This is a genomic window from Simiaoa sp. (genome assembly GCF_051972595.1).
Taxonomy (GTDB): domain Bacteria; phylum Bacillota; class Clostridia; order Lachnospirales; family Lachnospiraceae; genus Acetatifactor; species Acetatifactor hominis.
Map to the genome: position 1 here is coordinate 1 of NZ_JBOKRY010000017.1, position 57671 is coordinate 57671.

Annotated in this window: 49 protein-coding genes and 1 pseudogene (1 of these 50 running past the window's edge); 3 read left to right on the plus strand and 47 right to left on the minus strand. The window is 48.2% G+C overall.

What is annotated here, in order from left to right; genetic code table 11:
* Positions 1 to 619 precede the first annotated feature (619 nt).
* The 7 genes from ACTRDR_RS07840 to ACTRDR_RS07870 all read right to left on the minus strand — a co-directional run bounded on the left by ACTRDR_RS07840 (position 620) and on the right by ACTRDR_RS07870 (position 9702).
* A complete protein-coding gene (locus tag ACTRDR_RS07840) occupies positions 620 to 1282 on the minus strand; it encodes an InlB B-repeat-containing protein (protein ID WP_440526804.1) in 663 nt (220 codons plus the stop codon).
* Positions 1283 to 1432: 150 nt separating this feature from the next.
* Positions 1433 to 2536, minus strand: a complete 1104-nt coding sequence (locus ACTRDR_RS07845; protein WP_176865712.1) for an ABC transporter permease subunit — start codon at positions 2534 to 2536, stop codon at positions 1433 to 1435.
* Positions 2537 to 2548: 12 nt separating this feature from the next.
* Positions 2549 to 4048: a sugar ABC transporter ATP-binding protein gene (locus tag ACTRDR_RS07850; protein ID WP_440526807.1), complete on the minus strand. Its 1500-nt coding sequence runs from the start codon at positions 4046 to 4048 to the stop codon at positions 2549 to 2551.
* 75 nt (positions 4049 to 4123) lie between these two features.
* Positions 4124 to 5218, minus strand: coding sequence for a substrate-binding domain-containing protein (locus ACTRDR_RS07855; RefSeq protein WP_176865716.1), 1095 nt, complete (start codon positions 5216 to 5218; stop codon positions 4124 to 4126).
* Positions 5219 to 5437: 219 nt separating this feature from the next.
* The gene (locus tag ACTRDR_RS07860) at positions 5438 to 6424 is read right to left on the minus strand and encodes a substrate-binding domain-containing protein (protein WP_440526809.1); all 987 of its coding nucleotides are present in this window, start codon (positions 6422 to 6424) and stop codon (positions 5438 to 5440) included.
* Positions 6421 to 8139 carry a cache domain-containing sensor histidine kinase gene (locus ACTRDR_RS07865; protein WP_440526811.1) on the minus strand — a complete coding sequence of 573 codons (1719 nt, stop codon included), beginning with the start codon at positions 8137 to 8139 and terminating at the stop codon, positions 6421 to 6423. The genes ACTRDR_RS07860 and ACTRDR_RS07865 overlap by 4 nt, the downstream gene beginning before the upstream one ends.
* A 3-nt stretch (positions 8140 to 8142) precedes the next feature.
* Entirely contained in the window at positions 8143 to 9702 is a 1560-nt protein-coding gene (locus ACTRDR_RS07870; protein WP_440526812.1) for a response regulator, read from the minus strand.
* A gap of 27 nt (positions 9703 to 9729) precedes the next feature.
* On the opposite strand from ACTRDR_RS07870, the pseudogene ACTRDR_RS07875 reads away from it, so the two are divergent.
* Positions 9730 to 9955 (plus strand): annotated as a pseudogene (locus ACTRDR_RS07875) (hypothetical protein).
* Positions 9956 to 9981: 26 nt separating this feature from the next.
* Here the strand turns inward: ACTRDR_RS07875 and ACTRDR_RS07880 are convergent.
* From ACTRDR_RS07880 to spoIIIAA, 29 genes are all read right to left on the minus strand, one after another.
* Positions 9982 to 12117, minus strand: coding sequence for an ATP-dependent helicase (locus ACTRDR_RS07880; protein WP_440526814.1), 2136 nt, complete (start codon positions 12115 to 12117; stop codon positions 9982 to 9984).
* A 94-nt stretch (positions 12118 to 12211) separates the two neighbouring features.
* A complete protein-coding gene (gene spoIVB, locus ACTRDR_RS07885; protein WP_440526816.1) occupies positions 12212 to 13564 on the minus strand; it encodes a SpoIVB peptidase in 1353 nt (450 codons plus the stop codon).
* Between the two features lie 111 nt (positions 13565 to 13675).
* Positions 13676 to 14419, minus strand: coding sequence for a DeoR/GlpR family DNA-binding transcription regulator (locus ACTRDR_RS07890; protein WP_440526818.1), 744 nt, complete (start codon positions 14417 to 14419; stop codon positions 13676 to 13678).
* Positions 14413 to 16065, minus strand: a complete 1653-nt coding sequence (gene ptsP, locus ACTRDR_RS07895; protein ID WP_440526819.1) for a phosphoenolpyruvate--protein phosphotransferase — start codon at positions 16063 to 16065, stop codon at positions 14413 to 14415. The genes ACTRDR_RS07890 and ptsP overlap by 7 nt, the downstream gene beginning before the upstream one ends.
* Before the next feature lie 38 nt (positions 16066 to 16103).
* Positions 16104 to 16361, minus strand: a complete 258-nt coding sequence (locus ACTRDR_RS07900) for an HPr family phosphocarrier protein (protein ID WP_176866052.1) — start codon at positions 16359 to 16361, stop codon at positions 16104 to 16106.
* 38 nt (positions 16362 to 16399) lie between these two features.
* Positions 16400 to 18313 carry a PTS fructose transporter subunit IIABC gene (locus ACTRDR_RS07905; protein ID WP_440526821.1) on the minus strand — a complete coding sequence of 638 codons (1914 nt, stop codon included), beginning with the start codon at positions 18311 to 18313 and terminating at the stop codon, positions 16400 to 16402.
* Between the two features lie 90 nt (positions 18314 to 18403).
* Positions 18404 to 19312: a 1-phosphofructokinase gene (gene pfkB / locus ACTRDR_RS07910; RefSeq protein ID WP_440526822.1), complete on the minus strand. Its 909-nt coding sequence runs from the start codon at positions 19310 to 19312 to the stop codon at positions 18404 to 18406.
* A gap of 184 nt (positions 19313 to 19496) precedes the next feature.
* Positions 19497 to 21185, minus strand: a complete 1689-nt coding sequence (recN, locus tag ACTRDR_RS07915) for a DNA repair protein RecN (protein ID WP_440526823.1) — start codon at positions 21183 to 21185, stop codon at positions 19497 to 19499.
* 14 nt (positions 21186 to 21199) lie between these two features.
* The gene (argR, locus tag ACTRDR_RS07920; protein ID WP_176866060.1) at positions 21200 to 21652 is read right to left on the minus strand and encodes an arginine repressor; all 453 of its coding nucleotides are present in this window, start codon (positions 21650 to 21652) and stop codon (positions 21200 to 21202) included.
* A 31-nt stretch (positions 21653 to 21683) separates the two neighbouring features.
* Entirely contained in the window at positions 21684 to 22553 is an 870-nt protein-coding gene (locus ACTRDR_RS07925; RefSeq protein ID WP_440526825.1) for an NAD(+)/NADH kinase, read from the minus strand.
* A 20-nt stretch (positions 22554 to 22573) separates the two neighbouring features.
* Positions 22574 to 23455 carry a TlyA family RNA methyltransferase gene (locus ACTRDR_RS07930; protein WP_440526826.1) on the minus strand — a complete coding sequence of 294 codons (882 nt, stop codon included), beginning with the start codon at positions 23453 to 23455 and terminating at the stop codon, positions 22574 to 22576.
* Positions 23456 to 23479: 24 nt separating this feature from the next.
* A complete protein-coding gene (gene dxs, locus ACTRDR_RS07935; protein WP_440526828.1) occupies positions 23480 to 25333 on the minus strand; it encodes a 1-deoxy-D-xylulose-5-phosphate synthase in 1854 nt (617 codons plus the stop codon).
* Positions 25334 to 25347: 14 nt separating this feature from the next.
* Positions 25348 to 26271, minus strand: a complete 924-nt coding sequence (locus tag ACTRDR_RS07940) for a polyprenyl synthetase family protein (protein WP_440526829.1) — start codon at positions 26269 to 26271, stop codon at positions 25348 to 25350.
* A gap of 34 nt (positions 26272 to 26305) precedes the next feature.
* Positions 26306 to 26545, minus strand: coding sequence for an exodeoxyribonuclease VII small subunit (xseB, locus tag ACTRDR_RS07945; protein ID WP_440526830.1), 240 nt, complete (start codon positions 26543 to 26545; stop codon positions 26306 to 26308).
* 36 nt (positions 26546 to 26581) lie between these two features.
* The gene (xseA, locus tag ACTRDR_RS07950) at positions 26582 to 27796 is read right to left on the minus strand and encodes an exodeoxyribonuclease VII large subunit (protein WP_440526858.1); all 1215 of its coding nucleotides are present in this window, start codon (positions 27794 to 27796) and stop codon (positions 26582 to 26584) included.
* 1 nt (position 27797) lies between these two features.
* Complete coding sequence (nusB, locus tag ACTRDR_RS07955; protein WP_176866072.1) at positions 27798 to 28208, minus strand: transcription antitermination factor NusB; 411 nt, start codon at positions 28206 to 28208, stop codon at positions 27798 to 27800.
* A 21-nt stretch (positions 28209 to 28229) separates the two neighbouring features.
* A complete protein-coding gene (locus tag ACTRDR_RS07960) occupies positions 28230 to 28616 on the minus strand; it encodes an Asp23/Gls24 family envelope stress response protein (protein ID WP_440526831.1) in 387 nt (128 codons plus the stop codon).
* Between the two features lie 50 nt (positions 28617 to 28666).
* Entirely contained in the window at positions 28667 to 29908 is a 1242-nt protein-coding gene (locus ACTRDR_RS07965; RefSeq protein ID WP_440526832.1) for a transglutaminase domain-containing protein, read from the minus strand.
* A gap of 50 nt (positions 29909 to 29958) precedes the next feature.
* Entirely contained in the window at positions 29959 to 31557 is a 1599-nt protein-coding gene (locus ACTRDR_RS07970; protein ID WP_176866077.1) for a peptide chain release factor 3, read from the minus strand.
* A 60-nt stretch (positions 31558 to 31617) separates the two neighbouring features.
* Positions 31618 to 32784: a phosphopentomutase gene (locus ACTRDR_RS07975; RefSeq protein ID WP_440526833.1), complete on the minus strand. Its 1167-nt coding sequence runs from the start codon at positions 32782 to 32784 to the stop codon at positions 31618 to 31620.
* 57 nt (positions 32785 to 32841) lie between these two features.
* Positions 32842 to 33021 (minus strand): hypothetical protein, encoded by a 180-nt coding sequence (locus ACTRDR_RS07980; RefSeq protein WP_440526834.1) that lies wholly within the window; start codon positions 33019 to 33021, stop codon positions 32842 to 32844.
* A gap of 32 nt (positions 33022 to 33053) precedes the next feature.
* A complete protein-coding gene (locus ACTRDR_RS07985) occupies positions 33054 to 33701 on the minus strand; it encodes a SpoIIIAH-like family protein (RefSeq protein WP_176866083.1) in 648 nt (215 codons plus the stop codon).
* A 90-nt stretch (positions 33702 to 33791) separates the two neighbouring features.
* A complete protein-coding gene (locus ACTRDR_RS07990) occupies positions 33792 to 34463 on the minus strand; it encodes a stage III sporulation protein AG (protein ID WP_440526835.1) in 672 nt (223 codons plus the stop codon).
* A gap of 80 nt (positions 34464 to 34543) precedes the next feature.
* Positions 34544 to 34954, minus strand: a complete 411-nt coding sequence (locus ACTRDR_RS07995; RefSeq protein WP_440526837.1) for a stage III sporulation protein AF — start codon at positions 34952 to 34954, stop codon at positions 34544 to 34546.
* A gap of 4 nt (positions 34955 to 34958) precedes the next feature.
* A complete protein-coding gene (locus tag ACTRDR_RS08000) occupies positions 34959 to 36008 on the minus strand; it encodes a stage III sporulation protein AE (RefSeq protein ID WP_440526838.1) in 1050 nt (349 codons plus the stop codon).
* A gap of 14 nt (positions 36009 to 36022) precedes the next feature.
* Positions 36023 to 36409, minus strand: coding sequence for a SpoIIIAC/SpoIIIAD family protein (locus ACTRDR_RS08005; protein ID WP_176866090.1), 387 nt, complete (start codon positions 36407 to 36409; stop codon positions 36023 to 36025).
* 8 nt (positions 36410 to 36417) lie between these two features.
* Positions 36418 to 36612, minus strand: a complete 195-nt coding sequence (spoIIIAC, locus tag ACTRDR_RS08010) for a stage III sporulation protein AC (protein ID WP_176866092.1) — start codon at positions 36610 to 36612, stop codon at positions 36418 to 36420.
* 45 nt (positions 36613 to 36657) lie between these two features.
* On the minus strand, positions 36658 to 37173 hold the full coding sequence (locus ACTRDR_RS08015) for a stage III sporulation protein AB (RefSeq protein ID WP_176866094.1): 516 nt from the start codon (positions 37171 to 37173) through the stop codon (positions 36658 to 36660).
* Positions 37149 to 38060, minus strand: a complete 912-nt coding sequence (gene spoIIIAA / locus ACTRDR_RS08020) for a stage III sporulation protein AA (RefSeq protein WP_440526840.1) — start codon at positions 38058 to 38060, stop codon at positions 37149 to 37151. Before spoIIIAA ends, ACTRDR_RS08015 begins: the two co-directional genes overlap by 25 nt.
* Before the next feature lie 207 nt (positions 38061 to 38267).
* Here spoIIIAA and trkA point away from each other — a divergent pair, with 207 nt between their 5' ends.
* Positions 38268 to 39626: a Trk system potassium transporter TrkA gene (gene trkA, locus ACTRDR_RS08025; RefSeq protein ID WP_118551236.1), complete on the plus strand. Its 1359-nt coding sequence runs from the start codon at positions 38268 to 38270 to the stop codon at positions 39624 to 39626.
* Between the two features lie 5 nt (positions 39627 to 39631).
* The gene (locus tag ACTRDR_RS08030; RefSeq protein WP_176866099.1) at positions 39632 to 41077 is read left to right on the plus strand and encodes a TrkH family potassium uptake protein; all 1446 of its coding nucleotides are present in this window, start codon (positions 39632 to 39634) and stop codon (positions 41075 to 41077) included.
* A gap of 54 nt (positions 41078 to 41131) precedes the next feature.
* Here the strand turns inward: ACTRDR_RS08030 and ACTRDR_RS08035 are convergent, their stop codons facing one another.
* The 11 genes from ACTRDR_RS08035 to ACTRDR_RS08085 form a co-directional block, all read right to left on the minus strand.
* Positions 41132 to 41944 carry an AraC family transcriptional regulator gene (locus tag ACTRDR_RS08035; protein WP_440526841.1) on the minus strand — a complete coding sequence of 271 codons (813 nt, stop codon included), beginning with the start codon at positions 41942 to 41944 and terminating at the stop codon, positions 41132 to 41134.
* 2 nt (positions 41945 to 41946) lie between these two features.
* Positions 41947 to 44097, minus strand: coding sequence for a glycoside hydrolase family 3 C-terminal domain-containing protein (locus ACTRDR_RS08040; protein WP_440526843.1), 2151 nt, complete (start codon positions 44095 to 44097; stop codon positions 41947 to 41949).
* A 114-nt stretch (positions 44098 to 44211) separates the two neighbouring features.
* Positions 44212 to 45360, minus strand: a complete 1149-nt coding sequence (locus tag ACTRDR_RS08045) for a glycosyl hydrolase family 8 (protein WP_440526844.1) — start codon at positions 45358 to 45360, stop codon at positions 44212 to 44214.
* A gap of 18 nt (positions 45361 to 45378) precedes the next feature.
* Positions 45379 to 46275, minus strand: coding sequence for a carbohydrate ABC transporter permease (locus ACTRDR_RS08050; RefSeq protein ID WP_118547005.1), 897 nt, complete (start codon positions 46273 to 46275; stop codon positions 45379 to 45381).
* A gap of 23 nt (positions 46276 to 46298) precedes the next feature.
* Positions 46299 to 47255 carry an ABC transporter permease gene (locus ACTRDR_RS08055; protein ID WP_440526846.1) on the minus strand — a complete coding sequence of 319 codons (957 nt, stop codon included), beginning with the start codon at positions 47253 to 47255 and terminating at the stop codon, positions 46299 to 46301.
* A 75-nt stretch (positions 47256 to 47330) separates the two neighbouring features.
* Positions 47331 to 49037, minus strand: a complete 1707-nt coding sequence (locus ACTRDR_RS08060) for a sugar ABC transporter substrate-binding protein (protein WP_440526848.1) — start codon at positions 49035 to 49037, stop codon at positions 47331 to 47333.
* A 127-nt stretch (positions 49038 to 49164) separates the two neighbouring features.
* Entirely contained in the window at positions 49165 to 50760 is a 1596-nt protein-coding gene (locus ACTRDR_RS08065) for a response regulator transcription factor (protein ID WP_440526849.1), read from the minus strand.
* Positions 50735 to 52528: a sensor histidine kinase gene (locus ACTRDR_RS08070; RefSeq protein ID WP_440526850.1), complete on the minus strand. Its 1794-nt coding sequence runs from the start codon at positions 52526 to 52528 to the stop codon at positions 50735 to 50737. Before ACTRDR_RS08070 ends, ACTRDR_RS08065 begins: the two co-directional genes overlap by 26 nt.
* Before the next feature lie 95 nt (positions 52529 to 52623).
* Positions 52624 to 54186, minus strand: coding sequence for a glycoside hydrolase family 43 protein (locus ACTRDR_RS08075; protein ID WP_440526851.1), 1563 nt, complete (start codon positions 54184 to 54186; stop codon positions 52624 to 52626).
* A 20-nt stretch (positions 54187 to 54206) separates the two neighbouring features.
* Positions 54207 to 55943, minus strand: a complete 1737-nt coding sequence (locus tag ACTRDR_RS08080) for an SGNH/GDSL hydrolase family protein (protein WP_440526852.1) — start codon at positions 55941 to 55943, stop codon at positions 54207 to 54209.
* A 92-nt stretch (positions 55944 to 56035) separates the two neighbouring features.
* On the minus strand, positions 56036 to 57671 hold the 3' portion of the coding sequence (locus ACTRDR_RS08085; protein ID WP_440526854.1) for an alpha/beta hydrolase-fold protein. It continues 284 nt past the right edge of the window; 1636 of the gene's 1920 nt are visible here — the last part of the coding sequence; its start codon lies beyond the right edge, outside the window; it ends in the stop codon at positions 56036 to 56038.

The following is a 57671-nucleotide window of genomic DNA, read 5'->3' on the forward strand; positions in this document are numbered from 1 at the left end:
TTTCGAGAAAATATCACCACCTCCCGACAAACATCTTCGGAAGGACATTCCATCCACCGTGGGCGTTCTGTTTACTGATTCCACTAAAATTCATCGAATAACAGGAAATAGTGGAATTATTGTTTTGGGAGTAAATAATTTCCTCCATAATTGCAGAAAAGATCTAAAACAGAGGAATTGCTTCTTTTATAGAACTTTTTTCTATTCATTTTCCACCATTTTCATTAGTTTAAGGCCGTTTTAGAGGAAACCAGTAGCCTGCAGTTGGGGTAAGGACAAGCAGACTCTAAGCAGCCGTCGGTACCATAGCGTCCCAAGGGACGCATTGCGAGGGTATTGTCCTCGCTTATGTACCGCTACGGTCTGCGTCCGTAAGCGAATCGTGCTAAAGCACGCGCGGGTCTGCGGTTCTTAGCCCCAATGCGGGCTGCTGAGATTCGTCACATCCGCAATGAGCCACGCTATTCATAAGATTGTCAGCAAAAAACGCTGCCAATCTTATTTCATATCGCGGCGTTCGCCGCATCACGGCATAAGTAAAGACAGCGATTTGTGCGCAAGCGCCCATCGCTGTCTTCACTATGCCTATGCGCGGCTCATTGCTCGCGTAACTCTCAAGTCAATTCCATATTGCGGTCAATACATGTTCTCCGGTCATCTGGACAACAGTGTCTGCGGTGATGATCTGACCACTGTACTCCCAGCCGGCGAAGGTACTGCCCTCTTTTACCGGAGTGGGAAGTTCGCCGTAATTTTCTCCGAAGGTCACCTGTTTGGATTCTGTAGCGGAGCCGTCGACATCTGTGCCACCATCATAGTCGAATTTCACGGTAATCTGTGCAGGAACCCAGTGCGCTGTCAGAGTCATATCGCCGGTGACTTTCTCAGACTGAAAATACCACAGCACCGTCTCTCCTTCTTTTTCCGTATACCAGCCGTCAAAGGTATAACCCGGCTTATAGGGGTTTTCGGGCTCGGTAAGGAATTCCCCGTAGCGGACCTTCTGGGCTGCCACTTCACTTCCTCCATCCGTATCGTAGATAATATTGAATCCGCCACGCACAGCAAAGAAAATGATCATTCCCACGATCACCACGATCAGGGCACCGATCAGTCCGTCCAGAATACGGATCGGGACATCCTTACTTCCATAAATACCGCGGCCGAACCATTTCCCCTTCTGGCGGACCGGCTCCTGCGTCTGGCCCGTCATTTCTGACGATGTGGTGACTTCTGCTGCCTTTTCTTCTGTATTCTCTGTTGTCACTTGTTCCTGATTCATAGTTTTTCCTTTTTCTAATCTGTCATAAGCAATTTCTATAATGTTACGGGGTTAGACCTTTTGACCCTGGTCTCTTTCTCTGTCAATATACAGAAAACATCCTTTACCTGCAAGCAGTCACGGATGTTTTCTATGGGGGGTCTTATGTCATTACTTTCTTACCAGGTACTTTCTCATATCGATCGCACAGGCAACCAGAATGATGAGACCCTTGATCACATACTGCATGTTCATGTTGATGGACAGGAAGTTCAGTGCTACGAAGATGATTCTTAAGAGGAATACACCAAGTACGACACCGCTGATCTTACCGGTACCACCTACAAAGGAGACACCGCCGATAACGCAGGCTGCAATAGCATCACACTCGTAGTTCAGTCCGGTATTTGCTGTATTGGAACCGATACGGGAGGACTCGATGAAACCGGTCAGACCGTACATGGCACCTGCCAGTGTGTGTACTAAAATGGTGGTTCTCATTACGTTAACACCGGATACTTTTGCTGCCTCAGGATTGGAACCTACTGCGAACATGTTCTTACCGAAGGTGGTCTTGTTCCAGACGAACCACATGATGATAACGATCAAGGCTGCCAGCCATACATAGTTGGGAATGGCAATTCTCGCACCGCCGGCATTGAAGGAGATCACGCTTCCTTTTACCACATCGTTGAAGTGCTGGTCGAGACCGGACAGAGGCTGTCCGTTATTGCCGTTGATCATGATGTACATTAACAGTAAACCGTATACGATCAACTGCGTAGCCAGAGTTACGATGAAAGGATGCAGCTGGAACTTCGCTACGAAGAAACCATTGACCCATCCTACGATACCACCCACCAGTAATACGATCAGGATCACCAGAGGGATCGGGAGTACCGGAAGGTTCGGGAACATCTTGGTAGCATAAGACACGGACTGCATCAGGGATGCCGTGATACATGCGGTCAGTCCTACCACACGTCCTGCGGACAGGTCGGTACCGGTCAATACGATACATCCTGCGATACCACAGGCAATGGGAAGGTTCGCTGCGGACAGGCTGATAATGTTGACAATGGAAGCCGCCGACAGGAAATTGGAGTTCTGGATGTAAGTGTAAATGATTGCTACGATCAGCAGGATGTATAAGGCATTGTTAAGGAAAAATTCTTTCCAGTAGGTCTTCTTGTCTCTGCTGTCCAGCTTCTTGTAGTCTGCAAAATTTTGCTTTACGCCGTTAATTTTATTCTGAATTGCTTTGCCGGGATTCATACGCATATCCTCCTATACATATTTTGCAGCAAGAGACATGATCTCTTCCTGTGTCGTATTTTTGGCATCTACTTCTCCTGCCAGCTTACCGCCGCTCATGACAAGAATTCTGTCACATACACCCAGCAGTTCCGGCATCTCCGAAGATACCATCAGGACAACTTTGCCCTTGTTCGCCAGATCGATGATCAGCTGGTAGATCTCGTATTTTGCACCTACATCGATACCTCTGGTAGGCTCATCCAGCATCAGCACCTCCGGCTCTGTGAGAAGCCATCTGCCGAGGATAACCTTCTGCTGGTTACCACCGGACAGTGACCGGATCTTCGTCTTCTGGGAAGGTGTCTTGATATGCATGGCATCGATAGCCCATGCGGTGTCCTTCTCCATGGATTTATCACTCAGATAAAATCCTGCTTTTTTATGTTTCTTCAGGCTGGAGATCACCGTGTTCTCCCGGATATTCAGGATTCCGAAGATACCGGTGGCACGACGCTCCTCCGTCAGAAGTGCAAAACCGTTTTTAATAGATTCTCTGGCATTGCGGTTTCTGACCTCTTTGCCATCTAATTTGATCACACCATCTTTTCTGGTGGCTACGCCGAAGATATTCTCTAACGTCTCTGTTCTGCCGCTGCCATCCAGTCCTGCCAGTCCCACGATCTCGCCCTTTCTTGCCTGGAAGGATACATCCTCTAATAAGGAGTATCTCGCGCTTAAGTGTTCTACCTCCAGTGCTACTTCCCCGGGCTTATTGGTCTTCGGGGGGAACTGGTTGGTCAGTTCACGACCTACCATGAGTTTGATGATCTTGTCTGTGGTCAGATCTTTGGCAGGTTCCGTTGCGATCCAGGTACCGTCACGCATGACAGTTACCTCATCTGCAATCTTCAGAATCTCTGCCATCTTATGAGAAATATAAATAATACCGCATCCTCTGTCTCGAAGCATATTGATGATCTTGAACAGATGCTCCACTTCTTCTTCCGTCAGGGATGAAGTAGGTTCGTCGAATACAATGATTTTGCTGTTGTAAGATACCGCTTTGGCGATCTCAACCATCTGCCTTTGTGATACCGGCATCGTACTCATGATTCTCTTGGGATCTACGGCAATCCCCAGTTCTTCAAAAATGTTGTTGGTGTCTTCCAGCATTTTATGCTCGTTGACCATGATACCTGCTGTCATGGGATAACGGCCCAGCCAGATATTATCCATGACGTTTCTCTTCAGTGCCTGGTTCAGTTCCTGATGAACCATGGCCACTCCGTTGTTCAGTGCTTCTCTGGAATTTTTGAAATTAACTTCCTTGCCTTCCAGTTCGATTTTGCCTGCATCCTTACTGTAAATGCCGAACAGACACTTCATTAAGGTGGATTTACCGGCGCCGTTCTCTCCCATGAGCGCGTGTACCGTTCCTTTTTTTACGGTAAGGGATACATGATCCAGTGCCTTTACGCCGGGGAATTCCTTGCATATGTCTGTCATCTGAAGCAATACTTCCTGTCCCATACGCATCCTCCTATACATAAAGAGCGGCCGCTGCCCGATGCAGCAGCCGCTTCTTTTATTTACTTGTTATTCAGATCATTCTCCGGTGTAAGTAGCGTAAGGGATGTAGATCTTGTTGCTAACCTTCTCAGAGATGTTGAAGCTGTCGGTATCTGCCATCAGTTCCTTACCACCCTGGATGTTCTTAGCCAGGTAAGCAATACCGTTTGCCATACCTTCTGCATCCTGCTTGATGGTACCGGTCATCTTGCCATCTGCGATCAGCTGCTTAGCTGCGTCAGTTGCATCAACACCGAATACAGGAATGGTTGTGCATTTGCCATCGCCTAAGTTGTAGCCCTTGTCGTTCAGAGCGGAGATAACGCCTTCAGCCATACCGTCGTTGTTGCAGATAACCAGCTCGATCATGTTACCAGCGGACTCATTGTACTGAGACAGGTTGGTGGTCATGTAGTTGTTAGCTGCGGTTGCGGACCAGTTACCGTCCTGGTCAACCTGATACTTATCGGTATTGGATGCATCGAAGTACTCCAGAGCGGGCTTGCCTGCTGCGGTGATCACTGCATCTGCATCTTCTACGCCGTACTGGGTACGATAGATTGCTTCTACGTTACCTAACTGACCCATGAACATTGCGTAGCTGATCTTGCCGTCGCCGTTTAAGTCGATAGTGTCAAAGTTATCTACTACATACTGACCTACCAGCTTACCCTGCATATGACCTGCTTCGGGAGCATCGGTTCCAACGAATGCACACTTGTCATAGCTGCCTAATACCTTACCTTCATCCTCATCGGACTCAACCGCACGGTTGAAGAAGATAACAGGGATTCCAGCTGCGCTTGCCTTGTCAACGATAGCCTGGGAAGCGTCTACGGAACCGGATGTTACGATGTTGACGATCAGAAGGTTGGTACCCTGTGCGATAGCGGTATCGATCTGCTCGTTCTGGGTGGTCTGGTTACTGTTGCCGTCGTAGTTCTGGAACTTGATGCCTGCTTCGGTAAGAGCGCTGTCTAATGCGGTACGTACGCTGGAGATGTATGTATCACTGTAAGTGTAATAGAATACTCCTACATTCAACTCTCCCTTTCCTCCGCCGCTCTTTCCGCACGCTACGAGGCTGAGCATCATAATGCCGACCAACAGCAGTGACATGAACTTTTTCATATGAAATACCTCCTTGTTTTGATGAAAATGTATGTGTTTCATCTCTTGATGAGGTAATTATATGGCATCTTGTACAAAAAAGATATGCAAAATCTTACGAATGGGGTTAGAAATTATACTATTCTGTACACATTTTGTTCATGTTTTGTACACTTTTTTACACTTTGCATGACATTACCGTATATTTTTGTACCTAAAATATCCCTTTTACAATATTTTCTAATATCCTTCTTCTTCAAAAGAGAACAATATCTTCTGACTCTCCCGTTCATACATGTTCTCTCTGGTCACGATGGTGGTGGCTGTATCTATCACACTGGAGCCGCCCGTCTGACCACCTAACAGATTCGCTGCCGTCTCCACTCCCAGATATCCCATAGCATAGGGATTCTGCACGATCAGTGCATCCACTTCCCCTGTCTCTAACATGCCCACGGAGACCACGTTGGAATCAAATGCCACTACCTGTGTCCGTTCTCCCCTGTCCAGATCCCGGATCGCCCAGCCCACGCCGAGACTTGTCCATTCATTAAAGGTCACCACCACGTTGATCCTTTGATCCGTCAGAAGCATCTCCTTTGCTCCCGCCCTGGCATCCTCCGTGGTAGACAGCACATTGATGGTGGTAATCTCCTTAACTCTGGGGTCCTGCTCCACCGTCTGACGAAATCCCAGCTCCCGCTGCTGTCCGTTAGCGGAATTGACATCGTAATTCACGATGCCGATATACAATTCGTCCTCCTCCACAGCCAACGCGGCTTCCGCTGCTTTCACACCCGCCTGCAAATTGTTCGTTCCGATACGGCAGCTTACCATGCTGCTGTTAACATCACTGTCTATGACGACGATCTTAATTCCTCTCTGGGCAGCCTGATCGATGATCTCCGCATTGGCATTGTAATCCACGGCAGAAAAAATGATCACATCCACCCCGTCCTCCATAGCCTGACGGACCATCTCATTCTGGGTCTCATAGTCCTCTTCCGATGCCGGACCGTCAAACGTAACATTCAGATTGTATTCCGTAGCTGCCGCCCGGGCACCTGCAAAAACGCTTTTCCAAAAAGCGCTCTCCGTGGACTTCACGATCATAGCCACCTGGGTCTTCCCGGTCTCTGTGTCTTTCCCGCAGCCGCCCATACTCATGAGCAATAAAATTCCCATAAGAAGCAGGGTCAGTATTTTTTTTATTTTTCGTTTTCTCATACTTTCTCCCATCCTGCCGCTGCTTTCTCTTCCACCTTCGGCATCCGTATGATCACAGTGGTGCCTTCATCCAGTTCACTTTCTATGGTCAGACCGTATTCTTTTCCGAAATAGATCTTGATCCTGTCGTTGACATTTTTGATACCGATGCCGGAATTGTCTCCCGGCTCCTTGTGAAGAATCGACCGGCACTGTTCCTCGGACATGCCGACACCGTTATCCTCTACCCTAAAGATCACGTCATCGTTCTCGCTGTATATCCGGATCAGAATATGCCCTTCATCCACCATACGGTCCAGCCCGTGATAGATGGCATTTTCAATAATGGGCTGTAACGTGATCTTATTACAATAATATTGCAGGCAGTCCTCCTCCACCAAAAACTCATAGGAGAACTGATTCTTATAACGAAAGTTCTGGATCTTCAGATAACTTCTGGCATGCTCCACTTCTTTTTCAATGGTGATCAGTTCGTGTCCCTTACTGATGCTGATGCGGAACAGCTTTGCCAGAGCATTGACCATCTCCACGGCATCCTGGCATCGTTCTTCCTCGCAGAGCCACCCGATGGCATCCAGCGTATTATATAAGAAATGAGGATTAATCTGTGCCTGCAATGCCTTCAATTCCGTTTTTCGTAAGGAGATCTCTTCCTGACGCACCTGATTCATCAATTTTTGAATCTTTCTTACCATATGTTCATAGGACTGGGACAGCGCCTCGATCTCCGAGGTGCCTTCCACCGGCTGATAGACATACCCCGCTGCATCTCTCTCGAACTCTTCCATCGCCCGGATCAGACGCTGTGCCGGATTGGTCACCAGTCTGGAGACCAGGAAGCTTATCACCATGGTAGCGAACAGAATGATGGCTAACATCACACAGATATTTCCCACAAGCTCCATCTCTTTGGCTGTCACCAGTTCACTGATGTAGCTGACACCCACCACCTTCCAGTCACAATTATCGAGTGTCCGGACGCTGCAGATCAGCTCCTTTGTCTCAAAAGAACCGTTGTGGCTCAGATCCAGACCGTCCGTGGCTTCCGTCTTCAGCCCGGAGTACAACAGCTGCTGTTGAGGATGATAGATGATCTCTCCTTTACTGTCCGCGATAAAACAGTACCCGTGCTGGCCGATTCCTACATTGTCCACATAATCCGATATTTTAGAGAAACGGATATCGATGACCACCCGAAGTTTCTCTCCGTCTGCTCCCGGGATCTCCTGCAGTACCGATACCACCCATGGATAATAATTCTGTAACAGAGATTCCACATGGGGATCCGACAGATAGAGCACCCCCTGCTCATAGGAATCCAGTGGAATATATGACAGATCCTTCAGATAATGTTCTTTTAAAGTATGCTCTCCCGTATGGGAATCCACAAGTCTCCCCTGTTCATCATAGATATAGACAGCCACCAGATCCGACCGGACATTGCACAACGTCTCCAGCGTCTGATCCGTATTTCCTTCGTTTCCTGTCATCCTCTGTTCGATCAGGCTCATGATCTCCTGCATATCCCCGATGTAATTGGAGATGGCGTTGGATGCCTGAGTCACTGCCTGCTCACTGCTTGTCTGTGCCGCCTGCTTCATGCTTTCAACATAAAGAGAAAAAAAGTAAAAAGTCGACCATAGCAAAAACAATGTGACCAGACCTACCACCAGTATTGTGATGATAAAAGAAAGGGATATCTTTCGTTTCTTCATATCTTATTCTTTCTCCTGTCGCATAGCATTGGGCGATACTCCACAATATTTCTTAAAACAGTAACTGAAATAATGCTGGTCGCTGTAACCACAGCGCTCCGCGATCTCACGCATCTTCATGGAGCTGCCAAGTACCAGTTCTCTCGCCGTCTCAATTCTCTTTTTTGTCAGCAGATCCACAAAACTTGCTCCGGTCTCCTTTTTGATCAGGGCGCTGAGGTAATTAGGACTCACATGAATACTGCTGCTGACACCCACCAGTGACAGAGACGGATCCCCATACTCCTTGTCGATGATCTGCATGGCCTTCTCACACAGAATCTGGCTGCTCTTTTTCTTGCCTGCATTGACCAGTTCCCAGACTTCCAGACACAACGCAGTGAAGCGGTCTCTGGATTCCCGTACCGGGCCTTCCAGCATGGCAAACCGTTGGAACAGTGCGCTGTCATCCGTTACTGTATAAGCGATACGGATCAGTGCCGAAGACATTTGGAAGATCAGGAATTTGCATTTTAAGGCAGCATCCTGTCCGGTCTCCAGTCTGTCGAAAACATCTTTCAGATACTGTTCCAGTTCTTCTCTGGAGCCGCCCCGGATCAGACTTTCCATCTGTGTCACACACTCCGCTGACAGTTCCATATCCATGGTGTTGTCCCGTTCTTCATCCGCAATATAATGAATATTGCTCTCTCCGGGCTTACAATACCCCAGTGCACTCATGGCACCTCTGTATGCCTCATGACATTCCCCAAGATGCTCCCTGACACGGCTGACACCGATATGGCAATGCATCCCCAGAATACGTTCCGTACTTTGTGTCATCTCTCCTACCGCAATATGCAGATACCGTTCGAAGGAAGCCGGGGTTGCTGCCAGCACCGCAATGATCCTGCCGTCCATCGCAAAACTGTAATGCTTCATATATTTCTGCAGGATCATATCCACCGAATGTACCAGTTTGAGACTGGTCCGGTTCTGTCCTTCCTGATCTTCTACCTTAATTGCAAGCACTGCATAATGAAAGTCATTATTACGATCTTTCAAAAATCCGTTTCGGATCGCCAGCTCCGTCAGATGTTCTTCCCGTTCGGCGCTGTCAAAATTCACATAGTCATCCAGAAGAAGCGGCATAAAAAACTGCTGTAACCCGGGGTCATCGTATTTTCTCGCATCGAATTCCGCAAAGATCCCATCGATCTTTTGCTTGATCTTCTTCAATTCTTCCGTCAGATCCGTCATAGTGATGGGTTTTAACATATAGCTGATGATATTGTACTGGATCGCCTGCTGGGCATAGGAAAATTCATCGAAGCCGCTCAAGAAAGCAATCTGCGTCGTCGGCCGCACCTCTCTCACCTGTCTGGCGAGTTCAATTCCGGATACGAAGGGCATCCGGATATCCGTCAGTAACAGATCCGGTTCTTCCCGTTCTACCAGTTCCAGTGCTTCAATACCGTTTTCCGCTTCTCCCACGACCCGAAAGCCGATGCTTTCCCAGTCGATTTTCCGTATGATAGCTCTGCGTAATTCTTCTTCATCGTCTGCGACTACAATTGTATACATAACTCTTCCTCTCTGATATGTATGATTATGATGTCGGGGGCAAAAGCCCCCGACTCTGATGCCTACGAATTGTTCCGTGCTACGCACTCTCACGTCTCCGCTCCGCTTCGGTCCGTGCTAAACATGTGCCACTGGCACATAGCACCCTACCCTCTATTCGCATATCGTGGGATTATCATCCCACTTTTATGCTCATATCGGGGCGGGTCCTAAGGTCTTTCACCCACTTATGAGCAAGCTCATGTGGGTTTAGACCTTTTGACCCTGGCATCATGATTATTATTTTAACGTAAGTATCTTCCCCGCAAACGCAATGGGAAGGGATATTTTTCTGGTGCTGTCTTCGCCCTCAAACAGGATTTCGGCAATGCTGCCGTCTCCGGATACAGATACGATCCTGCCGGTTCCGTATTTCTGATGCAGAATCTTTCGTCCGGGTCCGCAGGCACAGATACAGGCTTCCACCTCTTTAGGAGACAGCTTCTGCATCTTTTTGTCCGATGTTTTTAGCAACGAGCCTCTGGTTCCGACAGCCGTACCGGTCCTTCTTACAGCATTTAGCGACGTCGTTTTCTCAAACACTTCTCTGGAGAAAGCCGAGGTCAGATTCGGACCAAAGGTAAACACATACAGCTGTTCCTTCGCTCTCGTCATCCCCACATAATAAAGCCTTCTCTCTTCCTCATAGGCATTTGCCTCCGGAGAATCCGGTGCACAGCCCCTTGGTGGAATCTGGGAAGGGATCACTCCCGCCAACATATCTGCCAGATACACTCTGTCGTATTCCAGCCCCTTGCTGGAATGGATCGTGGACAAGATAAAATTACTCTTCGGATCCCCGCAGCCCTCTCTTATCATCTCCTGCAGTGTCTTAAGTCTCGCCGGAAAATCAAACAGACTGTTCTCCTGATCCCCCAGTGCCTTTAAAATCTCCGCCTTACCGCTATCCAACCCATGGCTATCCATGAATTCCTGATAGCCCATATAATTCAGGATCCGGTATATAGCCTTTCCCGCCGGCTCGTAACGCATATTGTCCAGATGGGTTGCCAGTGCCTTGCACTGTTTTCTGGTATAGACGCTCACTCCGTCCATCTCCGCCACCGTGTCTAACAATGTCAGTCTCCTGGTGTTGGCATTCACCGCTTCCGTTGCCGCCATTTTGCTGATACCGGCACCCATTTTATAATAAATCCGGAGAAATGTCTCTCCATCCCAGGGATCTAAGGATAACTGAATGAAATCACAGATATCGTTGACCACCGGATGAGAAAAAAAGGTCATATCCGAATTTTTCACCCGGTAAGACAGTCCCTTTCGTTCCAACAGGTCTATCAGGGGAAGTGCGCTTTCGTTGTTCCGGTACAATACCGCTGTCTCCTGCTCGCAGTCCTGCGCCACCTTCAGCAGATAATTGTACTGTCCCTGTCTGGACACTGCCTTGATCTCTGTAACACAGCCGCCGGCTTCCCTGGCTGCGGTCATCTTCTTCGGATGCCTGTTTTTGTTCCGCCGGATCAGGGCATCCGCCGCCCGGACAATCTCCTGTCTGCTGCGGTAATTGGTCTCCATGAGAAGAAGCCTCGCTCCCCGGTGCCTGTCCTCAAAAGAAATAAACGCCTGCGGGTATGCTGCCCGGAATCCATAGATACTCTGATCTTCATCTCCCACCATGAACAGATTCCGGCTCTGCGCCGCCAATAAATCGATCATATCATGCTGTATCCTGGAAGTATCCTGTGCTTCGTCCACGCAAAAGTACCGATACTGCTCCCTGAAATGCCCTAACACCTCCGGATACTGCTCTAAGATCCGCAGGGCATAGATCATCTGGTCGTCGTAATCAATCATTTGCATCTGTCGGAGTTTATTGTTATATGTACGAAATATCTCCGGGAACTTGTCTACATCTGTATCCATTTCCCCAATCTCTTTCGGGGTCAGGCGCATATTCTTCGCATAGGTAATGTCTAACTGTGTCTCTTTGATGTCATTCTCCGTGGCATATTTACCCGTCACTTCCAAAAATGACTGTTTGATGACAGCCACAGCTTCCTTATCTGCCACCTGAAACGGTGTTTTCCCGGTACGCCGTGCAAAATATTGCAACACCTTCTGGGAAATACCATTAATGGTGCGAAACTCCAGCCGCTCTGCATCCGCCTCTCCAAACATCCCCGCGAAACGCCTGCGCATATCATTCGTTGCCGCCACGGTATAGGTCACCGTCAGGATTGACTCCGGTGTTATTCCCAGGCAGTAGATCATATAGCCCAGTCTGCTGACCAGTACGGTGGTCTTACCACTTCCCGGAACTGCAAGCAGAAGTACCGGCCCTTCTGTGGCCTGTACTGCCTGCATCTGCTGCTCATTTAACTGTATGTGATAGTTCTGAACAAATTCCGTAAAAGTCAATCCATTGTCCCACTTTCCGCCCTTAACTTCTTCACCTTTTTTTGCTTGTATTATTTTACCATGTTGTGTGCCGGACAGCAACCCTGCGTTGATTCTATCTCTCCAGCATATTTTCAATAAAGATCCCATACCCCCTGGTGCTGTCCTGCACAAGAACATGGGTGACTGCTCCGATGAATTTCCCGTTCTGAATAATAGGGGCGCCGCTCATGCCCTGGACGATGCCTCCGGTCAGAGCGATCAGTTCCGGGTCGGTCACTTTCAGTTCGATCCCCCGGTTTACATTGTCATGATCTAAGTGTACATCCGTGATCTCAATATTGTAATATCTGGTGGTACCGTCCACAGTACACAAAATCTGTGCCGGACCTTTTTCAATCTCCTGTTTTAATCCGATGGGCAGTGCTTCTTCCGTGCCCAGTGCCAGGGCTTTGTTATTACACTTACCGAAAATCCCACGGACGCTGTTGCTGGTAATGTCCCCAAGGATCCGCTCATCGTTATAGACGATCATTCCCGTCATCTCCCCCGGATGCCCGGCAGTCCCTTTCTGGATTGAAATGATCTCTGTCTGATACAGTGTTCCGTCATTCATCTCCATCAGGGTACTGGTATCCACATCGTTGATCCCATGCCCCAGGGCTCCGAAATTCCCCCGGCTGTCAATATAAGTCATAGTACCCACGCCCTGTGCATTGTCACGGACCCAGACTCCGATCTTATATTTTCCGCTTTGGTCACGCACCGGACAGATCTTCACATCGAAGCATTCTTCCCCTCTGCGGATCGTGAGAATCTGCTCTGCACCGTCACCGTTTTCAATCCGCGAGATCAGATCGTCTTTTTCGGTAATTTCCTCACCGTTTAACTTCAGCACGTAGTCACCGCTTTTTACAATATTTTTTGCCGGTGATACTTTCTCTCCGCCCGCAGAGCGAAACTCACCGGTACCTACCACCAGCACCCCTTCAGTCTTCACATAGATTCCGATGGGCACCCCCACCGGGATCAGCTCCTGATCTTCGATCACCCGGATACCTACCTGTTTGAGCGGCAGGATCCCGAACAGCTTCACCTGCATCTGAAGCGTGTCCGGACTTCCGGTCTTCATGGTCACCGGGCGGCTTAAGTCCACGCTCACCGCACCTTCCGGGATATTGCTCTGTCCCTGTCTGCTGACGTTTAATATCTCACCTTTTGCGGGAATATCCAGTTCCAGCGCCTCTTCCGATCCTGCCCTTACATGCAGGATGGACGGAATGCTGCTGTCCACCAGATAATAGCCATATCCCATAAGTCCTGCGCCTGCCAACAGCAGCATAACGCAAAGGCAGGCCCGGTAAATCCGCAATCTGCGCACCTTTTGCTTCCAGTGCTGCAAAATAACGACTGCATCTTCACCTGCCTGCCTTTTTACTTTTTCCGTCTCTGTGATCCAAAGCTTCATACACATTCCCCCACTGCATTCTGTGTTACTGCTGTATAGGGTATAGTGTGCGTCGCATTTGTATTTTTAACCTGAAACCATGGGAAAACGTATCTTACAGTTTTATCCAGATCATCCACATATGATCACATTGCTGCTGTTCTTATACTCCTGGGGGCAGCTGTCCGTAAGGATCGTACCGCCCTGAAAAGACCCGAAAGTCACTGAACTGACATTACCGAATTTGGAATGATCCGCCAGAATAAAACATTCTCTGCACTGTCCCATGGCTGTCTTTTTCACCATAGCTTCATTCATATCCGGTGTAGTCAGACCGTTCTGTCTGCTGATGCCGTTGGTGCCAAAAAATCCCTTGGTAAAATGATAGCTTTGTAAATTCACCAGTGCCTGGTTGCCTACCACAGCTTCGGTGGAACCTTTTAGTTCTCCACCTACCAGATAGACACGGAATCCTGCCGCCGCCAGAGCTTTGGCATGGGCTACCGCATTGGTCACGAAGGTCGCACTCTTCTCCGTCAGATACGTAAGCATACACGCCGTGGTGGTTCCTGCGTCGAGATAGACAAAATCCTCCGGTCCGATCAGGGATGCTGCCTTTGCTGCCACCAGCTGTTTTTCTTCCACATTGACTGCAGCCTTCTGCTCTACGGTAGGTTCGTGGGTCACAACGGTGCGGTCACATGCCACTGCACCTCCGAATACTTTCACCAGCTTCCCGGCATTGTGCAGTGCTGTGATGTCACGGCGTACCGTAGACTCGGAAGTATTTAACAGTTCCTTGACTTCCGCCACCGTAATACTGTTTTTTTCTTCCAGTAATTTCAAAATAATGTCATAACGTTGTTCTGTCAGCATAGATTATTGTTTTCTCTTTCTTTTGTCACATCTGTCTCCAGAATGATCTTCCGCACGGGAAGAATGCTTCCGGGAGACATGGATAATTCATCCACACCCATAGCAAGAAACCGTCTGGTCAGTGTCTGATCCGCCCCCAGCTCTCCGCAGATGCCTGCCCAGATACCTGCCTTATGCGCATTGTCCACCACCATCTGTATCATGCGTAACACCGCGGGATGATGAGGATCGTAGAAAGCATCCAGCTTCGGATTCTGCCTGTCGATAGCAAGGGTGTACTGGGTCAGATCGTTGGTACCGATGCTGAAAAAATCCACTTCTTTTGCCAGTTCTTCACTCATCATAACCGCTGCCGGAGTCTCGATCATAATACCCTGCTTCGGTTCTCCGCATGCCACGCCCTGCTCTGTCAGTTCCCGCTTCACTTCTGCCACGATCTCCTTGATCCGGTGTACTTCATCCACACTGATGATCATGGGATACATGATGGAGATGTTGCCGAAGGCACTGGCGCGGAACAGTGCGCGCAGCTGGGTCTTAAAAATCTCCGGTCTGGTCAGACAGATACGGATGGCCCGACATCCCATTGCCGGATTCTCCTCCGGTTCCATCTCGAAGTAGTCACATTTTTTATCTGCACCGATGTCCAGAGTACGGATGATCACGGGCTTACCTGCCATGGTCTCCGCCACGGTACGGTAGATCTGGAACTGCTCTTCCTCCGTGGGGAAGGTCTCTCTCTCCAGATAGATAAATTCACTTCGAAACAGTCCGATACCGCCGGCATCGTTCTGCAGTACCGCCGCCAGATCCTTGCTGTTACCTATATTAGCATAGAGCATGATCTTCTTACCGTCAATAGTGACATTTTCTCTTCCCTTCAGGGTCTTTAGCAGTTCTTTCTTCTCCTGTTCTTCCTGCTTTAACTGCTGCATTTTGCTCAAAGTCTCTTCATCGGGATCCACATAGATGCAGCCGCAGCGTCCGTCTACAATGCCAAGCTTTCCGTCAATTGCCTCACTTAAAGGAATATCGGTGCCGATCAGTGCCGGAATACTCATGGTACGGGCGAGGATCGCCGTATGGGAATTCACGGAACCGTGTACGGTCACGAAGGAAAGTACAAGATCCTTGTTCAGCTGAACCGTCTCGGAGGGAGCCAGGTCGTCTGCCACGATGATCACCGGCTCTTTAGAAGCTACCACGCCCGCTGTTCTTCCGCCCAGTACACTTAGTACCCGCTCAGAGATATCCTTGACATCCGCAGATCTGGCTCTCATGTAATCATCCTCCATGGAGGCAAACATCTGGGCGAAATTATCTCCGGTGGATGCCACCGCATACTCTGCATTCACCTGTTGCATACGAATAATGTTCTCAACGGATTCGTTATAGTCATCATCTTCCAGCATCATCCGGTGAATCTCAAAAATAGCGGCATTGGCTTCTCCTACTTCTTTCAAAGCCTTCTGATACAGCCCCTGCAGCTGCTCCATAGCTGTCTGTTTTGCCTGTCTGTAACGTTCGATCTCCCGGTCGGAATTTTCGATCTTGACACGTTTTACCTGCTGTTCGTCTTTTTTATGAACACTGATTCTGCCAATGGCGATTCCGCCGAATACGCTTTTTCCCTGGTAGACTTCCATGGCTCTTCTCCTCTCCTGCCGATTCCGCTTGCTCTGTTTTAGAGGTTTGCCTTTACAAACTCAGTAACTGCTGTATAGGCTGCCTCCTCATCCTCACCATCGAAGGTCAGGGTGATCTCATTGCCGGCTTTGACTGCCAGACCCATGATACCGAAGATTCTCTTGCAGTCTCCGGTCTTGCCGTCCTTGGTCAGGGTAACTGCACAGTTAAATTCCTTGGCTGCCTTTACCAGTTCTCCTGCGGGACGTGCGTGAATACCTTCGGGATCTGTGATAACATATTTGAATTCTTTCATTATTCTTCTCCTTTTTTGTTCTAAAACTTATACTGTTCTTAAGCCACTTTTTTCTTCAATAATCCAAGCATCAATGCAGATACGATTGTGCCTGCCACCAGTGCTACCAGATACATCAAGGCATTTCCCACTACCGGGAATACAAAGATTCCGCCGTGAGGAGCCATCAGTGTGCAGTGGAATGCCATGGACAGAGCACCTGCCAGTGCAGAACCGATGATGCAGGAAGGAAGTACATGTAAAGGATCAGATGCCGCGAAAGGAATGGCACCTTCCGTGATGAATGCCAGACCCATAATGAAGTTGGTAGGACCTGCCTCTCTCTCTTCCTTGGTAAACTTATTCTTGAATAACAGGGTTGCCAGTGCAATGGCACAGGGAGGAGTCATACCTCCGATCATAACCGCTGCCATGATGTCATAATTACCTGCCGCAATTGCTGCGGTTCCGAATACATATGCCGCCTTGTTGAAAGGACCACCCATGTCAATCGCCATCATGCCGCCCAGGATCAGACCCAGTACAACCCGGCTGGAATCACCCATTCCGCTTAAGAAATTATTCAATCCGGTATTAATGCCACCCATCACAGGTTCAACTACAAAATTCATTGCCAGACCCATGATCAGGATACCCACTACCGGGTAGATTAGCACCGGTGCCAGTTTCTCAATGGCATCGGGAAGCTTATCACAGATCTTGCGAAGGCCGAGGATCAGATAGCCTGCTAAGAATCCAGCCACCAGTGCTCCCAGGAATCCGGACTTGCCGTTTGCCGCCAGCATACCGCCTACGAATCCAAGTGCCAATGCCGGTCTGTCGCCGATCGCCATGCCAATGAAGCCCGCCAGTACCGGAAGCATCATACCAAATGCCACGCCACCGATGTTTTTAAACATTGCCGCTACGGGAGTGATGGTACCGAAGTTACTTCTCTGGTCTGCGGGTAATGCATTGATATCAATGCTCAGGCCATCGATCAGGAAAGCAATGGCAATCAGAATACCGCCACCTACGACGAAGGGAAGCATATGAGATACACCATTCATCAGCTGGGTGTATATCTTATGTGCGGTACTCTCCTTGCCGGTTAGCGCTGTTTGCGCTTCGCTGCTCTCTCCGTGGAATACTTCTACCTCACCGCTTACTGCCTGCTGTACTAATTTATCTGCTTTACTGATACCGTCGGATACCTGACAGCTGATGACCTTTTTGCCATCAAAACGATCCATGGGAACTTTTGCATCGGCTGCTACAATGATGCAGTCTGCTGCAGCGATTTCTTCCGTGGTCAGTACATTTTTCGCACCGGCAGAGCCTCTGGTCTCGATCTTGATCTGGCAGCCTGCTGCTTTTGCTGCCTTCTCCAGTGCTTCCGCTGCCATATAGGTATGCGCGATTCCGGTTGGGCAGGAGGTCACTGCCAGGAGCTTAAAGCTCTTTTTCTCTTCTGTGGTAATACCGGTATCGCTTAATCTGTCGTCAATACTCTTGGCACTCTCATCTGCCGCGTCGATGATCTGTAAAAATTCCTCTACGCTTTTGGCATTTCTTAAAGATGCGGTAAAAATCTCATCCATCAGCATAACGGACAGCTTGCTCAGTACATCCAGATGTACGTTGTCCTTGGTATTAGGTGCAGCGATCAGGAAAAGCAGTGTCACCGGTTCGCCATCTAAGGAATCATAATCCACACCGTTTTTAATCACCATGGCTGCCAGTCCGGGAGTCTTCACCGCATCACATTTGCCGTGAGGGATTGCAATTCCTTCGCCGATTCCCGTGGTGCTCTCTTCCTCTCTTGCATAGACCTGTGCACGGTACTGCTCCACATCCAAAAGCTTCCCGCTCTTCGCCATCAGTTCCACTGCCATATCCAGTGTTGCTTTTTTGTCAGCAGGAGCCGCGTCCAGGGAAATACTTCTTTTGTCCAATAAATCCGTGATTCTCATGTTGTAACCCATCCTCTCTTTTTATTATCTCTATTTTTATTATCTCTCTTTTATAGTTACTTTTTATTATGATGTCGAGGTCAAAAGCCCCTACTTTGTTACCTGTTTCAATACCTGCATGACTTCTTCTTTTGTTGCCAGATTTTCGGAAAAAGCACTGGCACTTCCCGCGGCGATTCCCATGCAGAAGGCATGTGCATAATCCTTCTCTTCGAGCCATCCGGTAAGAAATCCCGCTACCATGGAATCTCCCGCGCCTACACCGTTGACTAACTTTCCCTTCGGGGCCGGAGCTTCCAGGCACTGTCCGTCTGCCGCGATCAATACGGCTCCCTCGCCTGCCATGGAGATCAGTACATTCTGTGCTCCCATCTCCTGTAGCTTTTTACCGTAAGGGATGACTTTCTCTCTGGTGGAAAGCTTCACACCGAAGATATCTCCCAGTTCGTGATTATTGGGCTTTACCAGAAACGGATGATACGGCAGCACCTTGACTAACAGATCTCTGGTGGCATCTACCACCGTCAGTACTCCTCTGCCCTGAATCCGCTTGAGGATCCTCTGATACATATCATCCGGCATCGTATAGGGAATGCTTCCCGCCAGCACCAGTACATCGCCTTCCCCTAATCGGTCGAGCTTCTCCATCAGCTGCTCTAAAGCCTTTGCATCAATGTCCGGTCCGCAGCCGTTAATCTCTGTTCCGTCGATACTTTTTAACTTCAGATTGATTCTGGTCATTCCATGACCGATTTTGATGAAGTCGGAATCTACGCCAAATTCGTTCAATCGTCGGATCAGTTCGTCTCCGGTGAATCCTGCCACATATCCAAATGCCGTGGAATCCAGACCCAGATTCTTTAAGACAATGGAGACGTTGATTCCCTTTCCTCCCGGAAGAATCAGCTCTGATGAGGTTCTGTTCGTCATTCCCAGCTGAAAATCATCCACGGATACGATGTAATCCAGTGACGGATTGAATGTCACAGTACAAATCATTTAAATCCCTCCTGTCTGTTTCCTTTCGTGTTCTTATGCTGTTATTATATATTCATATTCGGTCAAATTCAATCAATTTAATTCACAAATATAGTGACTTATTTTGGTTGAATTTGCACAAAAGAAAAGGATGAAGTCATTCTTCATCCTTTTCTTATTCCGATATTCCCTTATAGCATTTCCCTTAACGAACTTCTTTAAACGCATTGGCCTGTTCTTTCATTTCTTTTGCGTTAGACAGCGCTGCTTCGGTAAGGGCATCACTGCCAAGAAGTCTCGCCAGTTCCGCCAGGCTTTCTTCGTCTGCCACTTTCCGAATGTCCGTGATGGTCATGTCATCCGTACTGCTCTTCTCGATGGCGAAATGCACATCCGCCATGGCTGCGATCTGGGGGAGATGCGTGATGCAGATAACCTGATGTGCCCCTGAGAGGACGCTCAGCTGCTCTGCTACCTTCCACGCGGTCCTGCCACTGATACCGGTGTCGATCTCATCGAAGATCAAGGTATCGATCTCATCCCGTCCCGCCAGTACAGTCTTAATGGCTAACATGATACGGGACAGTTCACCGCCACTCGCTACCTGACTTAAGGGCTTCAGGCTTTCTCCGGGGTTGGTGGAAATCAGAAATTCCACATCATCATAGCCCTTTGCAGTAATGGTCTGACCGGGTCTTACCGCAATATCGAATTCCACTGTCAGAAAATTCAGGTTGATCAGCGCAGCTTTTAATTTCTGCGTCAGCGCAGCTGCATTTTTCTGACGGATTTTGGACAGCTCTTCACAGGCTTTTGTGAGCAGTGTCTGTTTTTCCTCCCATTCCGCATGCAGCTTCTGCATATAGGCATCATAATCCGCCAGTTTTTCCAGATAAGCTTCCTTTTCTTCTTTGTACTTCAAGATCTCCTCAATGGAATTGCCATATTTCCCCTTCAGATGATTGATCGTGTTCAACCGCTCTTCGGTACTTCTGAAATCCGCTTCATCGAATTCCAGATCCGACATATATTCCGATACGTCATGATTGTAATCCGCAAGGAGACTCTCCACCTCCGCCAGCTGTTCTTCCATCTGTTCCAGTGCAGGATCATACATGGTCACACTGCGCAGCGCACGAAGGGCTCTGCTTAGGGAATTCCCGGCGCCGTCTTCCGCATCACCGCCGCTTTGTCTGTAACTCTCCGCCAGGCTCTCCGCAATTTTACGGCTGTTCGTCATCTTGCGATATGCCTGCTCTAATTCCTCATCCTCGCCGGGCTGTAAACCGGCATCTGCGATCTCCCTCTGTTCAAACTCTGCCAGAGTCTGTTCTCTGCCTCTGGATGCATCATCCAGTGTCTCCTCCGCGATCTTTTTCTCCAGTGCAGCACACTCATGATAAAGCACAGCCACATTTTCTGCGCATTCCGCGAATTCCGCTCCGGCATAGGCATCCAGGATCTCCATGTGTTTTTTCTTATTTAACAGCGACTGGTGCTCATGCTGCCCGTGAATATCGATCAGCAGTTCCGAAAGTTCCTTCACCTGCTTCGCCGTCACGGTCTCTCCGTTGATGCGGCAGATACTTTTTCCGGAGGAAAGCTTTCTGCTTAAGATCACCGTGCCGTCCTCCGAAGGCTCCAGATCCATGCTTTTTAACTTTTCCGCAAGCCTCTCTTCCTCACAGTCAAAGACCAGTTCCACCAGACCGCTCTCTTCTCCCCGTCTGAGCATGTCTTTCTCGAACTTTCCTCCCAGCGCCAGATTCACCGATCCGATCAGCAATGATTTACCGGCACCGGTCTCTCCTGTCAGTATATTCAGTCCTTCTCCAAATTCCACCTCTGTCTCCCGGATAAGAGCCAGATTTTTCACATGTAAACTGCGAAGCATGTATTTCCCCCTGTCTATCTCTCTATCATCAGATGGATCTTATCCATGAGGATCTGGGTATCCTCTACGGTACGCACCGCTACCATGATGGTATCATCTCCGGCGATGCATCCCACCACCTCGGAGAATTTCAGTGCATCCAGTGCTGCCGCCACTGCCATGGCCATACCGGATACCGTCTTGATCACCAGAATGTTCTGTGCCATATCCATAGAGACGAATCCATCTCTTAATACCCGGATATATTTGTCTCCCATGTGGCTGTCATCCTGTCTGAGGATCACGTATTTCTGTTTGCCGCCTCCGGTAGGTACCTTGGAGAGCTTCAGTTCCCGGATATCTCTGGATACTGTGGCCTGGGTCACCGTAAATCCCGCTTCTTTCAGATAACCCGCCAGTTCCTCCTGGGTCTCCACATCTCTTTTTTCTATGATCTCCACGATCTTGCGATGTCTGGTCTTTTTCATCTTAACCTCATGCCTTTCTTTCGACAATTCGTCAGGAATCTCTCATTTTACGATGTAACACATCCAGGAAGCTGACCTGGTTCAGCTGGATGAATTCCGTGATTTTTTCCGACTGCACGATACGGATATAATCTCCCGTGCACATGGTCACCTTGTGGCTTCCGTCATAATTGGCTTCCACGGTCTGGCTCTTACCCTCTCTGCCTCCCGGAATCTCTATAACGATCTCATCCTCCGGAGACAATATGATACTTCTCTGGTTCAGACTATGAGGGCAGATTGGTGTCAGGGTGATCAGCTTCGCCTTGGGCTCTACTAACGGTCCTCCCGCCGACAGATTGTATCCTGTGGATCCCGTAGGGGTGGTCACGATCATTCCGTCCGCCTTGTAATGATTTAGTAGCTGTCCGTTAACATAGATGTTAAATTCTATGATCTGTAAAGTGCCGCTTCGGGAGATGACAATGTCATTCAGTGCCCAGCCCTCCGACACAGTGCCGTCCGCACAGCAGACCTTGCCGTTCAACATCATCCGGCGTTCTTTCTTATAATCATCCCGGATCAGACGATCCAGAGATTCCTCCAGGCCGGAAAGTTCGATCTCCGTCATATAGCCCACGGTTCCCAGATTCACTCCGATGATGGGCACCAGGATTTTTTTCGTCTCTCTGGCTGCCTGCAGCACCGTGCCATCACCGCCCAGTACGATCATGCAGTCCACATCCAGGGGAATATCCGTCGCTTCCTCTTCCACCCCGGAATCTGTCTCTTCTTTCCAGTCGGCTTCCTTGACCTTTAACTTCACGGTACAACCCTTCGATTCCAAATAATCCCGTATCCGCTTCGTGGTCGCAAGTTCCTGATCCTTATGTTTATTGGTATATATCAGAAAATGCTTCATAGCTTCGCACTCCTTGTCTGTTACAGGGTATGAGAATTGTCTACGATTCCTTTGATGACGGCATCCCACTCCGGGGTATAGGAAAGTCCTGTTTTTCCTTCCACAATGGTCTGCAATAAGCTTTCCGCCTCGTGCTCGGTCAGCGCCAGTTTTTCTTCGGAGATTCCTTCCGGCTTACGGATATGCAGCAGATATTCGATATTGCCTTCCGGTCCCTTGATGGGGGAATATTCCAGATGCAGCACTTCAAAGCCGATGCTGTCCGCGTAATCGATGATCTTACGGATCACCTCTTCGTGGATCTGGGGCTCTCTCACTACGCCGTTTTTACCGACCTTACCTCTGCCCGCCTCGAACTGGGGCTTGATCAGGCATACCATCTGTCCTCCGGTCTTTAGCAGATTTCTCGCCGGGATCAGTATCTTGGTCAGGGAGATGAAGGACACATCCACGCTGGCGAAATCCAGGGCATCCGGGATATCCTCCGGGGTCACATACCGGAAATTGGTCTGTTCCATGCATACTACACGCTCATCGTTGCGCAGCTTCCAGGCTAACTGTCCCTGACCCACATCTACGGAATACACCTTCGTGGCACCGTTCTGGAGCATACAGTCCGTAAAACCGCCGGTGGATGCACCGATATCCATACAGATCATGCCGTCCAGTAAAAATCCCCACTGCTCCATTGCCTTTTCCAGCTTCAGGCCTCCGCGGCTGACATATTTCATGGTATGATCTCTGACTTCCAGTTTGATCTTGCTGACATCGAAGCCGGTGCCTGCCTTGTCTTCCTTCTGTCCGTTGACATAGACATTGCCGGACATTATGATTGCCTTCGCCTTTTCTCTGGAAGGGGCATAACCCTGCTCTACCAGAATCACATCCAGTCGTTCTTTCATATACGTCTCCTATTGCTATAACTCTTATAACTTTTCCAGTATTTTCTCTGCAATGCTTGCTGCATCCAGTCCGATCTCTTTTTTCAGAAGTTCTACATTGCCATGTTCCACATAGGCATCCGGTATTGCCGCCATGACACACTTAATCTGTTTCTCATGATCGTTTAAGCAGGTCAGCACCTTTTCTCCGAAGCCTCCGCTTAACACATTTTCCTCCATGGTCACGATCATGTCATGATCCTCGCAGGCGGAAAGCACTGCCTCTTCATCAATGGGTTTGATGAATCTGGCATTGATAATACTTGCCCGATAACCCTTTTCATGCAATAATGTCTGTACTTCTTCCGCAGTCTTCACCATACTGCCTACGGCGAACAGCGCAATACCGCCCTCTCTCGTGATCCATTCTGCCTTGCCCAGTTCGATGGGGGCACGATACTCGGACAGCCCCGCATACGCTGTCCCTCTGGGATAGCGCACCGCAATGGGGGCTTCCAGTGCCACAGCGAATTTCATCATATCCGACAGTTCCCATTTATTCTTCGGCGCACAGATATGCATATTAGGGATACCTGACAGGTACGTATAATCAAAGATTCCCTGATGGGTCTCGCCATCGCTGCCTACCAACCCGGCACGGTCTATGGCGAATACCACCGGCAGATTCTGAATGCACACATCATGTAGGATCTGATCATAACCTCTCTGTAAAAAAGAAGAATACACCGCAACGATAGGTTTCATGCCACCAGCTGCCAGTCCTGCAGCAAAAGTCACCGCATGCTCTTCCGCAATACCCACATCGAAAAAGCGGTCGGGATACATATTCCGGAATCTTTTAAGCCCGGTGCCGTCCGGCATGGCTGCCGTAATGGCTACCACCCGTTGATCCCGCTGTCCCAGCTTGCACATAACAGTGGAAAATACATCTGTATAATTCGCCACGGTACGGGGATGGGAAGGAATTCCCGTCTCGATATCAAAAGGCTCTGCTCCGTGGAATCTGGCGGGATGCTTCTCAGCAGGACCATATCCCTTGCCCTTCTGGGTCAGCACATGGATCAGCACTGCCCCCTTGACTCTTTTGGCTTCCTCAATGACCTTGATCAGTCCCTCGATATCATGTCCATCCACAGGACCTAAATAAGTCACTCCCATGTCCTCAAAAAACATACCGGGGATCACCAGCTGCTTAAAGCTGCTCTTGGCACGACGCAGACGAGTTACAATACCGTCTCCACCCGGCTTACTCTTCAGCGCATTATAAATGCCTTCCTTCAGATCCAGATAGCCGGTTGCCGTACGAATATTATTCAGATATTTGGATACGCCGCCTACATTTTCAGAGATGGACATATTGTTATCATTGAGGATAACGATAAAATTGGTCTCCAGCTTGGCTGCGTTGTTCAATGCTTCGTACGCCATGCCTCCGGTGAGAGACCCGTCTCCGATCACGGATACAATGGTAGACTTTTCCCCTTTGAGATCTCTCGCCTTCACCAGTCCCAACCCTGCGGATATGGATGTGGAACTGTGTCCGGTATCAAATGCATCAAAGTTGCTTTCTTTTCTCTTGGGGAACCCACTCATGCCATGGAACTGGCGTAAGACATCAAAGCCGTCCTTGCGGCCTGTTAATATTTTGTGGGTATAAGACTGGTGACCTACATCCCAGATGATCTTGTCCTCCGGGAGATTCAGTGCCAGATGCAGTGCCATGGTCAGTTCCACCGCTCCTAAGTTGGAGCCTAAGTGTCCTCCGGTGACACTGATCTTCTCAATCAGGAACTGCCGGATCTCCTCCGCCAGTTCCCCGTAGTCCGATTTATCTATCTTTTTAATATCATTTGCTTTTTCGATTTTATCCAGTAACATTCGCTTTTCCTCTGCTATTTTGTTCTGTGGACCAGATGCAGTAACAGTTCCTTCAGGAATTCATGTTCTCCCGAGAAACCATCCAGAACCGCTACCGCTTCCCCGGTAAGCCGTTCCACTTCCCTGCCGGATTCCTCCAGTCCGTGTAATGTCACATAGGTCTGCTTATGATTCTGTGCATCGCTGCCGGTGGCTTTACCAAGCTCCTTGCTGTCACCTATCACATCCAGGATATCGTCCTGGATCTGAAATGCAATGCCGACATTGTAGGCACACAGCTCCAGTGCCGCGATCTCCTCGTCCGTGGCACCTGCCAGGGTGGCACCGATGGTCATTGCCGACTGGATCAGGGCTGCTGTTTTGTTAGCATGAATAAAAAGGATCTGCTCCGTAGTCAGGGGCGTCGTCTGTTCCTCTGCCTCAATGTCTGCGTTCTGTCCGCCGATCATGCCGTAGATTCCCGCCTTACGGGCTAAAATATTCAGTGCCGCAGCTACTCTCGGATAGTTCTCATCCACCGGGTTTCCCACGGCATATGCCGGAAAAGCCCGGAATGCAGTCTCAAAGGCATAATTGAGCAGTCCGTCACCCGCTAACACTCCCATACCATCGCCGTATACAGACCAGGTGGTCTTGCGTCCTCTGCGGTATTCGTCATTGTCCATAGCCGGAAGGTCATCGTGCACAAGCGAATATGTATGGATCATCTCGATCGCTGCCATGAAAGGTTCAATGATATCATCCCTGCCGCCGAGCATCCGGTAAGTCTCCTGCATCAGCATGGGACGCAGTCTTTTTCCTCCCGCCATGAGACTGTAATTCATAGCTTCTATGACTGTCTTCTGATATCCTTCCTCCGCCGGAAGATATTCCTTCAGCAGTTCCTCAATGGCTGCCGTTCTCTTCTGTAATTCCTGTCTGAATATCGTTTCTTCCATGTCAATGCCGTCCTTCCTCTTCCTGCCGGTATCTTTACTGTGGATCCAGAGGCTCCAGTGCTCCCTCTTCGTTCAGCTTCATTACCTGCTTCTCCACCCGGTCGATCTGTTCATTGCATTGTTTCAGAACATTCATCCCCTTACTGTATGCCGTAAACGCATCCTCCAGAGAAATATCCTCTGCTTCCAGCTGTTCAAGCAGCTCCTCCAGTTCGGAAAAATTCTCTTCCAGACTGCGTTGTTCCTGTTCTTCTGTTTTCTTTTTTCCTGCCAAAATTTAATACCTCCGTCCATGGTCCTCTTCCCTGGATCACACGGTGAATCTCTCGCCCTGCTGCACCTGTTCCACTTTGGCATCGATCATGCCGTCGCTTACCCGGATCCTCAGGCTGTCACCTTCACGCACCTGTGTCACAGAACGGATATTTTTCCCATCCGCAGCTTCCACATAAGAGTAGCCACTGTTCAACTTCTCTAACGGCGAGACCGCCTTCATCCGCTCAATATAAAGCGCCAGGGTGTGTCTGCGGTCCCGCAGGATCGTCTGCATCCGGTTCTCTAACCGTTCTTCCAGCTGTATGCTGTAAGTCCTCTTCTCACGGATGCGGTTGGCCGGGCTTAAATATTTCAAGCGCATCTCCATCTGTTCCGCCTGCTGCTTCTTGCGCCGCAGTACCCGGTCCATCTGCCGGTACAGCCTCTCCTGTCCGTTCAGGATCTCCTGATCGATGTCACTTACTGCCGTCACCGCCAGTTCTGCCGCTGCGGACGGTGTCGGTGCACGCAGATCCGATACATAATCAATGATCGTGGTATCGGTCTCATGTCCTACCGCCGAGATAATAGGCACTGTACAGTCAAATACCGCCTGTGCCACCATTCTCTCATTAAACGCCCACAAATCCTCTATGGATCCACCGCCGCGTCCTACGATCATGACATCCACGCCCTGTCTCTCCAGTGCCCGGATCCCATTCACAATGGAAGGTGCTGCCGACGCTCCCTGTACCAGTGCCGGATATAAAATGATCTGTACGTAAGGATTACGCCTTTGGGCGATCTGTATGATATCCCGCACCGCCGCGCCGGTATCCGCCGTCACCACCCCAAGGGTATGAATGTACTTCGGGATCGGTTGCTTATACTCCGGGGCAAACATTCCCTCTTCCGCCAGCTCCCGTTTTAACTGTTCATACTTTTCATACAGAGCACCGGCACCGTCTAAGGTTACTTCCTTCACATACAGCTGGTATCTGCCGTCACGCTCAAATACGCTCACGGAACCCTTCGCGATCACCTGCTGCCCTTCCGTCAGCCGAAACGAAAGGCCCCTGCGGTCTCCCGCGAACATAATACAGTTCAGGGCACTGGCAGAATCCTTTAACGTAAAATAAATATGTCCAGAGGGATGGTATTTACAGTTGCTTACCTCACCTTTTACAAACACCGTCTGTAAAAAGTAATCCTGCGTGAACATATTTTTAATGTACGTATTCAGTTGTCTTACGCTGATTACATTCTGTATCCTACTCACCGGATTTCATGATCTTGGCAAGGATCGCATTGACGAATCCGCCGGAGCTCTCCTGACCGTATTTTTTGGCGATCTCCACCGCCTCGTTGATCGCTACCCCGTCCGGGATATCGTCATCATAGCGCAGCTCATACGCACCCAGACGTAACACTGCGAGTTCTACCTTTCCCACACGGGTGGTATCCCAGCCTTCGGTATTCTCATTCAACAGCTGATCCAGTTCCGGGATCTTGTCCTTAATCTTCTCGAAACGGGCTGCGATGACATCCGCATCCTGCCAGGAAGGAACTTCCTCATTATTCTCGCGGAACAATGCGATCTGTTCCGGCATATCTTCCGGTGCATGAAACTCCACACGGTATAAAAGTTTGAAAACCTGTTCTCTCTGCTCGTGTCTTCCCATAATATCTTCCTGTAATTCCTCTTATTTGTCCTTCTTCATGTTCACACCGGCAATGCGGATGTTTACATCTGAGCAGGTCAGTCCTGTCATATACTCGATGGCATTCTTCACCTTCTGCTGTACTGCCTGGCAGGTGGTGGGGATATTGTAGTCGTACTCCATGGTCACTGCCAGATCCACGGTCACATTCTTGCCCTGTACTTCCACCTTGACGCCCTTGGTAAGGTTCTTCATTCCTACCTTGCTCATGAGTTCGTTGGTGATATTGCCTGCCATGGCGCTGACACCGTCTACTTCCGTAGCTGCCAGGGATGCGATCATTGCTACTACATCATCTGCGATCTGTACCGTACCGATGCTCTCATCTTCCTTTAATACCAGGTTCTTCTTATCTATTTCTTTTTCCATGATAGCTGATCCTCCTAATAATAACTAATTAGTTACAGTATACCAAATCCTTATTCATTTGTCACCCAAAAAGTCAAGGATAGTTGTTTGCCATTCTGCGCATAAGCAATGGTACTGCTGTTTTCCGGCATATAGGAAAAGATCTCCTGCTCATCGATCAGCACCCTGCAGATCTCCCGGTAGCATTCCTCATCCGCGCATTTTAATGTGATCTCCGTCCTACCGCTCTCCCATGCCCTGTCGAAGATGCTCTGCATCTGTTCTGCATCATATGACGTAAAATATACGCCTTCCCTGACATAATAATTTGCCTGCGTGGCAGTACATTCCGGCATGGCTACCACACTTTCGATGCAGTGGGTGCGAAGCAGATCCTGCGTGGTCACACACAGATAATCATAATTGATCTCCGGTAATTCTTCCTTCCCACTGCCATCCTCCATTCGATAGGAGGCATCTCCCCAGGTCGTATCCACATAATAATAGTCGCCGTCCACCCGCACCAGATTCCATGCATGCGCCTCCCCCGTGTCTACTGTGCCCTGTACCAGCGTGCACATCACTCCCAGATGGTTCAACAGATACTGTGTTGCTTTGGCATATCCCTGGCAGACCGAAGAATTCCCTAAAAATACCGAGGCAATGTTCTGATTGTCCGAAGCATTCAGATCATAATCCGTGGAAAAAATGATTTTCTCATAGACTGCTTTTACTTTATCATATTCCGATGCATCCGACGGGATCTCTGAAAGCCATTCCGATGCCCTCTCACGGATCTCTTCCGCCTTTCTTACTGCTTCTTCCCCAGGCAGCGAATAGGTCCCGGCAAAATCGATCCCTACCGTCCGGTCCCCTCTGGAATATTTGGTGTAGGTGTATCCCGTAGTATAAAAGATCTCGGGATGATCGATCAGCACGCACTGGAAGATCCGGTCGATATCCTGCTCGTCCAGTCCCTGTTCGATGGGCTCTGTGGACAGTTTTACCGTATCTGTCATCTCTCCCAGGGCCTGCTCGATCTCTCCGTACCAAATCTGTTCCTGTGCGTCCAGACTCTCGTATGCAAAACGAGAGCCTCCCTCCTCTAAGAGGGAACAGCTCTCTGCATTATCGCTTTCTGCGGTCGTCTCCTCCGCTTCCTGTCCGGGCAGACTGTCGATCTCCTCTACGGGCAGTACAATGGTCTGCGGCACTTCCGACAGGATCTCCTCTGAGGAGCATCCCGTCAAAAACAGCAGCATGAAAAGTGCGATATATATTTTTTTAAATCTTGCCTGAAACATTTCCCGCATTCTATCCCCTGCACATGTGTTATCTCGTTCTCTCAGGTATATTTCCGGTATCAGTTGCGTCCGAACTCCGTCAGCACCAGTCCTTTATTACGATCCAGGGTCATGCCGATGCTCCAGGAATTAACGAACAGAAGCAAAGGATTCCCTTTCATGTCCTTAACCTTCTTCATATCGGAAGTTCCGGACAATTTGGCAAGGTCGATCTCGTCCTTGTTCTCAATCCAGCGGATATGCTCATAAGGCAGGTTTTCCAGACGGATCTCCACGTTATATTCGTTCTCCAGGCGGTACTTCAATACATCGAACTGCAGTACACCTACCACGCCGACAATGATCTCTTCCAGACCGGTATTGAACTCCTGGAAGATCTGAATGGCACCTTCCTGGGCAATCTGCTCCACGCCCTTAACGAACTGTTTTCTCTTCATGGTATCTACCTGGCGCACTCTGGCGAAATGCTCGGGTGCGAAGGTAGGAATGCCCTCGTACTGGAACTTCTCCTTTGGCATACACAGGGTATCTCCAATGGAGAAAATACCGGGGTCGAACACACCGATAATATCTCCGGCATAAGCCTCATTTAATATCTTACGTTCGTCCGCCATGATCTGCTGGGGCTGGGATAATCTCATCACCTTATTGCCCTGCACATGACGTACTTCCATATTTGCATCGAATTTGCCGGAGCAGATACGCATAAATGCGATACGGTCTCTGTGTGCCTTGTTCATATTCGCCTGAATCTTGAATACAAAGGCGCTGAACTCATGCTCCGTAGGATTGATCATTCCGATGTCCGCTTTTCTGGGCAGTGGTGTGGTAGTCATATTCAGAAAATGTTTTAAGAAGATCTCCACACCAAAGTTAGTCAATGCAGATCCGAAGCATACCGGGGTCAGGTTACCCTTCTGTACTTCATCCAGATCAAACTCTGCACTGGCGCCGTCCAACAGTTCCACCTCGCCTAACAGCTTGTCCGCTGCGTCCTCTCCGATCAGTTCCTTCAGATGCTCTTCATCCTGAATAGGGATCTCGGTGGATGTTCCTTCCTTCGTTCCCTTCTCAGTATCGGAATAAGCGATCACACACTTTTTCTCACGGTCATAGACACCCTGGAATCCCTTGCCTGAGCCAATAGGCCAGTTGATGGGGCAGGTAGCAATACCCAGCTCCTTCTCGATGTCATCTAACAACTCAAAGGTATCTCTGGCTTCACGGTCCATCTTATTGATAAAAGTGAAAATAGGGATCTTACGCATGACGCAGACTTTGAACAGCTTTCTCGTCTGTGCCTCGACGCCCTTGGATGCATCGATGACCATGACTGCGGAATCTGCTGCCATCAGGGTACGGTAGGTATCCTCAGAGAAATCCTGATGTCCCGGAGTATCCAGAATATTGATACAATAACCGTCATATTCAAACTGCAGCACGGAAGAGGTTACGGAAATACCTCTGTCCTTCTCGATCTGCATCCAGTCGGACACCGCATGTCTCGCTGTTGCCTTACCTTTTACGCTTCCCGCCAGGTTGATGGCTCCTCCGTAGAGCAGGAACTTCTCGGTCAGGGTCGTCTTACCGGCATCCGGGTGAGAGATAATGGCGAAAGTACGACGGCGGTTGATCTCTTCTGTATAATTGTTACTCACTACTATAATCCTCCAAATATATCTTAAAATCTATTTTCGCAGCTTCCGGTAATCTGCTTTCTATGACGGGTCTTCCTTTAATACAGAGTCCCCTTCAAATTCCGGGATGATTCCGAAGTAATCCAGTACCGTAGCTCCGATATCGGAAAAGGTCGATCTCGTTCCGCGGCTGCCCGGTGTCACAGGGGCACCGTACATAATAAACGGTGTATATTCCCTAGTGTGATCCGTGGTGGCCTTATAGGCGGGATCACAGCCGTGATCTGCTGTGATCATGAGAATATCCTCCGGTTTCATATGCGCCTGAATCTCCGGCAGCTTCTCATCAAAATAAGCCAGTGCCTTCGCATAGCCGTCCACATCTCTCCTGTGACCGTAGAGCATATCGTAATCTACTAAATTAATAAAGCAGAGTCCTTCAAAATCCTTATCCAGATATTCCAGAGTCCGCTCGATACCTTCCGCATTACCGGAAGTGTATACATGCTCGGTAATTCCCTTGCCTACGAAAATATCCTGAATCTTGCCCACAGCAATAACATCCCTGCCGGCAGCCTTCAGTTGGTCTAACATGGTAACTGCGGGAGGCAGCAGGGAAAAATCATGTCTTCTGGGGGTACGGGTATAATGTCCGCTCTCACCAATGAAAGGTCTGGCAATGACACGCCCCACACCGTGCTCTCCCTGCAGGATCTGTCTGGCAATACGACAATAGTCATATAACTGTTCCACGGGAACCACATCCTCATGCGCGGCGATCTGGAACACACTGTCCGCAGAAGTATATACGATCAATTTGCCGGTGCGCACATGCTCGTCCCCGTAATCTGCAATGACCTGTGTGCCGGAGTAAGGCTTGTTGCACAGAACATCTCTACCGGTACGGATACGGAACTCCTCCAGTACTTCCTCGGGAAATCCGTCCGGATAGGTAGGCAGGGGCTTGGGAGAATAAATACCTGCGATCTCCCAGTGTCCGATGGTAGTATCCTTTCCACGGGAACGCTCTGTCATACGGGCATAAGCTGCCATGGGATGCGTTGTCTTCTCTCCGACTTCCACACCGTCGATGTTAAACAGCCCCAGGTCTCTCATATGATCCATATGGAAATAGGAACTTTTGGATACACTTCTTAAAGTATTCACATGGATATCACCGTAAGCTCCGGCATCCGGCATTTCACCGATACCGAAGCTGTCCAGTACAATTAAAAAGACTCTCTTCATATATATTCCTCATCCGCACATTTTTCTTCGTAAATGGCTGCCCGGTGCTGTTCCGGGTTATCTCTGATACCATCTGGATTGTTCCGTGTTTCGCACTCTCACAATCCAGACCGCATTCGCAGTCCGCACATTTTCTTCGAAAATGGCTGCCTGCTCATGTGGTACGGCTCTCGAATCTCCGGATGCTCTCGCAAGCAAGCTTGCATCGCACCATCGATTCTCGACCCTTGGTATCATAACATAATTTTCTCCCCATGTACACAAAAATATCACTGTGTAATGGTGCTGATAACGATATTTTCCGCCGCGATATCCGTCTTTCTTTTTACAATGTCTTCGATCTGTGCCCGCTGTACATCGGACAGTTCCGCTGCATTGACCACGACATCCACAGCATCCCCGTTGATGCTGACCACCGCTTCACTAAATCCCTTCGCCTGAAGCAGTACCTCCGCCGCGGCTTCTTTTTCGGCAATCTCCGTCATATGTACCATACTATCCACTGCTTCCTGCTTCTGGGCATCGCTAAGCTCCGTACTATTTATGATCTCCAGCAAAGTCTCTTTGTTCCGGGCTCTGGTCTGTTCCTTGGACAGTCTCGCAGCGGACAACACCTCCACTGCGTTGGTTCCGGTCAGTACCGCCTCGCCGGGAATCTCCCCCTCGTCCGGTGTTGCCTCCGCCACCTGCATATCCTCATCCAGATAATCCTCCATAACGATCTCCACATCCGAATCCAGACTTTCTATATCTGTGACAATATCCGTAGAATCCACTGCACTGAGATCTTCTGTATTGTCCGATGTCAGATACTCCTTTTCCAGGTTGGTCCCCGCAAATTGCAGATAACCTGCAATGGCTATCATAATGGCAAGTGCGGTAATCATAAGCTGATTCTTCTTAATTAAGTTTTTCACTGCGTTCCCCTTTTCCAAAGGCCTGTATCTGCCTTCTTGATTTTATACTCTATTGTATGTACCCGCCCTGACGGATATGTTTCCTGCGGTTTATTTTTCCAGCACCTTGACTTTGTGTGCTTCCACACCAAAAAGTGCCTGGACGACCTGCGTAATCTCGCCGGTCATATTGCCTTTTCCGGCTCCTTCTGCCACCACCAGAACCCCTTCCACTTTGGGGGTGATCGTCTTCACTACAAAGGGAGAGCCCTGACTGCCCTCCTGATACACCGTCTGATATCCGGTGTTTGATGAACTCACGGTGCGGGTTCCTCCCGCGGAATCCTGTTCCTCTGTCTGGGAGCGTTCTGCGGTCATGTCTTTCTCCACGATTCTTTCCTCCGAGGATTCCAGCGTGATCATGACCTCCACCTCTCCAACCCCCTGAACGGATTCCAGCATTTTTTTCAGTTTCCCTTCCAGATAAGCAGCATATTCTTCCATACTGCCTGCCGTCACTGCCTGCGTCCCGACATACACCGTATCCTGCTGTGCCACGTTCTGCTGTCCGGAGGACGTTAAAATTCCGGCATTGTACTGCTCTGTGATCTCCGTGCCTGTATCCGTCGCCGCAGAATCTTCTTTTTTCACCGGAAGAGCGATGATAAACAAAAGAACGCCCAACAGCACCAAAATCAGCAGATTATCCCGACGGAACCATTTCGGTGGTTCTAAACCGCTTGCACCTATGCTGCCTGTGATCTTTTCCCAGAATTCTCCCACTGTTTCTCACCTCTTTTTCTTTTTCCCTGACTTAGATCCTTTTCCCCGTGTTTTTCCATGAATTCCGCCTGACTTCTCCATCATTGCAGCCTGACCTGTGGAATTTCCACACAGATCCCGTCATCTTCTGCATTTTCCGTACTCATTTTCTTTTGTTCCGTGGGCTTTCCCTCCGGAGCCTCCTCTGCTTCCTGCACCACGGCAGCTGCCGTATTCCCGATGTCTTCCTGCGACTGTTTTGCCCGCTCAGAAGCCCGGTTCAGTACTGACTGCAGTTCTTCTGTAAATTCCTCCACCTGTGCCTGTACATTTTGATCCGCGCCCCCGCCGAAAACACTCAGAACCGGCTGCAGCAGCTGGGTCAAAAGCATCACGGACAATAACAGTTTTAAATATTTCTCATAAGCTTCCTTGGGTCTGAAATGAACGATGGTCTGGGCACAGATCAGAAAAATCCCAGCCTGTCCAACGACCCGGTATAACCACTGCATCTGCTCACCCTCCTTTGCTTCCCGTTGCCAAAAGTGCCAGTGTGATCAAAAACAGAAGCATCGCCGTCCCCGCAGTGCGGAACAATAACATCCCGGCATTGCCCATACGATCCGTACAATTGGTCACTCTCTTATCACTGACGATCCCCATAAAAGCTGCCGCGCCTTTGATAAAAACCGCAGTAAGCAGAATCTGTAACAGGGGAACGGCACATGCCGCAATTAACAACAGTAACAGCAGCACACCAATACTGTTGCGGATCACCACCGCGGAGCCCACCGCCAGCTCTAAAATCCCATCCGCCGCATTTCCGATCCCCGGCAGTGCGGAAAGTGCTTTTTCCACTGCGGAAGTCTTCACAGAATCTAATACCGGTGTGATCAGTGACTGGAACACGCTGATCCCCGTGACCACTCCCAGGGATGCCTTCAGTATCCAGCCGATCGCCTTTTCCAGCAGGTCTGTCAGAAGCGCCAGCTTCTCCTCCACCCAGATCCCGTTGATCAGATTCAGCAGACTGTAGCTGTAGATCAGCGGAAGTACCACTCCCAGTAATATTTTCTCCGTTCCATAGATCAATAATAGCATCAGCTGATATCCGGCACCTACCGTAGCGGGACCCGAAGCCACTCCCACCGCCAGCAGATAGGTGGGCACCATCAGTTTAACAAACAGTATGATATTTTCCATGATGTCTCTCGCCGTCTGCAGCACATCAAAAAAACATTGCAGCAGAATCACTCCCATCAGCAGATAAATAAAATAAAAGCTTAAGTCCGCGATCTGATGTTTATCGAAAACCTCAACAAAATGAATCAGCAACGCGGACAGGATTCCCAACACGATCAGCCAGATCAGTATATTTTTTATGCCGGAGATATAAGTCCCCATTCCTCGCATCACTTCCTGCACAAGGGTCCCTGCCGCTCCCAGTACATCCCCCTGTAATAGCTGTCCAAGCAGTTGCGCCGCTGATATCCGAAAGTCGGGAAACAGCTGCTGCATTCCCTTCTCCAGCTCATCCATGCCGTATTCCTGCCACATCATGTCCATCTGCATAACCGCACCTACAAGATGCCGTAGATCTGCCGGATCACCGCAAGTAAAATCGGCAGCCCGGCAAACAGCACCGATAATTTTCCCAGGATCTCAATCTGATCCGATACCGCAGCGAACCCGGCATCCTTGCACATACCGGCGCTGAACTCACACAGATAGGTAATCCCCACTACTTTCATTAAAATACCAAGATACCCTTTTGCATCTCCTAAATATTGCTGCAGACTAAAGAACTCATCCAGCAAGCTTCCCGCCAGACCAAGCACATAAGAGAACACCAGTACACTTAAGGCAAATCCAATGAGCAGCGCGTATTCCGGACGCTGCTGCCTGAATTGTACGGCAAACAGTACCCCCGTAATTCCCAGTAATGCTATCTTAATGATCTCTGCCATTTTTCCTCCTAAAACGAAAACAGGGTCTGCACGGTATCAAACAGATCGTAGATATAAGGAACGATCCAGCTAAGTACCAGAATCAGCCCCGCCAGGCTGATCAGAAAGGCATGTTCCTCCCTGCCGCTGTGTTTTAAGACCTGGCTGAGTATTGTTACAAGGATCCCTACCGCTGCGATTTTAAAGATCAGTCCTATTCCCATCTTTCCCCGTCCTTTTCTCTTCTCTCAGTTATCCTTTGGTCCGTGTCAGACTAACAGTATCAACAAAAGCAATCCGCTCATCGCCCCCAGCCCCACCGAAAGTCTGCATTTCTGTATCAGCTCCCGCTGTTGCGTCTCTGCGGTCTGTTCCAGCCTCTGTCTGGACAGTTCCATTGCCCGGATCTGCATGGCTTCATCCGCATAACCCTCGTTTCCCACAAAAAGCAGAAACTGCTCGATATCCTCTTTTTTCAAGGGCAGGGGCTTTAACCTGTGCCGGAAGCTCTCCTGCGCAAATTCTAAAAAACCGGCATCCTCCGAAGCTGCATATTCGCGGTAGACACTGTCGCAGATCTCTCCCAGACAGTCCTTACGCTGTCTGCCGATCTGCCGGCAGCATTCCGGAAGTGAGGATCTGTTGTAGCGGATCTCGCTGATCCACTGCTCTAAAATGCAGATTAACTCCCTGGTAAAATGAAGTCTCAACACCATCTGCTGCCTATACCACAGTCCCATGCCCAGACAGCCGATGAGGATCAGTCCCCCTCCAAGCATCTGCATTCCATCAGTCCCCTTCCCTTTAAGATCACGATCCTGTCAAACATCCGACAGATCTCATCGATTCCAAGACGTCTGGCCGCATCCTTCTCATCCGTTCCGTGTATCGTGGCCAGCAGACGGCAGCCACAGGCAGCTGCCTTATGTAATGCACGGATATCCGCATCTTCTCCCAGTTCGTCCACCGCAATGACCTGCGGAGACATGGAGCGTAACAATAGAAGCATTCCCAAAGCCTTGGGGCAGGCATCCAGCACATCCGTCCGCATTCCCAGATCATTTTGAGGTCTTCCCCGGTAAGCGCCTGCCAGCTCTGAACGCTCATCCACCACGCCTACCCTAAGTCCCGGTCCATAAGCATTGCCATCGGACAGCTGCCGGATCAGATCCCTGAGCAGTGTTGTCTTGCCGAATCCCGGTGGTGATACGATCAGTGTATTTTGAAACCGGCCGCCCCGATATAACTGTGGAAGTATTTTATCTGCAGCCCCCTTGACCTCATGAGACACACGGATATTTACAAAAGAAATATTTTTCAGTGTCCGCAGTCTACTTTCATTTTCCAGCACAGCCTGTCCGCACAGACCGATCCTATGTCCTCCTTCCACCGTCAGAAAGCCCTGCCGGATCTCGTCCGCATAAGCATATAGGGAATCCTGACACAGATATGCGATCAGCTCCCGGATCTCTGCTTCCTCTACGGAATATGCACCGCAGGGATTCTCCTGCCATTGTCCGCGATGATTCAGGAATAACTCTCTTCGCTTTGTCTCAACGACCACCGGTCTGTCCACCCTAAGCCTGATCTCACACACCTCTTGTCCTTTCTCTGCTGTTTCCTTCCAGAAATCTCTTCTCTTTTGTGGAAATATCCGCAGCAGGCTGTCCATATTCCACCTCCCGTAACTCACCGGATTTTTTCCCGTATTCGGCTGATATTTCTTAATTCCCTGTTTCTTCTGGGTTTCATGCTTCTGAATAGTTCAATATATGTTCCCGTGGACAAGATATTCCTTCCATTCTTCTCTTTTTTTCTATTGTGTGCTATAATACCTAAACGATATCTGTTTTTATGAATTTTATTTTGGAGGATATTTATGAACATTATCATTGTGGGCTGTGGCAAAGTAGGCTACACCCTGGTAGAACAATTGGGCGGTGAAAACCACAATATCACCGTAATTGATACAAATGAGGAAAAAGTGAACTCCATCACGGATGATCTGGATGCTATGGGCATCGTAGGAAATGGCGTCAGCTTCCAGACACTGTCCGAGGCCGGCATTGACCATGCTGATCTGCTGATCGCCGTGACCGGATCCGATGAACAGAACCTTCTTTGCTGTGTCATTGCGAAAAAAGCTGGACATTGTAAGACCATCGCCCGTGTCCGCAATCCGATCTACAATAATGAGATTGCTTTTCTGCGGGAAGAACTGGGGCTTGCCATGATCATCAACCCGGAGCTGTCCAGCGCAGCAGAGATCGCCCGGATCTTCCAGTTTCCTTCTGCAGTTAAGATCGATACTTTTTCCAAAGGAAGGATCGAGCTTCTGCATTTCCGCGTGACCCACGACTGTCTCTTAAATAATTATGAACTGATCCACATCCGTACCACCTTAAAATGTGATGTACTGGTATGTATGGTCACCAGAGGTGATCAGGTGCTGATCCCCCGGGGTGATTTTGTATTCCGGGAAGGCGATGTGGTTGCGATTGTGTCCACTCCTCCCAAGGCAAATGATTTCTTCAAAAAGATCGGTATCGGCGCCGGCAGGGCACGTACTGCCATGATCGTCGGTGGCGGCACCATTGCTTATTATCTGGCAAGAAGACTTTTAGAAGTCGGCATTCATACCAAGATCATCGATCAGGATCCCGCCCGCTGTGAGCATCTGAGCGAGCTGCTTCCCAAGGCTTCCATCATCTGCGGCGACGGTACGGATGAACGTCTTCTGATACAGGAGGGACTGGAGAACGTAGATGCTTTTGCTGCGCTGACCGGACTGGATGAGGAAAATATCCTCCTGTCACTGTATGCGAAACGGACTTCCCATGCAAAGGTAGTCACCAAGATCAACCGTATCAACTTCAGTGGGGTCTTAAGTGATATCAAGCTGGATACGATCTCCTATCCACGCCTGGTGACTGCAGATATGATCATTAAATATGCACGATCCATGAACGAATCTCTCAACAGTAATGTGGAAAATCTGTATAAGCTGGAGGACGGTCATGCGGAGGCGCTGGAATTCTACATCAAAGAAGATTCTGCCGTTACCAATGTGCCTCTGAACCGTCTGCACATCCGGAAAAATATCCTGGTCTGTTCCATCGTCCGCGGAGGGCAGGCTATTATCCCCGGTGGTCAGGATGAACTCCATGTAGGTGATTATGTGGTCGTAGTACTGACACATGCACGGCTGAATGATATTAAAGATATTATTGAAGGGTAATTATCATGAATTTTGCGATATTAAGTTTTATTATCGGATTTATTTTACAATTTGAGGCTTTATTCTTACTGCTTCCCTGGATCGTTGGTATGATCTACGGAGAATATCATGTGGCACTGATCTATCTGGTGACTGCAGCTATTTGTTTCATTTTGGGAAAATTGTTAAGTTTCAGGCACACAGGACGTTTTAAGGAATTGTACGTCAGGGAAGGCTTCACCGCCGTTGCACTGGGATGGTTTGTCATGTCTGTTTTCGGTGCTATTCCCTTCGTTCTCACCGGAGAGATCCCTTTTTATATTGATGCTCTCTTCGAGACGATCTCCGGCTTTACGACCACAGGTTCCAGTATCCTGTCCGATGTGGAAGCACTCAGCTATGCCAGCCTGTTCTGGCGCAGCTTCACTCACTGGATCGGCGGTATGGGCGTATTTGTATTTATTATGGCGATCCTTCCGATGATGGGTGGCTCCACCATGAACCTGATGCGTGCGGAGAGCCCGGGTCCTTCCGTCAGCAAGCTGGTACCGAGAGTCCGGGATACTGCGAAAATCCTCTATGGACTTTATATGGCGATCACTGTTTTTGGTGTGATCATGCTATGCCTGTGCGGTATGCCGATGTTTGATTCCCTGTGTACGACCTTCGGCAGTGTCGGCACCGGTGGTTTCGGTGTCAAGAACAGCAGTATCGGCGGTTACTCTCCACTGATACAGAATGCAGTAACGGTACTTATGATCTTAAGCGGTGTCAATTATACGGTATATTTCTGTCTGTTAAGAAAGCAGTTTAAGGAAGCTTTTTCCTTCGAAGAAGTTCGTTGGTATTTTTTGATCATTTTCGCCAGTGCTCTGACGATCGCCTGGAATATCCGCCCGCTCTATGCAACTTTGGGAGAGACACTGCGGCACTCCTTTTTCCAGGTGGGAACGATCATCACCACCACCGGATTTGCCACCACGGATTTCAATATGTGGCCGCAGTTGTCGAAGACGATCCTTCTGCTTCTGATGATGATCGGCGCCTGTGCCGGCAGTACCGGCGGCGGTATAAAGGTATCCCGTGTGCTGATCCTCTTCAAGGCGATCCGCAAGGAGCTGTCCATGATGATCCATCCCCGGATGGTGAAAAAGATCAAGATGGACGGACACAATCTGTCCCACGAGACGCTTCGTTCCACCAATGTCTATATGACGGCTTATTTTATCGTACTCTTCGTTTCCCTGCTGATCGTCTGTCTGGACGAATATGACCTGAGCACAAACTTTACCGCAGTACTGGCCACCCTGAACAATATCGGTCCTGGCCTGGAATTAGTCGGTCCCACCCAGAATTTCGCATTGTTCAGTCCCCTGTCCAAATGCGTGCTGATGTTCGATATGCTGGCTGGAAGACTGGAGCTGTTCCCCATGCTCGTGATCCTGCTGCCGTCCTGCTGGAAGAAATATTAAAGGAATAAATAAATTCCGTACAAAATCCCTGATTCAGGAATTTTTGTACGGAATTTATTGTCTTCTCTGGTACTCTGTCGGCAGAATACCGTATTTCTCCCGGAACAGTCTGGAAAAAGCCTGACTGTTGGGGAAACCGTTCTTTAGAGCTATTTCACCTATGGTGAGATCCGTTTCCTCCAGTTCCCGCAATGCATGTTCAAACCGGATACTCCGCAGATAATCTTTATAATTGATTCTGCCATACCGACGGAACATTTTAGATAAATAAGTGGGACAATACCCAAACGTTGCTGCCAACGTTTCCAGCGAAATTTCTTCCGCATAGTGTTCCTGCAGATATCCGGTGATCTTTCCAAGGTGTCCCATTTTCCTGTTTTCAGTACAATGTTCCTTACTTTCATCCGGCATCTGATAAACAGTTATCAAAAGGTATTTCAGCTGATAAAAGATACTCTGCATCAATAATTCATAGCCGTACTCTTTTCTGATCTGCTGTCTGTACATTTTCTCAAGTAATGCAAAAAGCTTTTCATCCTCTTCCCTTTTTTCACCGGAAAACCGCATTATCTGTTTTTCCATTGGGATCTGTAAAACAATTGCCTCATTTCGTCCCGACGTATGAATGGAATGCACCTCATTACTATTGACAATCACGAACTCTCCTGCCGAAAGAACGTATTTTTTATCACCAAGGTAAGCATCCGCTTTCCCCTCCCGTACGGCAAATATTTCAACACTACAGTGCTGATGCGCCTCACGAATATATTTTCCGTCTGCACCTTCGAAACGGAATAGCTTAAAGGGCAGTCCCCGATCCGGCACCACTGCTTCCTGCCGGTATGTCTTCTCTTCTTTCATAGTCATCCCTAATATTCCACAGAAATACTGCTTCCCGTCTTTTCCACCTTCAGGCAGGTTACCCTTTGACCGGTAAGTCTTTCACTTTCTTCATCCGGCTGCTGTCCACCAATGGCAATCAGGTATTCCCCGGGTCTTACTACACAGTCTCCCTCTTCGGTAATATATGCGAAATCCCGAGGGGAAAGTGTAACTTCGATCCTCTGTTTTTCTCCCGGTGCAAGATGCACGCAGGAGACTCCCTTTAATTGAAATCCTGGTTCATAATCCAGTGATTCCTTTCTCTTCACATAGACCTGTACCGTTTCCCACAAGGCATATTTGCCTTCATTTATCACGCTGGCAGATACTTTCACCTCCCCGGAAGTATCTGTCCTTTCTCCGGATACACATTCCTCTTCATAACGGACTCTGCCATAATGTAGTCCGTATCCGAAGGGATATAACACGTTTTTATCGGTATACCGGTAGGTTCGATCTGCCATGTTGTAATCTGTAAATTCCGGAAGATTTTCTGTTCCCTGATAAAATGTCACCGGCAGTTTTCCGGAGGGGGAAAATTCTCCAAACAACATTTCGGCAATTGCCTTACCACCTCTGGCTCCCGGATACCAACAATCCACGATGGCTTTCACATTCGGGTTGTGTTCCGCCCATGACAGATCTATGGCGCTTCCTGCCATTAACAGAACCACCACCGGTTTTCCCATAGCTGCAACGGTTTCCAGAAGTTCTTCCTGAAGTCCCGGCAGATTTAATCCCAGTTTGTCTCCGCTGGCATATTCATTCCCGGCATCGCCCTGTTCTCCCTCTATGGTTGCATCCAGTCCAAGGCACATTACTGCCACATCGGCATGTTCCACGGCAATCACAGCTTCCTGCATGCGGTCTTTCCTCTCGCCCAGGCCTTCCACCTTATCCTTATACAGACCACACCCCTGCGCATAGAGAACTCTTATTTCTTCTCCCACGTACTGTTGGATTCCCTCCAATGGAGTGATGTATTGCGAAGAGGTTCCCACATAATTGCCCACCAGCGCATCTCTGGAATTAGCATTTGGACCGATCACCGCAATAGTGCAGATTTTTTCTTTCTCAAGCGGCAGAAAGTCCTCTTCATTTTTCAACAGCGTCAGGCTTCTCCGGGATGCTTCCACGGACAGCTTTACATGCTCCGGACACTCCACTTTCTCATAGGAAATATCCGCATAAGGAGAAGGGTAATCCTCCATCATGCCAAGCCGGATCCGGATCTCCATAAGACGCTCCACTGCTTCTGTGATGGCTTCTTCACTCACAAGTCCCATCTCATAAGCCTTCGGCAAATGCAAAAAAGCATTTCCACAATTCAGATCACAGCCATTGTTCACCGCCATTGCAGCAGATTCTTCCGCAATCCCCGTCACATGGTGATGCAGGTGGAAATCATTGATTGCCCAGCAATCCGATACCACATGTCCTTCAAATCCGAATTCGTCCCGCAGAATGTTCTTTAACAGCGTCCTGCTTCCACATGCCGGCTCTCCGTTGACTCGGTTATAAGCTCCCATAACTGCTTCCACTCCGGCGTCTTTGACGCAGCGTTTAAAAGCATACAGATAAGTGTCATATAAATCGTGCCTTGATACCTTTGCATCAAATTCATGGCGGAGAGCCTCCGGTCCGCTGTGCACCGCAAAATGCTTTGCACAGGCCGCTGCCTTCGGGTGATCTCTATCTGGTCCCTGTAATCCCCTGATATAAGCACACCCCAGTTTTCCGGTCAGATAAGGATCCTCCCCGTAGGTCTCATGACCTCTTCCCCATCTGGGATCTCTGAAAATATTGACATTTGGCGCCCAGAAAGTCAGTCCCTTATAGATTCCGCGGTCTCCCTTTCTGGAGAATTCATTGAATTTGGCTCTGCCTTCTGTCGAAACCACATCTCCGATTTTCTGAAGCAGGTCTTCGTCGAAAGTTGCCGCAAGGGCAATTGCCTGAGGAAACACTGTTGCCACTCCGGCTCTTGCCACTCCATGCAGAGCCTCGTTCCACCAGTTATAAGCCGGAATCCCAAGCCTGTCGATCGCCGGTGATTCATACAGCATCTGGCTCATTTTTTCTTCCAGTGTCATCCGCGCTGTCAGCTTTTTTGCATATTCCCTAGTCTCTGTACTCATGAAAAACCTCTCTTTTCATCTATGACAATTTATTTTCCAAAAGAAAATGACAACAACTCCGCCGTTCCATGTGGTCCGTACTTCAAATATTCCTCTGGCATATTTTCTTCTTTCTCACTTCCGATAAATTCTGTAATTTCCCGAAAGTGCCAGCATGGCAAACAGATACAGGAAATTATCATAATAGCGTCTGTCCCCGGTGCGGAGCGGAGTATTCCAGAAGCGGTCTACACATTCCTTTACATGTGATCCGTCCGCTGCCAGTGCCGCCTGTGCATTGACTGCCACAATGGCAACCGGATGCAGTGCCTTCTCTTCCAGTCTTGTTCCATCAATCAGGAACACACCGTCCCAGTGTTCTCTCTGCTCTTCACAGTAAAATTTCTGCAGCCGGTTTGCAATCTCCGTCTGCCACGGATCTTTGTCATACCAGAGATGATCCATGGCAATGTTGGCTATGGTGCGGTATGCATCGCTGTAGTACCAGTCATGTCTTCCGAAGATTTCCTGATGTCCTGCATGGGGTGTCCCGTCATAGTCTGCATATTCTGCAGAAAGCCCGGTCTCCTTGTGGCATGCCTTATGAAGATATTCTCTGCTGGCTGCCGCTGCCTGTTTCCAGAATTCCCGGTCTCCTTCCTCCGCATTTTCTGCGAACAGTTCATAAAAATGTGGCAGATGATAGGAAGGATCCGAAAAATCCATGTTTGTGACAAATTTGATCAGATGATTGGAAGGATCCCACATAGGTTCGCCCGGATGTCCAGGCTCCCCTTTGTGGATACATTCCCGCAGGATTGCTTTTGCCTCTTTGCTGTAAGCAAATATTCCTTCCCCGTCCCCCCAACGGGCAGATGCAAAAAACAATGCCATGGCGAAATATTCTTCTCCGTCCGGCGCCGGTCCCTCCGCATTGTGCGTTCCATCCGTACTGCAGGACCAGGCAAAATAGTTGCGGCAGGGTCCTGCCGGAATATACATATAAGTCCGCACCCACTTCCAAAGGCGGTCGAATTCTGCCTTCTTATCCATCTGGACACAGACCATCATGCCGTAGGACATTCCCTCTGTGCGTACATCATGATTGCCGGTATCCTCCAGATACGCCATATCATCTCCTGCCTCATGATAAAAACGTTCTGCCTCCGTTCCGTAAAATATGGTTTCAAAGGTCTGTTCCAGTCTTTCTGTAATAGCGGTCTCTTCATATCCGCACTCTTTCAATACATTTCGATAAATACCAGTCTGATATGCTCCTGCCATTTGCTTGTTCTCCGATTTTTATTCTTTGACGCCACCCAAAGTAAGTCCTGCTACAAAGTACTTCTGTAAGAAAGGATAAATACAGATAATGGGCAGCATGGTAATGATCGTTGCCGCTGCACGCACGGAAGTCGGTGTTACGGTTCCTGCGGCATTCTTCATTGCCTCCGCTGAAGTTCCCTGATTGGTTACGGAGGATAACAGCTTCATCAATTCATACTGCAATGTGGTCAGATTACTGCTCATGCGATTGTAAAGCATGGCATCAAACCAAGAGTTCCACTGGCCTACCGCCACAAACAGGGCTACTGTGGCATAAACCGGCTTACACAGCGGAGAATAGATCTTAAGAAAAATAGTGCTGTAACCGGCACCGTCCAGCTGTGCGGATTCTTCCAGGCTGTCAGGAATTCCGTTCATATAAGTACGGATCACCAGCATATTAAACGCACTTACCATTCCGGGGATCACATATACCCAGAAGCTGTTGGTAAGCCCCAACCCCTTATATAAGAGGAATGTTGGGATCAGTCCACCGTTTACATACATGGTGATGACCCAGAACAGGGAAACCTCTCTCTGGAACAGGAATCTTTTGCGGCTGACAATAAAAGCAAGGATTGCATTGGCTGCCAGAGACAGCAGGGTTCCGATCAGGGTTCTGGCTACTGTGATATAAGCGCCTGTGATCAGATTATCTTTATGTAAAACCGTCGTATAGTTTTTCCAGGTGAATTTTCTCGGCCACAGGTAGATTCCTCCCCGCAGGGCATCCGTACCGTCATTCAAAGAGATTGCCAAGGTATTCAGCACCGGATATAATGTTATGATCACAAACAGGATCATGATGACACTGTTTATGAACGGAAAAATGTCGAATTTTTTGGACTTGATCTTATATTGTGTATCTATCATTGTAATTACCATCTCTTTCTGTTTTAGAATAACTGCTCTTCACCATTATGTTTTGCAATCTGATTGGCCAGAACGATCAGGATGATACTTACCAGGCTCTTGAAGATACCTGCGGCTGTACCTATTGCATAATCTCCCTGGCTGATACCCCATTTCAATACATAAATATCAATCGTCTGGGAGAACTTCTGTACCAATCCGTTTCCTAACAGATACTGAATTTCAAATCCTGCATTTAATACATTCCCCACATTCATCAGCAGTAAAATTACGATGGTCGGTTTGATTCCCGGAAGGGTAACGTATTTGATTTTATTCCATCTTCCTGCGCCATCAATGGCAGCAGCTTCATACAGGGAAGGATCAATGGATGTGATGGCCGCCAGATAGATAATGGCATTCCATCCTGTTTCCTTCCAGACATTTGCAAATGCTACGATCGGCCAGAAATACCCGGGATGGGCAAAGAAATTGATCGGCTGGCTGATCACATGCAGATTTACCAATACTTCATTTACAATTCCGGTACCGGACAACATATCATGCAGGATACCGGTTACGATGATCCAGGAAAGGAAATGTGGAAGATAAGATATCGTCTGCACTGCCTTTTTTCCGCCCTTACTCTTGATCTCATTCAATAGAATAGCAAATACAATTGCGGTAACGAAAGTTGCCACAAGGTTGATCACACCCATGGCCAATGTGTTACGAATGACCCGGAGGAATGTCACATCCGAGAATAACATCCGAAACTTCTGAAGTCCCACGAATTCGGAGTGCAGGATTCCCAGCTGCGGCTTATAATTCTGAAATGCCATCGCCCATCCTGCTAAGGGAAGATAGTAAAAAATCACCCCATAGATCATCATTACTCCTGCCCAGAAAAGTAGAACTTTTTGCCTTTTGATTTCTTTCCATGTGATAGGTGTTCTGGTTTGTTTTACTTTTTGTTTCGATTTTGTTCTCGTTAACGACATATCCTCGCTCCTTAAAAAACGGGCAGATGAAATTTTACCTGCATCTGCCCATTCTCAAATTTCATTTATATGTTTTTATTTGAACTTTGCTGCCAGTTCCATTCTGCTGTCCAGTTCTGCCTGTAATTCACTGATAAAGTCTTCCGGCTTGCAGGCATTATATGCATCCATATAATCTGCCCATGCTTTGTCGAAATCAGCTGCCATAACTACCTGAGGAAGCTGCTCATGCTTTACTTCACCGATCTTGGTCCATGCCATACCACCGGGTGTGCTGGTATTGAAGTTATTGGAGAAGGACCACATAGGATACCATTCACCGGGAGCTTCGTTAGTGCCCAGCATTTCCACATAAGTCTCGACGCCATATGCCTGGAATGCTTCTTTCACATCGTTGTTTAATCCATCGAAGAATTCCCTCGCCTGGCCATCTGGCTTGTTTGCATTGATACCATCATCACTGGTTCCGTTGTACTGAGGGAAATAAGAATAAGAGCACATATGGGATGCCTTATACTCTGTATCGGAAGCCTGCATTCTCTGCTCCGGTGTTCTGTAGAATTCACCGTTCTCATCTACTTCATAGTCAACACCTTCCACACCCCAGAAACGAAGATTATGGATATCCTGATCAAGCAGATCATTGATCAGCTTCAGTGCGCCGGGAACATCCTTACAGCTTACAGTAATGGCAAGTCCGCTTCCGGAATTGAATGCACCACCGGCATTATGCCACTGGTTTTTTACACTTTCATCAATTGTTATAGGCAGTGGAATATAGTCGCATCCCTGTGCATCCAGTCCTGCCTGCTTGATGGCATCGCCTGCTGTGTAAGCGAAATCCCACCACTGATCGATCATACCCAGGACACGTCCTGTAGAAAGCTTGGAAATATACTCATCATAAGACTGGGTAAAGGACTCGGAGTCTACAATGCCTTTCTTGTATTCTTCATTTAATTTTCTAAAATACTTTACTGCGGTATCGGAAGTGTTGTAATCCAGTACCGTCAGCGTCTCAGGATCTACCATACAGCTTCCGTCATTGGGATAACCATCCAAGAACTGAGGTGCGTTCTCCAGACAGAAGTATCTCCAGTCATCACAGAGAATGGTATAAGGAATATTGGCTGTTCCGTCTTCCATAGTAGGATTTGCTGCATTATACGCTTCGATCAGATCAAAATACTGATCCATGGTCCGGATCTCGGGATAGTCTGCCCATTTCAGAACTCTTGCCTGAATCCAAAATGCTTCATCATTATGTGCACATACCTTCTCTTCGTTCTTGATGCAGCTGAACTGCGGGATCCAGTAAATGTGGCCGTCTTCCTGACGAAGCTTCTCCCACTCCAGATCAGTAAACAGATTCTTGATATTAGGATAATCATCCAGATAATCATCCAGTGCTACCAATGCTCCTGCCTCATACAGCTGTGTGGTTCCAGTCTGTCCCTCAATGAAGTCCGGATACTCACCACCGGCGATCATGGTACCCACAGCTTCATCTGCAGTCTGTCCGGTCAACCAGGTCTCTTTTACTTTGGCGCCTACCTTCTCTGCGATCAGCTGCTGCACTTCATTGTCGTCATTGATCTCAGATCCCGCTACCCCAAAAAATGCGGTGAACTCTTTGATACCTGCTTCTTCTGTGGTACTGTTGGTTCCTGCGCTCGTTGTACCATCTCCGGATGTCTGGTTACCGTCACTGCCACATCCGGTGAACAGTGCCGCTGTCATTGCTGACACAAGTAACAGGCTTACAAGTCTCTTTTTGTTCATGTTGTAACTACCTCCCTTTCGATAAATCTATTTTACCTTTTTGAGAGGAACTAACAATCAGAGGAACTATAGCAAAAGACAGGGGAAATTATAGGTGGTTCTGTAATTTCCCCTGTCTTTTATTCCCTTACTCTCCCTGTTGCATCTTTTTACGGAATCTTGCGGGAGTGCAGCCCTTGATCTGAATAAAACGGTTCGTAAAATAGTCCAAATCATGGTAGCCCACATCTTCTGCAATCTGAACGATCTTTTTATCGGTACGCAGCAGGGCATCCGCAGCCTGCTCCATCCGGTAATTGTTCAGGTAGTCTTTAAAGGATTGTCCGTACTTTTTCCGGAAAAGCTGTCCAAGATAAGCACTGTTGACATAATACTTTTCACTCAGGCTTTTCAGTGTAATATTTGAAGCGTAATTTTCCCGGATCTCTTTTTCCACCATACCCAGAATTCCTCTGGATACATTCTTCCGCAGCTGTGACAGATAATCCGCATATTCGCAGGCAAATCTGGTCAGATGTGCCTTACTTCCGCGCTTTACCCCGGTCTCAAAGCTGCTCTCACTGATGACCCTTAAGATTTCCTCCTGGTTCACGTCATCATCCTGTTCGCAGGCTAAGTGGATCAGCTGAAACAACAGATAATTAATATTCAGGGTCATCGTCTCCCCGCAAATACCGCGTTTACACATTTCTTCATAAAAGAATGCCACCGCCTCCCGGATTTCCAGATGATTGTTCTGTTCGATTGCCTTCAGCAGGCCATCCAGGCTCTGCTTACACAGGATCAGTCCTTCCGGAGATACCTGGACCTCCTCCTCATAGAAATAGATATCCTTCTTTGTCCGAAACCCCTGAAAAGAACGAAGCATACAGGTATTGCCGTAAGACTTTGCTATGCTGCTGATATCCTGCACTTTTTTTCCTGCCAGCATCACCACATTTGTCTGTAAATTTGATGCAAGATATTCCCGGAATCGTTCCAGATACCGTTTTACATCCATCCCATTTTTTTCCGGAACATAATCAAACAAAATCAGTCCGATATCGTAGATTTTTTCATTGACAGAAACATCAAACACACTCAGATCTGCATCTTCTTTCAGATATTCCCTGCTGTATTCATACAGCCGCCTCTGTAATGTCCGCATTTCTCGATCCGTCGTTCCCTCAGCATCATAGGATCCTTCCGTCTGGATCTCCACATAACGCACACCGGTTCCGCATCGCATGTGTTCATGTATATATCTGACATTCAGGTCATCAAACTTCCCTTGGATCAATGCAATCATATGTCTTGCCAGATAAGCCTGCTCCAGCTTCCGGTTCTTTTCATGATCCAGCTCCTCTCTGTTGCGCAGAGCAAGTACCTTATTCAGTACTTTGCACAGAATCTCGCTGTCTACCGGCTTTAGCAGATAATCCGTGCAGTCATTCTGCATTGCCTGTTGTGCAAAACTAAATTCCGCATATCCGCTCAGTATAACAAAATATGCATCTGAAATTTTCTCTTTACGGATGTGTTCCAGCAGTTCCAGTCCTGTCATCTGAGGCATTTTAATATCGGCAATAACCAAATCTACCTTTTCCTTCTTCAAAAAAGCCAGTGCTTCCATCCCATTTGCTGCTGTTCCCGCAATCCGAAAGCCTTCCTTCTCCCAATCTACTAAAAGTTTCAATCCCTGTAAAATAAACGGCTCGTCATCTACCAGCAATACTTTCAGCATCTGTTTTACCCTCCTGCAAACAGGAAATCCGTATCGTAACCGTGGTTCCCACTCCTTCTTCTCCTTCTACACGGAATTCCACTCTGTTTTCCGTTACCATTTTCAATCTGACACAGGCGTTAATAATCCCTACTCTTCCGCCACCCTTGAGCATCTCAATGTCGGCATTGCACATGTTGTTCTGTAGCTCTGTAAGTTTGGCCTCCGCCATACCGCTTCCGGTATCTTCAATTTCTATCTCCAGCCCTTCTCCCTGACGGCCTATCCTTACAAATATCCATCCCGGACTGGATTTGCTTTCGATTCCATGCACACAGGCATTTTCCACAAAGGTTACAATCGTAAGCTTGGGTATCTTGAAGTTTTCACATTCTCTGTCTACTTCAATGTCATAATTCAGCCGTTCTCCAAAACGATACTTCTGAAGCGCCAGATAAGCTTTCACAAATTCAATCTCCTGGAAGATACTCACGGAATCATTGCCCCATTCCACATACTGTCTCTGCATCACCGCCAGTTTGGCCACCATGTCGGCTGTCTCGTTTTCTTTTTTCAAAATGCTGTGCATCCGGATGCTTTCCAGTACATTAAATAAAAAGTGGGGATTGATCTGGCTGTGTAATGCGAGAAGCTCCGCATTTTTTCTCCCCACCAGCATCTCCTGCTCATGGATTTTATTCTTATATACAGTCTCGATCAGTCCATTGGTACGTTCCACCATGCGATTATAATTGCGTATCATACTGCTGATCTCATCTTTACCTTCTTCACAGGGCATTGGAATAAGATGATCACTGTCCACTGATTTAAATACCTTGCTCAGTTCTGTAATCCTTTTTGTAAAGGAACGGTTGAATATCTGAACGAACCAGAAGGGAAAAATAACATTCACCGCAAGGAGCAGCAATATGATGGGAAGTTCATTCCGGATGCTTGTAAGAAAACTGTTCTCTACCGGCTTTACATAAATCGTAAGTTCCGTACCATACAGACTGATGGTATGTTCATAGACTTCTCTCATTGTTGCGTTATCCAGCCGCTGAAACTCGCTGCCGTAGCTGCCGTATTGTCCATTGGAAAGAAGGATCCGATCTCCTTCACAGATCAGAACCTCATTATCATAGTTCATGTTTTTAATGGTGCGCACCATACTGCCGTAATCAAACTCGATTTTTAAATACTTTTCTGTCTCTGCATCATAGAAATCCAGCCGCTGTAGATAAATGATGCGCCGCTCCCTTGTGATTCTGGAACTGCTGTCATCATAGACAAAAAAAAGTCCCTTGCTTTTCGCTTCTTCATTCAGCCGCAGATAACTCTCTGTATTCTTAAGCTTATCCAGCGTATTGACCCTTCCTCCGTTTACAATGGTATCATTATCCGTATACAGGGTAAATATCATACTGTTCATCCCAAGAGCATTTTCCAATAACGTCCCGCTCAGGAAATTCTGATATGCCGCCACATATTCTGCAGAATTAGTGTATCTTTTGGATAAGAAATCTTCAAAATCGCGATTGGTATAAATACTGCTGCCTATCTCCCCGGCATTTCCGATCATACTGCTCAGACTGTATTCCACCGTACTCGCAATATTGGACATCTCATGCTCCCTGCGCTCTCTGTCAAATTTTGCAGTCGTCAGAAATACAACGCCGTCTGTTACGATCAGGGGAATCAACACACAGACAACATAGAAAATATAAAACTTTTTTTTGATGGTGAAATCATCCATCCAAAGATCCAGTTCATGTAATACCTTCCCCATAAGATCCTCTCCTCTGTTATGTAAAAAAGAGCAGACATTTTTACAGCCCGCTCTTCTTTATTATAGGACATCTGCGTTCTATCCGCAATCCGTTTTTATATGGCATTCTGCACAAACCAGGCAAAATCAGCATAGTTACTGCTGTCCTGTCCATTGGCAGATGCGTACATTCCTATCGTACATCCCACAAATCCTCCTGCTTCCTCCGTGGTATAAGGAAGCAGACTGATATCCTCAGCAATCAGCCTCTCCCTGCCATCCCTGAAAAGCCATATCCGTGCCTTCTGCCTGTCGCAATGCATTCGCATTTTAAAGAATTGCCTACCTTCTCCTGCCGGCTTTTCGGTAAGAATTCTCTCTTCCCCATGGATGCAGGCTGTCACAACAAAACAATTCTCTTCAGCCCTTTTCCGGATCTCCATGCGCAAATGATTTTCATGATTCTGGTACAACACCATTCCCGCAGTCTCACATTCCTGCTTCGGTTCAAATTCCATCCCGGTCTCTGCATAGAATGCATAATTTTTCTGACGGATTCCGAAATAGGAACAATGATTGCGGTCAGATATTTTTTCCCTTTTTGTATAGAGCCGCAGCATCCCCGGCCGGTGACTCAGGGAATAGTTTTCTTCACAGATTTCTTCTACACTTACCAGCCGTTTGTCCGGTGTTTTCTCCCAAAAACTGATATGATCGGAAGTACTGCTTACTTCCTCTGGAAAACGGTATTCTTTTGTGGGCAGTTCCAATGTATCTTCCAGATGCCCGACGCCTTCTGCAATCACCGGCCATCCATTTTCCCATGTGACTTTTGCCAGAAAAGTCTCTCTTCCCATGCTGCTGTGTCCTTCACAGGGTCTGGATGCCAGCATTACCACATACCAGTTTCCCCGTCCATCCTCCACCAGATCTCCGTGTCCTGCGTAGATCACAGGATAGTTTTTCCCCAGATTCCTGTGGGTGAAGATCGGGTTTCTTGGGCACCCCTCGAACCACTGGAACAGCTTTTTACTTCTGGCAATGCTGATGCTGTGCTCCGGTCCGGTTCCTCCTTCTGCATGCATCAGATAATAATAACCGTCGATCTTATAAAGGTGCGGTCCCTCCGGCCAGATAACTCCTTTTACAGCCCCTTTCCAGATTGCCATGCTTTCTCCCACAAGCTTCATCTGCCGAAGATCCAGTTCCTGCACCCAGATTTCCCAGTCTCCGTTATAGCGGACTCCTTCCGGATTCGGTCGCGTACCACAGTAATAGCATTTCCCGTCATCATCGAAGAAAAGACTGGGATCAATCCCCGGAGCATCTTCGCCGAGATAATAAGGATCCGACCACGGTCCTGCTGGATCTTTTGCCGTTACAATGAAATTGCCTCCGTAGCTTACATTGGTAGTGATCATGTAAAACAGTCCATCATGGAACCGGATGGTTGGTGCATAAATCCCCTGTGATATTTCACTTCCCTTCACCGGAAGTTGTTCCGGTCTGTCAAGAATATTCCCGATCTGCTCCCAGTGCGCCAGATCTCTGCTGTGGAAAATCGGAACTCCCGGTGCATACACAAAACTGGAATTCACAATGTAATAGTCCTCTCCTGCCCTGCATATGGATGGATCCGGATAGAAACCGGATAAAATTGGGTTCTTTGCTGTAACCATTTTGTTTTCCTCACTCTGTTCTATATTGTGTATCCAAATCCTAAGATTGTAAATTTTTTATTCCGGTCTTCCTCTGTCACTGCAATCCGTACTTTATGGGATCTGCTTTCTGTCTCCCAAAACAGTAATACAGCATTACAATGCAGCCAATTGTTCTTATGGGGATCCGCCGTCATACAATATACATCATTTACAAATACATTGGCTTTCCCCACATCCATTTCTCCGGAATCCTTAAATATAAGAAACAGTGACTTGCAGGTAATCTCCATTTCAAATCCCGGCATCTGCGGTCTGCTTCCATCATACATCCAGTTATACGGAAATTCCGGTGTCTGTGTAAGGTTTCCGTCCATTTCCACACTCTGTAATTCTATATCTGTGGAAGTAAAACTACCCGCCCGGATTTTGGCTCCTACATAACGGTTCTTCTTATCCAGTAAAAAAATTCTTTCAAAATCAGCACCGATCACTGCCGGTCCGGAAAGCTTTTCCGACAGGATCTGTTCCTCCGTCATTCCTTCCACAAAAGTCCCAACTCTTGCAGGTTCTGCTGCATCACAACGTTCAAACAGATATTGCAGACAGTCTGCCATAATGGTATGTCCGGTATTATTAGGATGAAAGATATCATAGAAAAACTGATTTTTAGATAAAATTCTTCCCTCGCCGCACTTTAATGAAAACTGTAGAGTTACCGCATCGCGGATGCTCACCATGGGAAGATCATAAAGATCCCCCACCGGCCTTAACCGCTCCTGTAAATTCCAATCATTTGCAAATACCGAAAACAGGAGAACCACTGCCGGCTTCCATGGCAGTTTCAACACTTTCCGCACCAGGCTTTCATAACAGACACCCTTTGTCTCATCTCCCTCATCGTTTACTGCAAATTCAATAACCACAATATCCGGTCGTTCCCCTTCCCTGAGCACATCCCGGTCAAACCGGATCATTCCCAGTTCTGAAGGTGTTCCGCCGACTCCGGCTTTGATAAACCTGACATTGTTCTGTGTCGAAAAACGATTCTGAAACAGTTGAAAGGATTTATATGCATAGCATTCCGTATGGATTGGTATAGCTCCGGCTCCCTGCGTGATAGATCCACCGATATAGGCAAGCGTTACCTCTTTTCCTGCCTTAGATTTTTCAATAGCCTTACGGATACGATAAGGATTCCCCAGCTGCAACAGAGAGCGGCTGATCATGCCACAGTATTCTTCCGAATGCATATCTATAACCAGATCCTCTTCCTCCGGAGGTGCTTCGTATCCGTCATTTAGGAAGAGTCTTACACTGACCTTTCCCATCCGCTCCGGCGCTGCAAACAGAATTTTAATCTGTCCCGGCACATGATCATCCTCTGTCCACCTGTAATCCGACAGATAGATTCTATGTTCCATGCCGTCACACTTAAGAGAAGTCGTAAGATTCGTTCCACCTCCGTACAGGTCCTTTTTCCCATACATCTGAAATACAAATTCTGCGGTTTCTTCCGGCCGGTCCGTCTCCACGCTTACGCCGATACTATGTACCAGTCTGCCAAATCCCTCTACTGTCTCCAGAAGTCTCAGTTCTTCCTTATCCGTAACATTTCCCGTGATCTGTGCACTGTTGATCAGCCGTCCGTCGCTTTCATAGATAAACTGGATTCCGGTTCCGTCCTTTTGCCGTTCTCCAAAAATATCTTTGTCTTTTAATATATAGAAAAAAGGTCTTGCCTTTTCCGGATCCTTCGGTGCTGTCGGTCCTGCCATTTCCATCCCTCCCAAACTTTTATCAGTTCTATTATAGTCCGGCTTTCCTTGCACAAACACCCGGGAAAATATAGGAAATGCAGGTAATAATTTTATATCCGGCAGGCTGCAAATCGTCTCCGGAAGGAATTCCAATCTTCTCCATCGCTTCGTTCCATGACGATTGCTTTTGCTTTTTGTCCATCCGGAATATATTTCTTTATAATGTTTTGCATCCGTTCCGCTGTCTCTTCCGCATTTGTCATCACCAATATAGTCTCCACGGCTTTTCCTGCTGCCAGAAAGTATTCCATAATGTTCGGTATTTTCCCCTGGTGCAGGAAACAGGACGCAGTTTCTGTGGAAAGTGCTTTTAAGATCATTACGCTCCGCTCTTTTTCCGCTCTTTCAAAATATGCCGGTGTATATACGTAGATCGTACTTACTTTCTCTTCCTCCGCGAGATAATCATAATGTATATGCACCTGACCGTGCACTGTATCCGCCAGTTCTGTCAGTGGGAACTCCGGATCCGGCATTTCCAGATAATTCACAGCCCTATCTCTCGAGTATCCCACCGGTGCATCCGGATTCATCACATCTGTACCGTTTACCCTGAAATATACATTATGGTATCCCGGGGTGATGTTGTGGATTTCCCCTGTCCAGTATCCTTGTCTTTCCTGATCTTTCCTGAGTTTTAGGAATTCTTTTCCGTCCAGGGCAGCTTCTACCGAGACTGCCTCCGATGCCTCGAAGCATACGACTGCCGTTCCCTGTTCCGTAATGCAGATTCCGTGAGGGATGTCCGGGTATTTTCCTGCAGGCCTCCCTGCTTCATCAGTCTCAAAGCGGATCTGGCGGTATACCGGATCAAACATCAGTATCTGTTCTTCCATGGTCTGTCGCTGTAGTCTCTGTCTTGTGATTCTGGCTGTTCTTTCCCCCGGAATGTCATCCGTTTCTGCCCCCGCTTTCCGGAACAATAACGGTACAAAATCATACAGGCTTTTCCTCCAGACATGCCATTCGTGATATCCCTCATATACTTTGGAAATGCAATACTTTCCTGCATTTTCAAACTTTTGTTCTATCTGCTCCATTCCTTCTCTGATTTGTTCTTCATAAGTGCCACAGGACATAAATACCACATCCAGCTGCTCGTCGCTATCGCAGATCCGTTCCATCTCATGAATAGCAACTCCGGAAAAAACACCGGCAGCAGAAAATAACTTCATATTTTTTGCCACAATATCCGTAGTCTGCGCCGATCCCAGAGAAAGTCCCGCCATCGCCCGGTAATCTCTTCCCTTTCTCACCCGGAAATTATTTTCAATATAAGGAATAATGTTGTGGATCAGTTCACTCTCAAAATTCCCGGGGTAAAATACAGGTTTTTCTCCATCTTTGAAGGCATAGCCACTGCTCATGACCACGATCATTTTCTCGCACTTTCCCTCTGCAATCAGACAGTCCATGATTAAATTTGCCTTCCCCTGCCAGATCCATCCGGTCTCGTTCTCTCCTACGCCATGCTGCAGGTACAATACCGGATATCTTTCATCTCCTTCTTCATATCCATAAGGTGTATAGACATAACATTCCTTCAGGTGGCTGCTCACCTTCGAAACGTATTTACAGATGCTGACCGTACCATGAGGAATATCCTTTGCAAAATAGAAATCCACATTCTTCTCCTGCACCTCAAAAGTATTGATCGCAGCAAAACACCCATAAGAAATTCCGGCG

Excerpts from the sequence above, each read along its gene's own strand:
- ACTRDR_RS07840 (WP_440526804.1), bottom strand. The coding sequence starts at position 1,282 with ATGAATCAGGAACAAGTGACAACAGAGAATACAGAAGAAAAGGCAGCA.
- ACTRDR_RS07845 (WP_176865712.1), bottom strand. The coding sequence starts at position 2,536 with ATGAATCCCGGCAAAGCAATTCAGAATAAAATTAACGGCGTAAAGCAA.
- ACTRDR_RS07850 (WP_440526807.1), bottom strand. The coding sequence starts at position 4,048 with ATGGGACAGGAAGTATTGCTTCAGATGACAGACATATGCAAGGAATTC.
- ACTRDR_RS07855 (WP_176865716.1), bottom strand. The coding sequence starts at position 5,218 with ATGAAAAAGTTCATGTCACTGCTGTTGGTCGGCATTATGATGCTCAGC.
- ACTRDR_RS07860 (WP_440526809.1), bottom strand. The coding sequence starts at position 6,424 with ATGAGAAAACGAAAAATAAAAAAAATACTGACCCTGCTTCTTATGGGA.
- ACTRDR_RS07865 (WP_440526811.1), bottom strand. The coding sequence starts at position 8,139 with ATGAAGAAACGAAAGATATCCCTTTCTTTTATCATCACAATACTGGTG.
- ACTRDR_RS07870 (WP_440526812.1), bottom strand. The coding sequence starts at position 9,702 with ATGTATACAATTGTAGTCGCAGACGATGAAGAAGAATTACGCAGAGCT.
- spoIVB (WP_440526816.1), bottom strand. The coding sequence starts at position 13,564 with ATGAAGCTTTGGATCACAGAGACGGAAAAAGTAAAAAGGCAGGCAGGT.
- ACTRDR_RS07890 (WP_440526818.1), bottom strand. The coding sequence starts at position 14,419 with ATGCTGACAGAACAACGTTATGACATTATTTTGAAATTACTGGAAGAA.
- ptsP (WP_440526819.1), bottom strand. The coding sequence starts at position 16,065 with ATGGAAGTCTACCAGGGAAAAAGCGTATTCGGCGGAATCGCCATTGGC.
- ACTRDR_RS07900 (WP_176866052.1), bottom strand. The coding sequence starts at position 16,361 with ATGAAAGAATTCAAATATGTTATCACAGATCCCGAAGGTATTCACGCA.
- ACTRDR_RS07905 (WP_440526821.1), bottom strand. The coding sequence starts at position 18,313 with ATGAGAATCACGGATTTATTGGACAAAAGAAGTATTTCCCTGGACGCG.
- pfkB (WP_440526822.1), bottom strand. The coding sequence starts at position 19,312 with ATGATTTGTACTGTGACATTCAATCCGTCACTGGATTACATCGTATCC.
- recN (WP_440526823.1), bottom strand. The coding sequence starts at position 21,185 with ATGCTTCGCAGTTTACATGTGAAAAATCTGGCTCTTATCCGGGAGACA.
- argR (WP_176866060.1), bottom strand. The coding sequence starts at position 21,652 with ATGAAAAAGACCAGACATCGCAAGATCGTGGAGATCATAGAAAAAAGA.
- ACTRDR_RS07925 (WP_440526825.1), bottom strand. The coding sequence starts at position 22,553 with ATGAAGCATTTTCTGATATATACCAATAAACATAAGGATCAGGAACTT.
- ACTRDR_RS07930 (WP_440526826.1), bottom strand. The coding sequence starts at position 23,455 with ATGAAAGAACGACTGGATGTGATTCTGGTAGAGCAGGGTTATGCCCCT.
- dxs (WP_440526828.1), bottom strand. The coding sequence starts at position 25,333 with ATGTTACTGGATAAAATCGAAAAAGCAAATGATATTAAAAAGATAGAT.
- ACTRDR_RS07940 (WP_440526829.1), bottom strand. The coding sequence starts at position 26,271 with ATGGAAGAAACGATATTCAGACAGGAATTACAGAAGAGAACGGCAGCC.
- nusB (WP_176866072.1), bottom strand. The coding sequence starts at position 28,208 with ATGGGAAGACACGAGCAGAGAGAACAGGTTTTCAAACTTTTATACCGT.
- ACTRDR_RS07960 (WP_440526831.1), bottom strand. The coding sequence starts at position 28,616 with ATGGAAAAAGAAATAGATAAGAAGAACCTGGTATTAAAGGAAGATGAG.
- ACTRDR_RS07965 (WP_440526832.1), bottom strand. The coding sequence starts at position 29,908 with ATGCGGGAAATGTTTCAGGCAAGATTTAAAAAAATATATATCGCACTT.
- ACTRDR_RS07975 (WP_440526833.1), bottom strand. The coding sequence starts at position 32,784 with ATGAAGAGAGTCTTTTTAATTGTACTGGACAGCTTCGGTATCGGTGAA.
- ACTRDR_RS07980 (WP_440526834.1), bottom strand. The coding sequence starts at position 33,021 with ATGATACCAAGGGTCGAGAATCGATGGTGCGATGCAAGCTTGCTTGCG.
- ACTRDR_RS07995 (WP_440526837.1), bottom strand. The coding sequence starts at position 34,954 with ATGCAGTGGTTATACCGGGTCGTTGGACAGGCTGGGATTTTTCTGATC.
- ACTRDR_RS08000 (WP_440526838.1), bottom strand. The coding sequence starts at position 36,008 with ATGGACATGATGTGGCAGGAATACGGCATGGATGAGCTGGAGAAGGGA.
- ACTRDR_RS08005 (WP_176866090.1), bottom strand. The coding sequence starts at position 36,409 with ATGGCAGAGATCATTAAGATAGCATTACTGGGAATTACGGGGGTACTG.
- spoIIIAC (WP_176866092.1), bottom strand. The coding sequence starts at position 36,612 with ATGGGAATAGGACTGATCTTTAAAATCGCAGCGGTAGGGATCCTTGTA.
- ACTRDR_RS08015 (WP_176866094.1), bottom strand. The coding sequence starts at position 37,173 with ATGCAGATGCTTGGAGGGGGACTGATCCTCATCGGCTGTCTGGGCATG.
- spoIIIAA (WP_440526840.1), bottom strand. The coding sequence starts at position 38,060 with ATGGACAGCCTGCTGCGGATATTTCCACAAAAGAGAAGAGATTTCTGG.
- trkA (WP_118551236.1), top strand. The coding sequence starts at position 38,268 with ATGAACATTATCATTGTGGGCTGTGGCAAAGTAGGCTACACCCTGGTA.
- ACTRDR_RS08030 (WP_176866099.1), top strand. The coding sequence starts at position 39,632 with ATGAATTTTGCGATATTAAGTTTTATTATCGGATTTATTTTACAATTT.
- ACTRDR_RS08035 (WP_440526841.1), bottom strand. The coding sequence starts at position 41,944 with ATGACTATGAAAGAAGAGAAGACATACCGGCAGGAAGCAGTGGTGCCG.
- ACTRDR_RS08040 (WP_440526843.1), bottom strand. The coding sequence starts at position 44,097 with ATGAGTACAGAGACTAGGGAATATGCAAAAAAGCTGACAGCGCGGATG.
- ACTRDR_RS08045 (WP_440526844.1), bottom strand. The coding sequence starts at position 45,360 with ATGGCAGGAGCATATCAGACTGGTATTTATCGAAATGTATTGAAAGAG.
- ACTRDR_RS08050 (WP_118547005.1), bottom strand. The coding sequence starts at position 46,275 with ATGATAGATACACAATATAAGATCAAGTCCAAAAAATTCGACATTTTT.
- ACTRDR_RS08055 (WP_440526846.1), bottom strand. The coding sequence starts at position 47,255 with ATGTCGTTAACGAGAACAAAATCGAAACAAAAAGTAAAACAAACCAGA.
- ACTRDR_RS08060 (WP_440526848.1), bottom strand. The coding sequence starts at position 49,037 with ATGAACAAAAAGAGACTTGTAAGCCTGTTACTTGTGTCAGCAATGACA.
- ACTRDR_RS08065 (WP_440526849.1), bottom strand. The coding sequence starts at position 50,760 with ATGCTGAAAGTATTGCTGGTAGATGACGAGCCGTTTATTTTACAGGGA.
- ACTRDR_RS08070 (WP_440526850.1), bottom strand. The coding sequence starts at position 52,528 with ATGGGGAAGGTATTACATGAACTGGATCTTTGGATGGATGATTTCACC.
- ACTRDR_RS08075 (WP_440526851.1), bottom strand. The coding sequence starts at position 54,186 with ATGGTTACAGCAAAGAACCCAATTTTATCCGGTTTCTATCCGGATCCA.
- ACTRDR_RS08080 (WP_440526852.1), bottom strand. The coding sequence starts at position 55,943 with ATGGCAGGACCGACAGCACCGAAGGATCCGGAAAAGGCAAGACCTTTT.